We start from the raw sequence: 57,671 nt of genomic DNA, 5'->3' as shown, positions 1-57,671 counted from the left end.
TCTTTGACGCCGCGCGCCCGCTGCCACCTGCCGGCGCCTCATCGGTAAAGGTGCCGGTGCTCAGGTCCACATAGCGGATTTTGACGTTGGCAAAAGCCTTTTCCACCGCGCTGCGGCCGGTATTGCCCGGTTCCAGCAGACCACCGGCCATGAGCACGTTGCGCTTCATGTCCAGTTCGGCATTGGACTCCTGCATCGGCTTCAGCAGCACCGCAGCCGTGGAGACAAATACGGAACACACGATGCACAGTACCAGTGCTACCAGCAGTGTTCCCTTGACGGAATCTTTGTTAGCCACGTGCCACCCTCCGTTTGATATGAGACTGCACCACAAAGTGGTCGAGCAGCGGTGCGAACAGGTTGGCGAACAGGATCGCCAGCATGATGCCCTCCGGGAATGCCGGGTTCACCACGCGGATCAGGACTGTCATCACACCAATGAGGATGCCGTAGTACCAGCGGCTCGCCTGAGTCATGGCACCGGACACCGGCTCGGTGGTCATAAAGATCAGGCCGAAGGCGAAGCCACCCACCACCAGGTGCCAGTACCAGGGCACTGCGAACATCGGGTTGGTTTCGGAACCGACGAAGTTGAACAGAGTCGCGGTGGCCATCATGCCCAGCAGTGTGCCGGCCACGATACGCCAGTTGGCGATCTTCATGATCATCAGGATGGCACCGGCGATAAAGATCACCAGAGCGGAAGTCTCACCGATGGAGCCCTGCATATTGCCGAGGAAGGCGTCGAGCCAGGTGAGCTGGCCGGTTGCGGCGTTAACCACACCGTTCTGCACGCCTTCGCTGGCCATCGCAGACAGAGCGGTGGCTCCGGTGTAGCCATCAACGGCAGTCCACACGGCATCGCCGGAGATATACGCGGGATAGGCGAAATACAGGAACGCACGACCAGCCAGCGCCGGGTTGAGGAAGTTCTTGCCGGTACCGCCAAACACTTCCTTGCCGATCACCACACCGAAGCTGATGCCGATGGCAACCAGCCACAGGGGCATGTCCGGCGGACAGGTCAGGGCAAACAGGATCGAGGTTACGAAGAAGCCCTCGTTCACCTCATGACCGCGAACCGCGGCAAACAGCACTTCCCAGATGCCACCGACGATAAACGTGACGGCGTAAATCGGCAGGAAGTACATGGCGCCGTAGACGAAGTTGTCCCACAGGCTGGCGGAGTTGTAGCTGGTCAGCGCGCCAATGATCGCATGGCGCCAGCCATCAAACTCGGTGGTACCCATATCAGCGATGATCAGGTTGGCCTGATAGCCGATATTCCACATACCGTAGAAAGCCGCCAGCATGGCACAGGCCCACACGGTGATCATGATGCGCTTCAGGTCGATGCCGTCGCGCACATGAGATGTGGTCTTGGTGCGATCGGCAGGCTGGAACAGGCCGGTGTCAATCGCCTCGTAGAGAGCATAAAACTTTTCGAACTTGCCGCCCTTGTGGAAATGCGGCTCGATGGAATCTAGATATTTGCGCAGCATCCTTAACCCTCCTTCTCAATACGGGTCAGGTTGTCCCGCAAAATGGGGCCGTACTCGTACTTGCCGGGGCACACGAAGGTGCAAAGCGCCAGATCTTCTTCGTCCAGCTCCAGAGCACCCAGTTGTTGGGCGGTTGCGGTATCCCCAACGATCAGGGAACGCAGCAGCTGAGTCGGCAGAATGTCCAGCGGCATCACCTGCTCGTAGGTACCCACCGGAACCATAGCGCGCTCGGAGCCATTGGTGCTGGTGGTGAAGTCGAACTTCTTGCCCTTGAACAGACGCGAAATATAGATGGGGAATACGGAGAAACGGTTGTTACCCGCACGCAGGTAGTGCAGGAACGGACGCTCATTGCCCTCTTCCAATACGGAAACCTGGTTGTGATAACGGCCCAGGAAGGCCAGCGGTCCCGCGGCGGTGCGGCCACCAAACACAGAACCGGAAACGATGCGGTTGTCATCGCCTTCAAGCTCGCCGGCGGTCAGCGCATTGAGGTCGGCGCCGAGACGGGTGCGCAGCAGACGAGGATTCTTGACCCGGGGGCCAGCCAGGGCAACCACGCGATCAGTAAACAGACGACCGCTAGTGAACAGCTTGCCCACCGCGATCACGTCCTGGTAGCCGATGGTCCAGACCACACGACCGGCCTTGATCGGGCGCAGGTAGTGGATATGGGTACCAGACAGGCCTGCGGGGTGCGGACCGGCGAAGGTTTCCTGACGGATGCCGGCGGCACTCGGGAGCGGGATATCGGCATCCGGCGCGCTGCATACAAAAGTGGTATCTGCCAAGCGCGACAGGACCAGCACGCCCTGCTCGAAGGCCTCGCGCTGCTCAGCGATGATCAGCGCGGGATCAGCAGCCAGCGGATTGGTATCCATGGCGTTAATGAAGATCGCTTCGGGCTCGGCATCCAGTGCCGGCACCTTGCTGAACGGGCGGGTGCGCAGTGCGGTCCAGAGACCGGACTGAATCAGGTTTTCACGCACCTGCTCTGCGCTCAGACCGCCGAGCTGGTCTGCGCTGTAGGAGCTGAACTCCTCCGCCTCGTCACCATCGATCTCGATAACGACGGACTGCAGAACACGGCGCGCACCGCGATTGATTGCCGCGATACGACCAGACGCCGGCGCCGTGTAACGGACGCCTTCGGTCTTCTTATCGGTAAACAGCAGCTGACCGAGTTTGACGCGATCCCCCTCAGCCACCGCCATGGTCGGCTTCATCCCGTGATAATCGGGGCCGAGCACAGCGACGGTCTTGAGCGCAGGGCCATCCTGAATGGCCTGCTTGGGCGCGCCGGATATGGGTAAATCCAATCCCCGACGGATCTTTCTCATACGCCTATGCCTAAGTTTCTAGTTTGAAAAGCAGTGGGCATACCACTCCACTGGCCGGCTCAGGTGAACCCTGTCCAGCCCAGATCGGGCATACCCGGGAATTTCTGTCACGCGAGGTCTTAAACCGCAAAGCCCGAACCGGGCAGAAGGATTAGCACTTCTTTGGCGCACGGCGGCCCCACAAAATCGCGCGCATTATAAATACGCCCCCATGGCATTACCAGAGCGAGAGCGGACGAAATGGCCGATTAGGGAGGGTTTTTCGCTGAAAAAACAGCAAGTTGGGGAAGTAATGGCGGGTTTGGAAGAGACCCGGCCCCGCCACTGGCGGGCCGGGGACCGGAGGGTCGGCGACCTGAGCGGCCGCCAGCCCCGGAGCTCCCGGAGCGGGAGATCAGTCTTTTTTCGGGAACAGCGCGTAGTTGACGCCCGCCATATCCTCGAGACAACGAACCACCTGACAGCTGTAACCGAACTCATTGTCGTACCAGCAGTAGAGGACCGCATTGTCTTCCTCGACGATCGTGGCGGTGGAATCAAACACGCAGGCGCGGCGCGAGCCGACAAAGTCACTGGACACCACTTCCGGGGAGTTGGTGTAGTCGATCTGCTGGCGCAGCGGCGAGTGCAGCGCCACTTCGCGCATGTAATCGTTGACCTCTTCCTTGGTGGTCTCCCGACCCAGGCGCAGGTTCAGAATCGCCATGGAGACGTTCGGGGTCGGGACCCGAATCGCATTTCCAGTCAGCTTGCCCTTCAGCTCCGGCAGGGCCTTGGAGACGGCCTTGGCGGCGCCAGTCTCGGTAAGAACCATGTTCAGCGCTGCCGCGCGACCACGGCGCTCGCCCTTGTGGTAGTTGTCGATCAGGTTCTGGTCATTGGTGTAGGCGTGCACGGTTTCCACGTGCCCGTGCTCCACACCAAAGCCATCCATCATCGCTTTCAGCACCGGCACGATGGCATTGGTGGTGCAGGAGGCGGCGGACAGGATCTTGTCTTCCGGCTGGATGGTGTCGTTGTTGATGCCGTAAACGATATTCTTGATATCGCCCTTGCCGGGAGCGGTCAGAATCACCTTGGAAGCGCCCTTGCTCTCCAGGTGCTGGCTCAGGCCAGCCTCATCGCGCCACACACCGGTGCTGTCGACGATAATCGCATCGTCGATACCGTACGCGGTGTAATCCACCTCCTGGGGGGTATTGGCGTAGATGATCTTGATCTCGTTGCCGTTGCAGATCAGGCTGTTGGTCTCCTCGTCCACGCGAATCGTACCCTTGAAGGCGCCGTGAACGGAGTCGCGCCGCAGCAGCGACGCACGCTTGACCAGGTCGTTGTCGGCCTTGCCCTTGCGCAGCACGATCGCGCGCAGGCGCAGCACATCGCCGCTGCCGGCCTTTTCAATCAGCAGGCGCGCCACCAGGCGACCAATGCGGCCAAAGCCATAGATGACCACGTCGCGCGCCTTGGGAATCGGCGTGCCGGCGCCTTCGGCATCGGCCAGCTCTTCTTTGACAAACTGGTCCACGGACAGGCCGCGGTCGTCGCGCATGTATTTATTGGTCAGGGTACCGAGGTCGATATGCACCGGACCCAGGTCCAGCTTGCAGATGGCCTCGAGTACCGGGAAGCTTTCAAATTCAGAAAGCTCGTTTTCCTCAACCTGACGCACGAAGCGGTGTGCCTTCATGATGCTCAGCACAGAACGGTTCACCAGATTGCGACCGTACATGTAAATACCGACGTTGCGCTCACGGTTGAGCTTGCCGATCATCGGAATCATGGCTTCAGCAAGCGCTTCGCGCTCTTTCCAGTCCTTGAAAAAGTCGGCGGGCTTGGGTCGCTTCTGAGTCACTGTCAGACACCTCTGCAATATGATGGATAGGCAGGAACAACGCGGTATTCCGGCCCAGCCGGGCCGCGTCGGGGCGCATTATCAGTATTCCCTCAAGGCCGCGCAACCGAGCAAAAAAACACCTGAAAATTGTAGTTAAACTACCTGCCAGTTACGCCCTGCAGCGCCCCATTGCGGCACCGGCGCCCACGTCAGAATCGGCTGCCGGCCGGCAGCGGCACGAGGGCGGGACTGCGCCGGTGTCAGTTCACCGGTACAATAGCCCACCCTCACCCCTCCCTTGAGGAATCTCGCGGAATTACAAGGCAAAGATGACCGAACTGAACCCCCTATCCCCCCCTGAGTTTCGCGCCGCCACCGATCGCCAGCACTGGGGACAACTGCACGGCTCGGCGGCGGCACTGACTGCACTGAGCCTCGCCCAGCGACATGACGCACCGGTACTGTTAGTCGCCAGAGACAGTCAGGAAGCGCACCGTTTAGAGGTGCAGCTGAAATTTTTTAACAAAAGATCGCGAGATGGGGAGCCTCCGGCAGACGGAGCGGCAGATGGCCCCGGAGGCGATTCGGCTGCGGCCGGGGAGCTGGAAATCATCCAGTTCCCCGACTGGGAAATCCTGCCTTACGACACCTTCTCTCCGCACCAGGACATCATCTCGGATCGCCTGTCGACACTCTACCGCCTGCCACGGATGCGCCGTGGCGTTGTGATCGCGCCAGTCAGCACCCTGATGCACAGGCTGGCGCCCCGGGGCTATATTTCCGGCAACGCCCTGCTTCTTAAGGAAGGCCAGACTTTCGATATGGACGCGCAGCGGCGCGCCCTGGAACAGGCCGGCTATCACTGTGTGGATACCGTCTACGAGCACGGCGAATTCGCCGTGCGCGGCGCCCTGATGGACCTGTTCCCCATGGGCAGCCCCCTGCCCTACCGGATCGATCTGTTTGATGACGAAATCGAGTCTCTACGTACCTTCGATCCGGAAACCCAGCGCACGGTGGAGCGCGTGGACAGTGTGCAGCTGTTGCCGGCCCGCGAATTCCCCCTGCACAAGGCCGCGCTGTCCCGCTTTCTGGCCAACTGGCACGAGGCATTCAACTGCGACCCGGCCAATGTGCCCATTTATCAGGACATCAGCGCCGGCATCGCCCCGGCCGGTATCGAATACTATCTGCCGCTGTTCTTCGGCGGCGACAGCGCCAGCCTGTTCGACTATCTGCCCGAGGGCAGTGCCGCACTATTGCAGGGTGATATTCAAAAGCCGGTGGAGAGTTTCTGGCGCGAGGTCAACAACCGCTATGAGAGCCGCCGCGGCGACCTGACGCGCCCGATTCTCGAGCCGGCAAAGATTCTGCTGCGCCAGGAAGAGTTCAACAGCGCACTCAAGGGCATGCCGCGGGCGATTTTTTCCGACAGCACCCTCGAGGTTGCCGAGGGCAACTACAACTTTGCCACCCTGACTCCCCCCAATCTGCCCATCGACGGCAAATCGGAGCAGCCGCTTGCGACTCTCGAAACCTACCTGATGGAGCACTCCGGCCGGGTTCTGTTCTGCGCCGAATCCGGCGGCAGGCGAGAGGCACTGCTGGAGCTGCTGCAGGGTATCCGCCTGGCGCCGACGCCTTGCGCCTCGTGGAGAGAGTTCCTCGACGGCGACATGACCCACGGTATCGCCGTGGCCCCCATCGACCAGGGCCTGCGGCTGGAGTCGCCGGATATCAGCGTGATCGCCGAGCCGCAGCTGTTCGGCGAGCGGGTGATGCAACAGCGCCGCCGCAAAAAAGCCAAGGACGATGCCGACAACGTGGTCAAAAACCTGGCCGAGCTGCATATCGGCTCGCCGGTGGTGCATATCGATCACGGCGTCGGCCGCTATCGGGGGCTGCAGAGCCTCGACATTGACGGCCAGCCGGCGGAGTTCCTGACCCTCGAATACGCCGACGAGGCAAAACTGTACGTGCCGGTGGCGAGCCTGCACCTGATCAGCCGCTACTCCGGCGCCGACGAGGCGCTGGCGCCGCTGCATAAAATGGGCAGCGAGCAGTGGCAGAAGGCCAAACGCAAAGCGGCGGAGAAAGTGCGCGATGCCGCCGCTGAGCTGCTGGATATCTACGCCAGGCGCGAAGCCCGGGTTGGCCACGCGTTTGACAATCCAGGGCTGGCCTACCGGGAATTTGCCACCGGCTTCCCCTTTGAGGAAACACCCGATCAGCAGCAGGCCATCGAGGCCGTCGTCGCCGATATGCTGTCGAAGAAACCCATGGACCGCCTGGTGTGCGGGGATGTGGGGTTCGGCAAAACCGAGGTGGCCATGCGCGCCGCCTTCGTGGCCGCCCACGCGGGCAAACAGGTGGCCATGCTGGTGCCAACGACCCTGCTGGCGCAGCAGCACTACCAGTCATTGCAGGACCGCTTCGCCGACTGGCCAATCAATGTGGAGGTGATTTCCCGCTTCCGCTCCGGCAAGGAAGTGGACAGCGTCAAAGAGCGGGTCGCCAACGGCAAAGTGGATATCCTCGTCGGCACCCACAAGCTGCTGCAGAGCGACCTGGACTTCAAAAATCTGGGACTGCTCATTATCGATGAGGAACACCGCTTCGGGGTTCGCCAGAAGGAACGGCTCAAGAGCCTGCGGGCCGAGGTGGACATCCTGACCCTCACCGCCACGCCGATCCCCCGCACCTTGAATATGGCCATGTCCGGCATCCGCGATCTGTCGGTCATTGCCACACCGCCGGCCCGTCGCCTGTCGGTCAAGACCTTTGTGCGGCAACGAGACGAAGCGCTGATCAAGGAGGCGATCCTGCGCGAGATCCTGCGCGGCGGTCAGGTCTACTTCCTGCACAACGAGGTCAAGAGCATCGAGCGCATCGCCCGCGAGCTGGAGGCCCTGGTGCCCGAGGCCCGCATCGCCGTCGGGCATGGGCAGATGCGTGAGCGCGAGCTTGAGCAGGTGATGAGCGATTTCTATCACAAGCGCTTCAATGTGCTCGTGTGTACCACCATCATCGAAACCGGTATCGATGTGCCCACTGCCAACACCATTTTGATTGAACGAGCGGACAAGTTCGGACTGGCGCAGCTGCACCAGTTGCGCGGTCGCGTGGGGCGCTCCCACCACCAGGCTTATGCCTACCTGCTGACCCCGAACAAGCGCACCATGACCAGCGACGCGATCAAGCGTCTGGAGGCCATCAGTGAAGCACAGGACCTGGGAGCCGGCTTCACCCTGGCCACTCACGACCTTGAGATCCGCGGAGCCGGCGAGCTGCTCGGCGAGGAACAGAGCGGTCAAATCCAGAGTGTCGGCTTCAACCTGTATATGGAGATGCTGGACCGTGCGGTCAAGGCGATCCGCGAAGGCAGAACCCCCAATATCGACGAACCACTGGAATCGCCGACGGTGGACGTCAACCTGAGGGTGCCCGCGCTGATCCCGGAGGATTACCTGCCCGATGTGCACGGCCGCCTGATCATGTACAAGCGCATCGCCAATGCCGCCAGCCGCGACGAGTTGCGCGAGCTGCAGGTGGAGATGATTGACCGCTTTGGACTGTTGCCGGAACCGCTCAAGTACCTGTTCCGAACCACCGAGATCAAACTCAGGGCCAGCGCCATGGGCATCCGCAAGCTGGAGGCTTCCGCCGCCCGCGGACGGCTGGAGTTTTCAGAGAACACCAGTGTCGATCCGCTCACCCTGGTGAAGCTGGTGCAGAACCAGCCGGGCATGTACCAGCTGGCCGGCGCCAACCTGCTGACATTCGCCCTGGATGAATCCGGGCCGGAGGAACGGCTGGCGCAGGTGGCGGGAGTGTTGGAGCAGTTGGCGCAATGATAGACTTCGACTTCCCGTTGGCCCGCGAGGCCCGCACCAGCAATATAACGATCACTGTGGTATCACCATGAGAAGATTTCTGCACCTAATGGCGGGACTGGTCCTCGCCTCGGCCTCCACCGCTGCGGCGGCGAAAAACTACGCTGGCACCACCTTCGAAATCGAGATGATCGTCTTCAGCCGCGACAGCGGCATGGCGCAGAGCGCTGAAGACTGGCCAGCCTCTCCACGGCTGAAATACCCCCGGCAGTGGGTGGACTTCGACACCATGGAGCCAATGGAAAAGCAGGAGGATGAAAGCGGCCCCCGCCCCTTCCTGCAACCGGCCCCGACCCAGTTGGACGCCAAGGCGGCGGCGATTGGCGACGCCCGCGGCCAGCAGGTACTGTTCCATAAAGCCTGGCGACAGGTACTGCAAAACAAGCGCAATGCTCCCGCGATACTGCTCACCGGCGGCAACCGACTCGGTGAGCATTATGAACTGGAGGGGAGCGTCACCCTCAGTGTGGCCCGCTACCTGCACCTGAGCACCAATCTATGGCTCAGCGAACTGGACCCGGCAGCGCCAACCACAGTTGCCACAGACAACGCTGTAAGAGGCATCACCCTGCCACGTCGCCCGGTGAAAGAGACCGGACCCTCGTCCGCCCCGTCATCAGAACCCGTCGATCTGATGGTGCAGGCGGCAGAAGCCCCCTCTGTCTCCACACAAGCAATCAATACTGGCTCTGATGCCAGCTTTACCGGTACTGTTTTTACCGATATCGCTACTGCCGATAGCGAGTTTTCCGATGCGGCCATAACGGCCCCCGCTTTGACCGAGTTCGATGAACCTCAACCTCCGCTCACTGTGCAGAATGTCGCCCTGCTGCAACAGGAACGCCGCATGAAAAGCGGTGAGCTGCACTATCTGGACCACCCGCGCTTTGGCGTGCTGATCGAGATACGCACTGTGCAGCCGGCGGAGGAGGAAGTGGACCAGTCACCCCCCTGAGCTTCCCCAGCAGTGCCGGGCCGAAAGGCAGCGGTGCTGCGTACGGCTCTGGTCAGACTCTGAATGTCCATTGGATTTTCCATTGAACTAGCGGGTCGACTTTCCATTGGACTTTCTGGCTGTATCGGTCTTTGAGCTTTAACAGGCTTTGGGCCACATAAATAACGAAATATAAGTAGGACGTACGACGGTTTTATGATTACTAACGACGCCATCATTCTCGGCATGCTAGCGGCCATCCTCGGCTTTGTGTTTTATACAGCAGGCAGTGAACATCGCTTCTGGAAGCGCTTTTATCGCTTCGTTCCCGCGTTGCTGCTCTGCTATTTTCTACCCTCACTGCTCACCACCTTCGGCATCATCGATGCGAAACAGTCAAACCTTTACTACGTTGCCTCCCGCTATCTGCTGCCGGCAAGCCTCGTTCTTCTGACCCTCAGCATCGACCTCAAGGCAATCGCCAATCTGGGTCCCAAGGCACTGGTGATGTTCCTGACAGGGACACTGGGTATCGTGATTGGCGGCCCTATCGCGCTGATGATCATGGCCACCTTTGACCCAGGCATTCTCAATGTCAGCGGGCCCGACGCTGTCTGGCGGGGCATGACCACGGTGGCGGGCAGCTGGATCGGCGGCGGTGCCAACCAGACCGCCATGAAGGAGATATTCGATGTTGGCGATCAGATATTTTCCGCCATGGTGGCGGTCGATGTGATCGTCGCCAATATCTGGATGGCCGTTCTGCTCATCATGGCCGGTAATGCCAAGCAGTTGGACGCCCGTCGCGGTGCGGATACCCGCGCTATTACTACACTGCGCGAGAAAGTCGAGACACTGCAGAAAAAGCACTCCCGAATTCCCTCGCTGCCAGACCTGATGCTGATCGCTGCGGTAGGTTTCGGGGTGACCGCCATTGCACATGCCTTTGCGGATCAACTGGCACCCTGGTTCCAGGCCAACGCACCGCACCTGGCCCGCTTCAGCTTCACCAGCCAGTTCTTCTGGCTGATTATCATTGCCACCACTCTGGGGGTGGCGATGGCGTTTTCACCGGCTTCCAAGTTGGAAGGAGCTGGCGCATCCAGAATCGGCACCGTGTTTATTTACTTCCTGGTGGCCACGATCGGCACCCATATGGATATCACCGCGCTCCGTGACAGCCCCGAACTCTTTGTGCTCGGAGTCATCTGGATGAGTGTTCACGCAGGGCTGATGCTGCTGGTAGCCAAGCTGATCAAGGCGCCCACCTTCTTTATGGCGGTCGGCAGCCAGGCCAATGTGGGTGGCGCGGCATCCGCGCCGGTCGTGGCCGCAGCCTTCCACCCCGCACTGGCGCCTGTGGGGGTACTGCTTGCCGTCTTTGGCTACGCATTGGGTACCTATGCGGCCTGGTTCTGCGGTCAGCTGCTGCGCATAGTCGGTGCTTCGTGAGAACCACAAAACCCCAGGTTTTTTACGAGTATTAAACTGCGAACATTAAAAAGGCGGGCCAAATGGCCCGCCTTGGTGTACCTATGCTCCTGAGGAGCCCCTGGCAGTGCAGGTATGACTGCTAGGCGACCGCCTCGAGGGAGTGGCAATTACAAAGAATTTTTATCGGGGACTCATTCGCAGGGAACGACATCTTCCGCCAACAATCCCTTGTCACCTTTTTGCATTTCAAACTCCACGGCCTGCCCTTCATTCAGGGTTTTGTATCCTTCGCCGCGAATACTGCGATAGTGAACAAAAATATCTTCGGTACCTTCTCCACAGGTAATAAATCCGTAACCCCGGGCATTATTAAACCACTTTACGGTACCTGTAACGCGATCACTCATTGAGCCAACCTCATTATTGTTATTGCGCTGAGCTCTCTCCCCCTGCGTTACCTCTGTGGGTGAAGAGCGACAAACGCCACCCCAACCTCGGCAGCCATTCGACTGCTCTATTGCACTGTCCATCTAGTCAACTAGATGTACAGCAATGATTCTTAGATAAATTGACGCCAGTGTCTAGGTTTCTAAACGAAATAAATCCTATAATACGCGCCTTCCGCGCAATTTTTCGTCAACCGTGGCGGACAAAAGTTCTATTACTGTTGAAGCTGTCACAACGGTCGCGGACATCCATTCCTGCATTCCCTGTCATGTACTCCCGCGACACCCGTGATTTACTTCCGTTAAGCTCAGTCAGCACGCACAAGCGCCCGTTCCTGCTGGGCTATTTCCGCGATATGGACCGTGGAAGTCGGGAAAGCACACGAGGCATCGTGAGATTCGATAATCTCCAGCACTTTGAGTAAAACATCCTGTTTAATCTCGTGATAGCGCACCCACTCGGTGGTCTTGGTAAAGGTATAAATAAAGAAATCCAATGAGGAAGGCGCGAAACTGTTGAAGTTCACGATCAGGGTCTGATTGGTGTCAATTTCCGGGTGCTGTTGCAGCATGGCCTTGACGTCTTGCACTATCGCCGCCATTTTCGGGGCATCCGCATAGCGGATGCCCACAGTCTCAAAGATTCTGCGGTTTTGCATCCGCGATGGGTTTTCCACGGATATCTGCGTGAAGACGCTATTGGGAATATAGAGCGGACGCTTATCAAAGGTACGGATTCGGGTCAGCCGCCAGCCAATATCCTCGACGGTTCCCTCAATTTCCTTATCCGGTGAGCGGACCCAGTCACCCACGGCAAAGGGCCGGTCCAGGTACACCATAAGACCGCCAAAGAAGTTGGCCAACAGGTCTTTGGCCGCGAAACCGACCGCAAGCCCGCCGATTCCCCCGAACGCAAGAATCCCACTCACGCTATATTGGAAATACTGCATGATCACCATGGCCGAAGTGATCAGAATGGATGCACGCACGAGCTTGCCCAATGCGCGAACCGTCGTCGCATCCATTGGCTTGGCGATATAACGCGGGTCGCGCAGGTTGTACTCCACTTTGTGCGAGAAGCGCCACGCAAACCAGGTCACAGCCAGAATCACACCCACGTCGCGGACCGGTGTCGCCAGCTGGAATATCTCGGCACCAGTAGCCCGGCCAGCCCGCTCGGCGGCGAGCGTCAGACCCAGCAGCCAGATCAGTACCGGCCCCGGCGGGGTCAGCGCGCCCACAAGGGCATCGTCCCAGGGGTTTGCGGTGGTGGCGGCCCGCTGCTCCAGCTTCTGCACGAAGCGCCGGAGAAACCAGGCACCCAGTGCTGAGGCCAGCACAATTGCAAAGATCACCACTATCCAGAACTGATTGGCGCCGACCCAGGCGACCATCAGTTGTCTAAAAGCCTCGAAAGCTTGCACGGATTACTTCTCCAAAAACTTCTTTGGTTGATTCAAATTGCTTGGCTTAAAACCGGCTGATGCTGATCTCTGATACCTATTCAGCTGATAGGTTTCTCGCTGCTTGAGTGGCGAGAGTTCAGGGATGGTCAAAGAGCTGTACATACGGCACTGGCAAGAACCTGCATTGCGGCGTCAATGGCCTGTCCACAGCTTGCTGTGCGGCTTTACGCCCTTTTCTCCGTGACTCCCTCCCGGGTTCCCTCCAAATTCCCTCCTCGCTCCCTCAACGCGCTCCCTTAACGCGCTCCCCTAAAGAGCGCAATAACCGCGCTCAATCGGCGGCGGTCAGCTCGGCCAACCAGTCGCGGGTTTTCTGCCAGCGTTCACTCTGCTGTAGGGACTGCCATGAGTGGATCACTGGTCTGCCCCGCATCCCGGCAAGCCGCGCCGCGGAAGCGGTATCGATACTGAAGCCCTGCAGAGCATCGAGCACTTCGAGCACCCCGGCGCGGTTGTTACAGACAATCCCCATGTCACACCCGGCGGTGAGGGCCGCCTTGATACGGGCACCGTAGCCGCCTGCCGCACCCGCCCCCTCCATTGACAGGTCATCGCTGAAGACAACCCCATCAAAACCGAGCCGACCCCGCAACACGCGCTGCAACCAGAATTTTGAAAAGCCTACGGGATTTGGGTCAACCTCGCTAAAGAGAATATGAGCGGGCATCACCGCATCCAGTTCACCGCGACGGATACTCTCTGCAAACGGCACCGCGTCGGTGGCCAGCACCCGGTCCAGGTCCCGCCCATCCTTGGGCAGCTCCTCGTGGCTGTCCTCGAGTACATTTCCATGACCGGGGAAGTGCTTGCCGGTGGTCGACATGCCGGCCTCGTGCATTCCTGCCATAAACGGGCCGGCTTTTTGCAGCACCGCTGCGGGGTCTTTAGCAAAGCTGCGGTCACCGACAATACGACAGTGTGCATCGTCCGCATCCAGCACCGGCGCAAAGCTGAAGTCGATGCCGGCGGTGAGAAGCTCCGAGGCCAGCAACCAGCCCACATCCCGCAGTTGGCGATCATTGGCGGCCCGGGCCAGTTTCTGCATCGATGGCAGGCGGGTGAAGCCCTGCTCACGGAAACGCTGCACCCTGCCCCCCTCCTGGTCCACCGCCACGAGAATACCGTGGCGCTCGGCCCGAATCTCGGCCACCAGCGATTCCAGTTGCCGACGGTCAGTGAAATTGCGGCTGAAGAGGATAAGCCCACCCACCATGGGGTGGCGGAGCAGGCGCCGGTCCTCTTCACTCAGTGCCATGCCCTCTACGTCGATCATTACCGGGCCGAGACCCTGCTCCCCGGCTTTACCTTGCAGATCTCTCGAACTTTTCGTATCACTCGTGTCTTGCACGTCTTTTACCTTCTACGCTCACGCACCTTGGTGCCTACCATGCCGACGCTTTCACAGGCATTACCGCTTTTGACTACTGGCGGAGCAAGGCTGCCCTCAGAGATCCGCGTGCAGCATCGCCGCAGCGGCGGGCACCAGGCGCTCCAGGGTTTCCTGGAGGCTGCTTTCCGCGCCAAAATCCTCCTTGAGGATAGCCTCAATGGCGTCAAAGCTCGATAGGGTAAAGATGGTTGCGCCCAACATAAAGTAGAGGCGCCAATAGAAAGTAACCGGGTCGAGGCCCGGCAAGGCCTTGGAAAGCAGGCCCGCGAAGCGCTGATAGCTGTCGCCGTAGCGAGAAACGATAAATCGGCGCAGGTGACCCTGAGACTGGGTGTAGGCGAGCCCCAGTAGGCGCATGAATCGCTGCGGGTTCCTTCCCTCCCGCTCCAGATTGGCCATGGCTACCCGATAGAGGCTGTCCAGCAGCCTCTCGGCGCTCAAAGGCTCATCCATGGCCTCACGACGATCGAGCTCTTCCACCAGGCTGCGGGTAAAGGGCGTAAGAAAACGCTCGAATACCGCCTGGATCAATTCCTTCTTGGAGCCGAAGTGATAGTTGACTGCCGCAAGATTCACGCCGGCAGTGCTGGTTATGGTGCGCAGGGAGGTCTCAGTAAACCCCCGCTCTGCAAACAGCACTTCCGCCGCATCCAATATCCGGCCGACGGTATCAGTCTGGGTCATAGGAATTCAAACCATCAATTAAAACACTTGTTTGACGACTCGCGCAGGTTAGCACATTCCCCCCCAGCACGCGCAGCTACTGACTTCAGGCAACAGACATTAGATTGGAGGAAACACAACAGGGGCAGGAAGTCATGACACAAATGACACCGGATATCGGCAGCTGGTTCGAGGACGTGGATAGTGGCGAAGTCTTCGAAGTCGTCGCCATTGACGAATTCCAACAGACCATTGAAGTACAGTACCTTGACGGTACCGTGGGTGAGATAGAGCCTGGCGACTGGATCAGTCGCTCGCTGGCAGCCGCCGCCGCTCCCGAGGATGCCAACGCGGCTTACGGGCTCACGGCCCGGGAACAGGACCCTGACTCAGACGCCCCCGGACCCGACTTCATGAGCCAACTGGACAGCCTCGAGGGTGAAAGCTTCGCCGGTACCGATGAAAGCTCTTTTTGAGCCCCAGTGACAGGGCTTGTGTGGGGCTATCTAGGTTAGGGTCTATTGAGGGGTCTATTGAGGGAGCTATTGAGGGGGCTTCCGGACTTTCCAGCGAAGCTGGGTAACGGCTGCCCCCCCAGAGAGCCTGGAATTGCAAACAACTGTGCCGCCGGACCACTCCTATCGATCACTCAAAACCTGATTAATACAGGCTGCCAGCAGAAACAGTCCAGATTCGCGCAATCAATACAGCCACTTCTCCACAAACCTTGTAGCCGCTGAATACCCCCCAGGCTTGCGCCGCAATCACGCCCGACAATGTGATTCTCATCCACGAGCTGCATCCCCAACTTGAATCTCACCCTGACCCCGCCCTTGATACCCATAACAGGCACAACCGGTATCGATGAAGAACAGGAAGACAGAACGAATAACCACGAACGGAGAATCTCATACAAAGCTGACTGACGACGGCAGCGATCACTCCCGCGAGTGGTGAGGCCCATGTGAAGCGAGTGACGCGAGTGATCGGCAAATTTGCGCTGCCGGGCTTTCTGTATATAATCACAGCAACTGTATATAAATACAGACAACAATCAGGCAGGTGAACCCCATGACCAACCTCACTGCGCGCCAGGCTCAGGTACTCGCACTGATCAAATCCTATCTCGACGATACTGGCTACCCCCCCACCCGCGCCGAAATCGCGCAAGAGCTTGGCTTTCGTTCACCCAACGCGGCCGAAGAACACCTGAAAGCCCTGGCCCGCAAGGGCGCCATCGAGATGGTAGCCGGCGCATCGCGCGGAATCCGCATCCCTGGCCACCAGCCGGGCCTGCCAATTATCGGCCGGGTAGCCGCCGGCAACCCAATCCTCGCCGAAGAAAATATTGAGGACTACTGCGAACTGCCATCGGACTTTTTTCACCCCCCTGCCGACTACCTGTTGCGGGTTCACGGCATGAGCATGAAAGATGCCGGTATTCTCGATGGTGACCTTTTGGCGGTTCAGCGCACCGACCAGGTCCACAATGGCCAGATCGTCGTTGCGAGGATCGAGGATGAAGTAACGGTAAAACGCTTCCGCCGCCGCGGTAATCAGGCTCTGGTGCAGTTGCTTCCAGAAAATGAAGAGTTTGATGTTATTCAGGTGGACATGCGTGACAAACATTTCGCGATCGAAGGCCTGGCGGTGGGTGTGATTCGCCAAACCCCCTGAGCAGCCAGCCGCTCTTCTGCGTTAAACGCCCGACGTCCCGGGCGTAACCGCGATAACTTCATTATGCTTACAAGCTCGCCAAATCGAAGGCGAATACATGAAGTGAAGTGAAAACCTGCCAGCCCATCCCAAATTACCAGCAGCGCAAGCTCTCACTTCCAGAGGCCCAACCCGCCTGGCTACAGGTGAAATACAAAGATAATTAGGGCCTCAGAAATCAGTGAGTTAGAGCTTGGGCTGTCCAGGGCTTGACTAAAATTGCAAGCCACCACCAAGAAAGCTGATCACGGTTTCGAGTTGCAGTCATGGGGCATGGGGCATGGGGCATGGGAAGAGAATAGCGGGAGACGCTTGAACGCCACCCGGGAGAAATCAATGAATGGTGTGGTTGATCGGCTCCAGCTCTTCTTCCAGAGGTTCAGGCTCCAGATCGCCGATATTTTGTACAGCCTCAATGCCAGCCTCCAGCATGGCCTTGGCGATGGCGATCTTATGCTCACGCAGGAAGTCTGTGCTTTCCTCGGAAAAATGGATTCGCACGAGCGGATCATCACGTTCACCCGCCCGACGCAGGGCAACGTCGCCATTAGCCAACTCAATGATTTCGAAAGTCTCAGAGGACATTCGTTTCTCCGTTTACATCGATTTAGCGCAGTGTAACACAGTGCCCGAGATGTGATCATCGGCTCTAGAGCCCGAGTGGGGCCAGGATGAGGCCAGAATCAGGGTCATATATGGGGTATATGAAGGCTATATCAGGGGTGTGGGCTGTGGGCTGTGGGCTGTGGGCTAGTGAAAACTCCCCCCCTGTCGAGACAAACGTAACAGGCTACGGCTCCGCCGATGCCCGCGAACGCCTTATTACGGCTCATAAGCGTCAATAAGGGGCGCTTTACCACTCGGCAGTATTCGTCCGCTGGCGCTGAATCAGCTCCGTAAGGCCCTGCTGCCAGTTTTCTAGCTGGCTGCGGCTAAGCGGCTCAACGGGGCGCTGCCCTACCTCCATTAGCGGAATCAAAGTCGCACTGGCCGCGCCTCTGCGCTGTCTCTGGCCAGTACGAAACTGCCATAGAGCCTGCCAGGCAGCTTCGAGTGTGGACAACCAGCTCTCGGGGTCTTCCAGTAACCCCTCCAACTCCAGCGCCTCTCCACAACCCTTATTCTGGGAGTGCGCCATCTGTGAAAGCATCTTTGGAGAGTCCGGCTCGCCGCCGAGCTGCAACTGAAAAGCCAACTCGGCCAGGAAAGCCTGATAGGCCCGCCAGAGCTCAAGCAGGCGGGCCTCGAAGAGCGCCTGCGCCTGCAGGTCTCCCGCAGGGGTGATGTCGCCAAGCAGTGTTGCCTTGCGCAGAGCCGCTGCGACAGCGCCGGTGTAGGGGTTGCTCATAGCTCTTTATTGCCCGGAGCTTTTTTCGCAGCTTTCTTCGGGGCGCTCTTTGCAGCGGCCTTCTTTGCGGCGGCTTTTTTAGGCGCTTTACTCGCCGCTTTTTTTGCCGAAGGCTTGGCCTTACTGGGGGCCTCCGCCTGCCATTTGCCATCTCGGTAAAAGGCGCGCCAGCCGGTGGCCTTACCGTCTTCTTCAGACTGTACGTACTGCTCCTGGGTCTTTCGGCTGAAACGCACCACCGTATCGCGCCCCTGATCATCTTCCGTGGGAGCGGAGAAAAGGAAGCTGTATTTGGGATCAATCTCGCTCTGGTGAGGCAAAAGTTCTTTTACCAGTGGCGCCCGTGTCTCACGGTTTTTGGGAAACTGGCTCGCGGCCAGGAACAGGCCAGAGGCACCATCACGCAGGATGTAGTGGTCATCCACTTTCTGGCAGGGCAGTTCCGGCATCGGAACCGGGTCCATCTTGGGGGGCGCCGGCTGGCCGTTCTTCAACAGTTTGCGGGTATTCTTGCAGGCTTCATTGGTGCAACCGAAATATTTGCCGAAGCGCCCTGACTTCAGCTGCATATCACTGCCGCACTTGTCACACTCAATCAACGGGCCATCATAGCCTTTGATTTTGAATGTGCCCTTCTCTACTTCGTAACCCGGGCAGTCAGGATTGTTACCGCAGATATGCAGCTTGCGCTGCTCGTCAACCAGGTAACTGTCCATGGCGGTACCACACTTGCCGCAGCGGCGCTTCTCGCGCAGCTGGCGGGTTTCCGCATCCTCGTCCTTATCTGCGTCTACCGCTTCTTCGCCCGGAACAAGATTCATGGTGTTGGTACAACGCTCTTTGGGTGGGAGCCCGTAGCCAGAACAGCCAAGGAAGACACCGGTTGAGCCGGTGCGAATCTGCATATGCCGGCCGCATTTACTACACGCGATATCCGTATCCGTCGGCGTGTTGCGGCGCATACCGTGATCGGGGGACTGAGCCTTTTCCAGACGCTTGGAAAAATCACCGTAAAAATCATTCAGCAGATCTTTCCAGCCGCGATCCCCATCCGCTACGGCATCGAGTGATTGTTCAAGGTTGGCGGTAAAGCCATAGTCCATGAGGTCTTTAAAGCTTTCGCTGAGGCGATCGGTGACGATATCGCCCATTTTTTCCGCGTAAAAACGCCGGTTTTCGAGGCGAACGTAGCCCCGATCCTGAATAGTGGAAATAATCGAGGCGTAGGTGGAAGGCCGACCGATTCCGCGTTTTTCCAGCTCCTTAACCAGCGCCGCTTCACTGAAGCGTGCGGGAGGCTTGGTGAAGTGCTGTTTGGGGTCCAGCTTCTGAAGTGCCAGTTTTTCTCCGACCTTCACATCCGGTAGCACCAGGTCTTCGTCTTTTTTACTCACCTGAGGAGCAACCTTCAGGAAGCCATCAAAGCGGATAACCCGCCCGCGGGCACGCAACTCGAAATCACCAGCGGTCACCACCACCGAGGTGGAGGTGAACTCTGCCGGTGTCATCTGACAGGCGACGAACTGCTGCCAAATCAGGTTGTAGAGGCGCTCGGCGTCGCGCTCAACCCCACTCAGCATATTGGGCTGCATGCGCACATCAGAGGGGCGAATGGCCTCATGGGCCTCCTGGGCACCCTCTTTACTGCTGTAACTATTGGGGGAATCGGGAAGATATTTCTTGCCGAATTTTTCCAGAATAAAGTCACGGGCAGAGTCCACGGCCTCTTTACTGAGGTTGGTGGAGTCCGTACGCATGTAGGTAATATGCCCCGCCTCATACAACCGCTGCGCCAACATCATGGTTTTCTTGACGCTGAAGCCCAGTCGGTTACTCGCTGCCTGCTGCAGAGTTGAGGTAATAAAAGGCGCTGTGGGCTTCGAGCTGGTGGGCTTGTCATCCCTCTGCGAGACGACAAAGTCGCTGGCCTGCAGTGCTTTGGTGGCGGCAGAAGCCTGCGCCTCGTTGGTGGGGCGGAATGCCTCACCCGCCTGACGTTTGACTTCAAGCTGCAGCGGCTGCGACTTTGAGGTCGCCGTGTCCGCCGAAATGGTCCAGTATTCTTCTGGTATAAACGCGCGAATCTCCCTCTCGCGCTCCACGACAAGTCGCACCGCTACAGACTGCACACGGCCAGCGGACAGCCCGCGGGCCACTTTCTCCCACAGCAATGGGGAGACCATATAGCCCACGATCCGATCAAGGAACCGGCGCGCCTGCTGTGCGTGTACACGGTTGATATCCAGGCGGCCTGGATCTTTAAAGGCCTCCTGAATGGCGGACTTGGTAATCTCGTTAAACACCACGCGACGATAACGGTTGTCATCACCACCGATCGCCTCGCGCAGGTGCCAGGCAATCGCCTCTCCCTCGCGGTCCAAGTCCGTTGCGAGATAAATCTGGTCGGCGCTCTCGGCCAGTTTGCGCAATTCGCTAACCACCTTCTCCTTTCCGGGAAGGATTTCGTAGTGGGCTGCCCAGTCGTGATCCGGGTCAATTCCCATACGCTTGATCAGCTGCTCGCGACTTTTCCTGCGCTTGTACTTCTCTTTCTCTTCCGGAGAGAGCTTGCGAGTCTCAGCCGCCTTGCGCGCCCGCTCCTTAGGGTCGACTGGTTGTTTATTGCTGCCGGCAGTGGGCAGGTCGCGAATATGGCCCACGCTGGACTTCACTACGAAGTCCTTGCCGAGGTATTTATTGATCGTTTTCGCCTTGGCCGGTGATTCGACAATAACCAGTGATTTACCCATAAGACCTTGAATTCTAAGAAGTTTTCTACTGCCTGCAGCCCTCGGAAAACGATGACTGTGAGCGCTGCGATGCGCGAATATATAAGCTCCGCCCCCAGTCGGGTCAAGCGGAAGGGGAAAAAATTCCCTTTCAATGGGGTCGATTTTCGGCTCTCTGGAGCGACTTGGCCATGTCTTTCAGCGTCGCCAGGTGGCCTTTTCCCCGGCCTGATGAGGCGCACAGGATGGCTTGTGGCTGGAACTTGATGAGCGCCCAAAAAGAGCGTTGACCGGGAGGGTCGCTACCCTCTGCACTGCTCTCCACTGCTCTCCACTGCTCTTTTACGGGTTCTCGCGAAGGGCCTCTCAACGGCTACCCCCATCATCATCTGCATCGCCATTATCTAAACCGCCATCTCCCCTGCCCACATTGGAGCGACCAGCGGGCTGGCGAATCGCCTCCTCTATCTCTGGCAGCAATCGCGTCAGCGACTGGCTAAGCGCCTCAAAGCCCCTGTCGCCGCTGCGCTCCTGCCACTGGACACCCAAGCCGCCGTTAGTACTTTGAACGCCACAGGCATCTTCGGGAAGCCGCTGCAGCAGGTCACGGATCAGTGGCCACGCGGCTTTTGGTGCGGGCTTGCCAACCCAGTCCCAACGATCGTAAAAATGCAGGTCGTGAGTCATGCGCTGCAACTCCAGATTCCACCCCACATCCAGCCTGCGCGGATCTTCCCAGCGGTTAAAGTAAACCGCCGCAGTCCCGCTACCCAGTACCGCAGGCAGGGGTTTCATCTTAACGGTCATGCCGGCCCGAATCGCGCGCTGCCGGAGCCCAGCCAGCTTGCGGTCGCGATCACTGGGCTTCATCCACATCACCGGCCCGACCACCAGGGCAACCGCGAAAACAATAATAAGAAGGGGGAGCCATGCCGACATGAGCGGATCCTTGCGCGAAGATTATGGCGCCCATTGTGCTTTGCGGTGCGCCGGTCCTGTCAATTGATTTTTTTTACAGTAGACTCATTGTGATCTTACCGGCCACTGTCAACGCGACAATAGAAATGACAACAGAAAAGGAGAAGCGTGCTCATGGCGAATTACAAGCGCATTCTGGTTGCCTTGGACCTTTCGGATGAATCCTCACAAGTGCTGGACAAGGCTGGGGAAATGGCAAAGGTATTCGGTGCCGAGCTGTCCCTCACGCACGTAATCGAACCCCTGACTTTTGCCTATGGCGGAGACATTCCGATGGACCTGTCCGAGGTGCAGGAGCAACTGCAGACACAGGCGAAAGAGCAGCTGGGCAAGGCGGGAGCGAAATTCGGCGTCCCCGAAGACCGCCAGCGCGTTGTGCTCGGCCAGCCGGCGGGCGAAATTCACCGGCTTGCAGAGGAGCTGAATTCCGACCTTGTTGTCATAGGCAGCCACGGCCGGCACGGCCTTGCGCTTTTGCTCGGTTCCACCGCCAACGGAGTGCTGCACGGCGCCGGCTGTGACGTACTGGCTGTCCGCGTACACTCAGACTGACGCCCGCACAGGAGCACTTCCGCGCACAGCGGCATACCCCCGGGCAGAAGGGAATCCGCCAGGAGGCCTGGGGGCGCCAGTAAAGTACTTGGCAAGCCAATGGGAAAATCGATGGGAGATGGGAGACCGGAGACGGGACAAGCCGCTTGGAAAATCTCCGATCATGCATCCGGGATCAGAGGTGGCACTTGGTCGACCCCTGGAAAGTTAGCGGGAACAGGCACCATAAGCTGCTAACTCAAGCCAGGCATAACTGAGAAGCGGCCCTGACCCGGCAATATTGCCGCGCTCACTATCTCAGTCGCTTTGGCAGGCTGAGGGAGGAGCAGGCGCGGGCTCAGGAATCGCTATCCAGCTCAGCCCAACGCTCGAAGGCTGCCTCCAGTTCGGCCTGCAGATCCGAAAGCTGCTTGAGCCTCGCCTCGACGGCTGCCGGGTCCTGTCCATAGAAGGTCGGTTGGCTCACCTCTGATTCAATCAGTGCAATCTCACCCTCCAGCGACTCGATTCTTGCCGGCAAGCTATCCAGTTCGCGCTGCAGCTTGTAGCTAAGCTTTTTCTTCTGTGCCGGCTTGGCGCCATCCTGTTCGCTCTCTACAGGCTGGCCTTTTAATTGCGCGCCAGAAGAAGACTGGTCGTCATCGCTCTTATTCGACGGAGCCTGGCCACCCTCCTCATCGGTGGAGAAACGACCACCCTGTCGCAGAAAATCGGCATAGCCACCGACATATTCGCGCACCACGCCATCCCCCTCAAACGCAAGGCATGAATCCACCACATTATCGAGAAAAGCGCGGTCATGGCTGACCAGCAACACCGTACCGGAGAAGTCCAGCAGCAGCTGTTCCAGCAACTCGAGTGTTTCCACATCGAGATCATTGGTTGGCTCGTCGAGAACCAGTATGTTCGCGGGCTGGCTGAACAGCTTTGCCAGTAGTGCCCGGTTGCGCTCGCCACCACTCAGCGCTCCCACCGGGGTCCTTGCCTTGACGCCGCTGAACAGGAAATCCGACAGATAAGACATAATATGACGGCTGCGCCCACCCACCGTCACGCTGTCGCGACCCTCAGCTATGTTATCCACCACCGTGAGCTCCGGGTTGAGCTGGTCCCGGCGCTGGTCGAAATAGGCAATCTGCTGTTTAGTGCCAAGTCGGATAGAGCCGGACTGCGGCTGCAGCTCCCCCAATAGCAAACGAATCAGCGTGCTCTTGCCAACGCCATTAGGGCCAATTAAGCCCACCTTGTCGCCACGCATCAGGGTATAGGAGAGATCGCGTATCAGGTACTTTGTGGCACTGCTGTTAACAGCACTGTTGCCGGCTTTATCACCAGCAGCCCCAAGGTAGGCGAAGGAGACATCCTTGAGCTCTGCCACCAGCTTACCCGAGCGTTCACCGGCGTCCAGCGCCATACGGGCTGTACCCTGGCGATTGCGCCGCGACTCGCGCTGGCGACGCAGGGACTCCAGCGCCCTTACCCGCCCCTCATTGCGGGTACGCCTGGCCTTGATGCCCTGTCGTATCCAGGCTTCTTCCTGGGCGAGCTTTTTGTCAAAAAGCGCTTCGTGGCGCGCTTCCTCTTCAAGCAGCTGCTCCTTTTCCTGCTGGTAGCGATCAAAGGGGCACTTGAAGACACGGAGGTGGCCGCGATCCAGATCCCAGACAGAGGTCGCCAGGCGCTGGGCCAGGGCCCGGTCGTGGGTGACAAAAAGCAAGGCGCCATTGAAGCTGGCCAGGAAGTTCTCGAGCCATTCAACCGCGGTGATGTCCAGGTGGTTGGTAGGCTCATCCAGAATAAGCAGATCCGGCTCGGTGACCAGTGCCCGCGCCAGTGCCGCGCGCCGCTGCCAACCGCCGGAAAGGTCGGCAACCAAAGCCGTTTCATCCAGGTCGAGGCGATCGATAATACTGTCGATACGCGGCATCAGCTCCCAGCCATGGGCAGCCTCAATGCGTTCCTGAGTGGCCTCATCAGGAACTTCACGATAGGCGGCCAGGTGCCGGCCAATCTCTCCGAGGCCGCCGGCCACATATTCATAAACGGTATCCCGGCAGTCAGAGGGCAGCTCCTGTTCCAGGGTGGCCAGACGAACGCCTGCAGCGCGGATGACCTCACCGTCATCGGCATCAATTTCCCCGCTGATAAGGCGCAGAAGGCTCGACTTGCCCTCACCATTTCGCCCTACAAGGCAGATACGGTCCCCTTTCTCCACCTTGGCAGAGACCCCTTCCGCCAGCACCTGAGTGCCATAGCGAAGCCCGACATTGTCTAACTGGAGCATAAAACACAACTACAATTCAGTTTGCCCGGAGCCCGCATTAGCGCCACTGTGCACGGCTGCATACGCGCTCCCGGTCACACGTAAAAGCGGAATTTTACGTAGTTTTGATCTCGCTGTATTGGTAAATTTGCTTTACGCGAGTTTTCAATCGGGTGACTTGTATGTCGATTGACGCAAAGGGATTCGCGCTGCTGTTAGCCCTGCTCCTCTTTTTGGGCCGGCCCGTCGGTGCCAGCGCCGCCGCGAGCCCAGGCACCGAAAACGCCATCGGCCAGCGCCAACAACTCCAAAGTGCCCGCCTTGCCATTGCGCAGGGGGACTCAAAAACGCTCGAACAGCTCAAGACGGAGCTGTCCGGCCACCCTTTATTGCCCTATCTAGACTACTGGGCGCTCAGCCAGAAACTCTCGTCACTGCCCTACAACGAGATCGACCAGTTCCTGCACAAATACCGCGAAACGGCCATTGGCGACTGGGTGCGAATCAAAGTGCTCCAGGAGCTGGGCAGCCGCCAAAGGTTCCGTGCTTTTCTGAAGTACTACGATGGGGAGAAAATCCATCGCGCCTCTCTGCAGTGCTATTACGCTGATGCCCTGTCCCGTCACGGAGACCAGACCGAGGCCAACCGCCTGACTGGAAAACTGTGGCTAGTTGGCCACTCACAGGCTGAAGAGTGCGACCCGGTTTTTGCCCGCTGGATTCGCGATGGCGGCCTTACCGACGATCTGGCCTGGCGGCGCCACATGCTCACCCTAGCGGCCGGCAATCTGGACCTGGCGCAATACATTTCGAGCAAGATGAGCAATGAACAGGCACAACTGGCGGCACTGGCCCGCTCGGTGCACCACTCGCCAGAGCAACTCCTGGAGCATCAACGCTTCCTCAAGGGCAAACCCGAATACCGGCAAATCGCCCTCCATGGCCTGCGCAGACTGGCGGCAGAGAGCGCCAGCAATGCGCTCGCAGCCTGGCATCACTATGACGCGGGCTACCTGTTTGAAGATTTCGAGCGCCAGTCTTTCCTGCGGGACGTGGCATTACAGTTCGCCCGGCGGAACAATCTGGCAGCACTTCAACAGCTGATTCAGGAGAGCGAAAACTTTTCCGACGAGCGCACCATCGAATGGTTGGCGCGACAGGCCCTGCGCGAACAAAACTGGGCACAGATGGAATTCTGGATCGACCAATTGCCGGAGAAGGCGCGCAATCACGAGCGCTGGCTCTACTGGCGCGCACGCATCCTTGAAGAGCGACACGGCCCCTCGCGCAACGAAGAGGCCGCAGGGCTTTACCGCCAAGCCGCACAGCAACGCAGCTACTATGGCTTCCTGGCCGCCGACACTCTGGGACAAAACTACAGCTTCGTCGACCGGCCCGCCCCCATCCCCCCCCTGGCGGTAGAAGAGATGGCCGCGCGCCCGGCGATGCTTAGAGCCCGCGAACTACAGGCTCTTGGCGAGCTATACCATGCACGCAGGGAGTGGGACTACGCCACCCGAGGCATGAGCCCCACGGAGCTGCTTGCCGCAGGGAGACTAGCCAGCAACTGGGGCTGGCATCACAAGTCCATCCGTTCCGTGCTTGCCGCGGACTACCTCGATGATTTGGAATTACGCTTCCCCCTCGCTTTCTCCGATATCGTCACCGATGTAAGCCAGCGGATAGGCAAAGAGTCCACACTGGACCCGTATCTCATTTACGCCGTGGCGCGTCAGGAGAGCCACTTCAGTCATGACGCCAAATCCGGCGCCGGCGCTCTTGGCCTGATGCAACTGCTGCCCTCCACCGCCCGCGCCACCGCCCGCCGCGCTGGCGTACCGTTCCGGCGCAACTGGGATCTACTGAGCCCAAGTACCAACATTGCACTGGGCGGTTTTTACCTCAGCACCCTGCTCAACCGCTTTGACAACAATCGCATTCTCGCCGCCGCAGCCTACAATGCTGGTCCCACCCGGGTTGCCCAGTGGCTCCGGGAAACGCGCCAGCAGCTGCCCTACGACATTTGGATCGAGACCATCCCCTACCGAGAAACTCGCCACTACGTGCAAAACGTGCTCGCCTACAGCGTGATCTACGCCTACCGAAGTGGGGCCAGCCTGCCGCTACTGCGGGAGAATGAGGCCGCCACCCGGCTGTGAAAACCGCAAGAAAAAACAAGGAAAAAGCCGGGCCAGTGGCCATTAACCACTAAGGGGCAGCGAGGGGTAAGTGAGGGGAAATGGTGGGACAAGTGAGAAAATGCGGGGGAAGTTCATACGGTATCAACGCTAGCGCCAGAGCCCAAAGATAAAAAGCGCCAGAAGGCCCGCACCCCAGGTCTCCATGGGCTCTGGATTAAGGCGACTGGGTTAAGGCGACAGGATTAAGGCGGTTGTGGCTTGAACCCAAGGCTGGCGTGAAGCGTCTCTGGCTTGATTCGGGTCCGAGTTCAGATCACAAACCCCTTAAAGGCGGGTGGAAACCCATTCCGCCAGCTGCGTACGGGTGAACGGCCAGGGGCAGGTATCTTCCGGATCACCGAGGCCAACCACAGGAATAGAACGGGAAAATCTTTCCATCAGCTCATCGTCCTCGGCGATGTCGACCTGCCTGAGCCGCAGGCCGAACATCTCCACCACCGGCCAGATCTCTGGCTTGGCCTTTTCGCACAGGGTGCAACCCAAGGTAGTGTAAAGAATCAGCTCAACCGCCATGTGCTCACAGGATGCCCTGCCAGCGAGCCCAGAAATAACCGGTAACCACCGCGGCCGCCGTCAACAGGCCCACCCAAAGCAATATCCCCTGGCCCCTTTCCGCAACCTCCGCGCCGTCGGCCATGCGCTGCCGCTCCCGGGTGGTATCAGTGGCAACGGGGGCACGTTCAGCAGCGGCAGCCGACCGGTCGCGGACCTTGGCCTCAACCTCCGAAGCTGCGGCACCGGCCCCTTGAGGCACAGTGAGAGCCGGTCTAATCGTGGTTTGATTCAGGTCGTCGGCCGGACCCACCACGCTGAAACTGAGGGTATCGAAACGCAGCTCGTCGCCGCGCCGCACCCGCGTCTCAATCACGCGCTTGTTGTTCAGATAGGTGCCATTGGCCGAGCCAAGGTCGGAAACGAACAGCAGCCCGTCACGGATGTCGAGCCTGGCGTGTCGCCGCGATAAATGGGAAAGAGAAAACGTGATATCACAGTCATCGGAGCGGCCGACAACCGTTGTCTCCCGCACCGGATAAACCTTGCCGGCGATCGCCGGGTGGTTGGCACGCAGAGCCCAGGCGACGGTGGCCGCAGAGCTCGAGGCCTTGAGGCGGGTCACCTTAGGATCGATGATCCCGAGGGTCCTGCTGCCAACGCTGACTTTGTCATTGAGCTTGAGCGGACAACTGCTGTCCACAGGCAGGCCGTTGACGGCAAGGACACCACTACCGGCAAGGTTGTTCAAAGTCAGCGCATCGCCTTCAACCAGTATTTCCGCCTGTAATTTAGCCACTGAGTCATCAGCAACAGTAAAGTCACAGCTGCCGGCGCGCCCAATGGTTACCCTGGGCGCCACCAGCCATACACTTTGACTGACGTCTTTGAGATCACAAAGTTTAAACATGGAAACATTGTCCTTGAACGGGCTGCCCAAGCATGGAACCCTCAATATTCACAAAACTGACAATACTCAGTAGCGCGCTGACCGCTGATAAGTGGGAAACAAGGCTGAAACCATGGCATAAATGCTCGGTTGCCAGCTTGTTCCGGTGCCAGACTGCCTCAGGAGCTCGCCTGATATTGCGCATTATTATTCTGAAAAACTATTTTATCACGCTAATTTTGGTTAACGTGTGACTCGGTTTGCAGGCTGCATAACCTGCTGACATTAGTATGCACAACTCAGTACAATCGCAACAGACCGACGGGAAATTGTGCCTCAGATCTGGCCATTCTGGCCACAAGGCCTGAAAACATAACCCTGCGGGAGCGCGGATAGTCGCATAGATAATCGCCTAAAGAGGCTGACGACTTTGCACTGGATTGCCCGTTGTGCCAACCGCATAAATCAGAATAAAAAGGTAGCTGCACCCCCGTGAGTGAAGCCAACGTACGCGAAAGATCGCGGCACAGAGGAAGCGTCCAGCGCGCCACTCCCCCCAGCCGGAGTGCGGGCGCCACCCACCCCGGCTATAAGCGCGAACAGAACGAGGATGCCCTCTGGTCTGATGAGGAGCGGGGGGTATGGGTTGTTGCAGATGGACTCGGAGGGCATCAGGCCGGCGAAATTGCCAGCATGACCGTGGTGGATGAGGTTCAGCGCTCCGCCGTCACCGACCAACACTATGAACGCGCCCTGCAGCGCGCCCACGCCCTCCTTCTCGGTGACGAACTCAACTCAGCCAATATGGGATCGACCGCCGTGGTGCTCGCTGAAGACGGTGCCTATTTTCATATTTACTGGGTCGGGGACAGTCGCGCCTATGCCTTCACACCCAACGAACATGGCGGCGGGCAGCTTAAACAGCTCACCATCGATCACTCCTACGTTCAGATGCTGGTGGACTCTGGTGCGATCAACAGCAAGGAAGCCGCCAGCCACCCGAACCGCCATGTCATCACACGCTGCATCGGTGGCAGCACAAATCCACAGCTGGAAATCGATCGCGTCTCGGCGCTCTGGCAGCCGGGGCAGCGCCTGCTGCTGTGTAGCGATGGGCTCAGCACCGAAGTAACCGCCGAGGAAATCTGCCGCATTCTGGCCGACAACCCCGACAACCGTCGCGCTGTGGACCTGCTGATTGCCGCCGCACTCGATGCCGGCGGCAAGGACAACATCACAGTACAGTTGATCGACGCCCCGCAGCAACAGCAAAGCGAACGAGCCTGGCCATTTACCCGCAGCTCTGCCCCCCGGGGCAGGTGGTCCCGCCTGTTGCCCGGCGGCACCCTGACAGTGGTGCTCAGTGCAGTTATCCTTCTGATCCTCTCCGTCTCGCTGGCCGCCTGGCTGGCCGGCTCACTCTGACTCGGGGAAGGATTCAATGGAAGTAGTCAGCAGCGGCAGTGCATCCCTGGCAATCCCCGGCTATCGCATCCTGAAAAAGATTAATCAGGGCGGCATGTCCACGGTTTACCTGGCCGTTCAGCGCAGTGTTGGGCGTCAGGTCGCCCTCAAGGTCATGTCGCCGGCCCTCAATGCTGATCCAATCTTCAGCGAACGCTTCCAGAGGGAAGCCAATATCGTCGGCCAGCTATCCCACCCCAATATTGTTGCCGTGCATGATATTGGGCGCTACCGCAGCCTCAACTATATCGCCATGGATTACATGGCCGGTGGTTCCGTCGCCGACAAACTGCAAAAGGGGCCCATGAACCCCATTGCCGCCCTGCGGGTGACCCGGCAGATTGCGCTGGCTCTGGATCACGCCCACCTCAAAGGCTATATCCACCGCGACCTGAAACCGGAAAACATTATTTTTCGCGAAGACGGCACCGCTGTCCTGACTGACTTCGGTGTTGCCCGGGCTCTCGCCCGCACCACGCGAATGACCAATACCGGCATGGTTGTGGGCACACCCCACTACATGAGCCCCGAACAGGCCCGCGGAGCGAGTATCGATGGTCGTGCGGACCTCTACAGCCTCGGGATCGTGTTTTATGAAATGCTCACGAGCACCGTCCCTTTTCAGGCCGATGAAGCTGTGGCCATCGCCATTAAGCATCTGAACGACCCGATCCCGAAGCTGCCCCCACGCTACTCCCTGTTTCAGAGGTTGATAAACCGGCTGCTGGCCAAGGACCCCGCCAAACGTTTTCAGCGTGGGCAGGAAGTGGTGGATGCCATCGATCAGCTGCTGGCCGCCCTTGCCGGTAAACGCACCTCCTCGCAGGCGGCCAAACCCAGCACTCCGTCTGTGGGCGCGTCCAGCTTGATGCGAGCCCTGCTGATGGCCCTGTGGGGTAGTTTTTTGGACAAATGGGCAACGAGTTGGGCTCAGCTGCGCGACAAACCCCTGGAGCGCTCTCACTCGCGAACGCAACAAGACACCATCATGCGCATCCAGCATGTGATTGAGCGGGCCCCACAGCGTAAACGCCGCCAATGGCTGGCCACTGGTGTGGCGCTGAGCTTGCTCATGCTTTCGGCTGTACTCTACGGGCTCACCAGTTCCGGCTTTACTTGGCAGTGGCCGCAAATCACTGGAGCAGCCTCCCAGGCTGACGTAACAGGCAAAAGTTCCGAGACAACAGCTGTCCCCTTCGCTTCCCAGCGTAATGGCAATAACAACGCCCAAATGGCAACGCCGGGGGCTGATTTTGCGGCTTTAGGCACACCCCCGGCCAAAGGCGCAAGTGGCGAAAACCAGCTTCCGGACCAAGTGTCACGCTTAGCGGGCACAGCAGACGAACCAGACCTTGCTGCGGGGCAACTTTTGACGGCTGTAACCGCCAATGCCTCGGGTGCAACTACGGCTCAAGGGCAGGCCAACGCCACAGAGGAAGAGCCAACACCACAGCTGCCCAGGTTAAGCGTGAAGACCCAACCCAGCAGTGCCCGGGTGCGCATCATGAATATTGCCCCCCGATACCGCGATGGCATGACCCTTGAACCCGGCAGATATGATGTGGAGGTCAGCAAGCCCGGCTATCGTAGCTATCGGCGCTGGATCACGCTCTCCGACAGTGATGTGACGCTGCAGGTTACATTGAAACGCGGTTATGCCCCCGGCACCACCCTGCGCAGCCGCCTCGCTGACGGAGGACGCGGGCCGGAAATGGTCGTGGTGAAGTCGGGCCGCTATGTCATGGGCAACAATAAGCGACCCTCAGCAAGCCCGGAACAGCAAATCCGGATTGCAGAGCCATTTGCCATTTCAAGCCACGAAATCACCTTCGACCAATACGACCGCTTTGCGGAGGCCACTGGCGCCGCCCTGCCCGGTGACAGCGGCTGGGGCCGTGGCGATCGCCCGGTCATTAATGTGAACTGGGAAGATGCCCGCGCATACGCGCGCTGGCTCTCCAGCCAGACCGGCAAAAGCTACCGACTGCCCAGCGAGGCCGAGTGGGAATATGCGGCCCGCGCCGGATTGTCCGCGCCTTTCTGGTGGGGCAATGAGGAGGCGGCTGGCAAGGCAAACTGCCGCCGCGGTTGCGACAGCGAGTTTGTCACGCTGTTTACTGCCCGCAGCGCACCCGTCGGCAGCTTCCCCGCCAACGGTTTCGGCCTGCACGACACCGCAGGCAATGTCGCCGAATGGGTAGAGGACTGCCACCAGGGAGACCACAGCCGAGCTCGTCGCGACGGCGGACCGGTACTGATGAGCAACTGCAACCTGCGGGTCGTCAAAGGTGGTTCCATGCGGGATCGACTGAGCAATGTAAGTGCGGATTTCCGCAAGGGACTCAGCCAGAAGACACTGTCCACAGATATCGGCTTCCGTGTCGTGATGGAGCTGGACTGAGTTTATTGCCGCGGCAAGGTGAGCCCTGCAACAAGGAGGGTTCGGTTAAACAGCGCCGTATTAAAGAGTGCTGTGTTTGAGGGTGCTGTTCTGGAGAGTGCCGCGCTGGAGGGGCCGCGCTAAAGGCAGTCGTGTCAAGGGAAGTCGTGTTAAAAAGCATCAGCGTGGACGCTGTCACTGGAGTAGCAATGAGCACTCCCCCAACACGACAAGCGGGCGGCAACCCCTTTGAGTGAGATTGCCGCGTCCATTCGGGTCAACTCCCGGTTTCAACTCTTGGTTTATATTTCCGGTTGCTATTTACCGTTCCTATTTACCGCCCCCAGTTTCCAGTTCCCAGTTCCCAGTTCCCAGTTCCCAGTTCCCAGTTCCCAGTTCCCAGTTCCCAGTTACTATCCCCTGTTGCTTGCCCCAGTTTCTATAGCCAATACCCTATTGCTGGCCGATAGCTTCACCAGCCATCGACAGGGTCGCTCTACAACACCCAGCCCCGACTTCACTCTTTAGCTTCGATCCGCCATACATTGTGAATTTTCGGATTGCGGTGAAAATCCCGGTCCAGTAATTCCCCGGAAAGATTCTGTACCTGGAAAGCCTCGAGGACAGCCGCGTCCATTTTGAATGTTCGCAGGTTGTTGGAGAAAACCAGAGCCCCGCCCGGAGCTAGCAGTACCATACACTGCCTGATCAAATCCGCATGATCCCGCTGAATATCCAGCACACCGTGCATTTTGGCCGAATTGGAAAAGCTCGGCGGATCGAGGAAAATCAGATCGTAATGGCTGCGGCGATTCTGCTGTGCAGAGGTCAGCCACTGCAGGCAGTCGGCCTCCACCAACTGGTGGCTATAGGCATCCAGCCCATTGCGGCGAAAGTTGCGCGCAGCCCAGGCCTGGTAGGTTTTTGACATATCCACACTGGTGCTTTGCGTCGCGCCCCCTAAGGCCGCCTGTACTGTCGCCGTCGCGGTATAGCAAAACAGGTTGAGGAATTTCTTGCCATTTGCCAGCTTGTGCAGATATTTCCGCACTGGACGGTGGTCAAGAAAAACCCCGGTGTCGAGGTAGGTCCAGAGGTCAACCTCCAGCTCCGCAGCGTACTCTCTGACCCAGAAGCTGCGTTCGCCCCTGGCATCGCCCCGCTTCTGATATTGGCTCGGCTTGTTGCCACCGGCCTTATGGCTCAGGCGTCGGCGCTCCTTGATACTGACATTTGCCATAGGAACTTCTAGCACTGCGCACACCGCGCGCACCAGATCCCGCAGGCGACCCCGGGCCTTGTTTTCATCGATTTTGGCCGGCGGCCGATATTCCTGCACGTGGGCAAAAACGCTTCCTTCTAAGCTTCCTGCTAAGCTCCCTTCAACGCTCCCTTCCACAGAGCGATAAATATCCACGGCTGCGGCGTATTCCGGCAAATCGGCGTCGTAAAGCCTATAACAGGTAATGTCATTTCTAGCAGCCCACTTGCCGGTGGTGCGCAGGTTCTTGCGCAAGCGGTTTGCCACCATCTGCGCCTCTTCAGAGAGCGCGCGGGGCTCCCTGCCCGCCCCCTCATCGCCCTGCTCCCGCACCCGGAATAGCAGTAACTGGCTGGGAATACTGCCATTGAACAGCTGGTACTGTTTATGTGAGCGCAGCCCGGTGGAAAAGCCAAGCTCCGGGTTGCCGGTGAAAATCCCCACCAGCCAACCGGGAAATTCCTGCTTGAGCTGCCGCCCCAACTCCGCGTAAGTCTCGCGCAGCGCCTCCTGCTCACCAAGTCGCTCACCATATGGCGGGTTGGTCAGCACCAAACCACGCTCCACCGGACGGTGGCTGGGAATCTTAAAAGCGGCCACCGGCCGGCAGCTGACGCGAACATGCTTCTCCAGGCCGGCGCGACGGATATTGGCCTCTGCAGCAAACAGCACCTTGGCATCCCCATCGTACCCGCGAATCTCCGGCAGCTGTCGTGCCAGGCCTGCGGCGCGGCGCTCCAGCGCCTCCTCCCTCAACTCCAGCCAGATATCGTTCTGATGATTGAGCCAGCGTTCAAAGCCAAAACTCTCCCGCAACAGGCCCGGTGCGCAGTCCGCAGCCATCAGGGCACCCTCGATCAGAATCGTGCCGGATCCACACATCGGATCCAGCAATGCGCCACCCTCAGCGGCGATCTCCGGCCAGCCGCAGCGCAGCAGCAGCGCGGCGGCAAGATTCTCCTTGAGTGGCGCTGCGCCGATATGGGTGCGATACCCACGGCGGTGCAGGCTCTCGCCACTGAGGTCGATGGAGACATCGAGTTGATCGCGGTGAAGGCGCAGGACCACCGACAGATCCGGGTTGTCACGCTCAACCAGCGGGCGAGTTCCGGACTGTTGCCGCAACCGGTCGACAATGGCATCTTTGGCTTTCTGGGCGCCAAACTGGCTGTTGCGGATCTCCCGATTAGTACCGGAAAACTGCACCCAGAGCTTGCCGCTGGGGCTGATATGCGCCTCCCAGGGCAGCGCCGCCACAACCCTGTAGAGATCTTCGGCATCTGCGATTTTCTCGTGGGCCAGGCGCAACAGAATCCGGTTCGCCAGCCGGCTCCACAGGCAGGCTCGGTAGGCCACGGCCAGGGTGCCGCTAAAGTGAATCGCGGCCGGCTGTTCACGGGTAACAACCCCACCAAGTTCACCCAACTCCTGGGCCAGCAGAGGTTCCAGCCCCTTCGGGCAGGTAGCAGTGAAGTCCAGCTGCTGGCTTTCGGTCATTTCGCAGTTTCTCAAGGTTTTCTCACTTACAGTGGCAGTGGCCGAAATTTCGGTGATTCGGTCACCGGTCTATACAGTTTGTTTCTATAAAAGGTCAGTCTCAGACCAAAGCGATCGTTCACACCCTTGCCGGTGTCTGCTCTACTGATTAAATCAGCCCAGTCCGCCGCAACCGCATCGGCATAGGTGGCGATACGACAGTCTCTCCGCTCAGGTTTTCCGATCGCCGTGCAGCCACCATATGCTATGAACTGGGGCGGCAGTTAAGGCGACCAGACCCTTCACCAAGCTCCAAGTCCAGGTTAGAGTCCAAGTTAGAACCCAGGATAGAGCCCAAACTAGAGAAGACACTCAACCACCTGAGGGGTGGGAGACACCTTTCCTCTCCGCCCGCACAGACAACCAGCTCACAAAACCACAAAGCCATCCGGCTTCAGCGAGGTGCCCATTCGATGAAACGCCAAAAACGCAACCAGTGGGAGAGAGCCTTTTGCAAAGGTTATCAGGCCGCGTCAGAAAACAAAGCTCAGAACCTCTGTCCTTACGTGGATGGACCTCTCCACCAGGAGTGGATGAATGGCTGGCGCGAAGGGCGTGAGGACTACTGGAACGGATTTAAGGCGTCTGCCAAGGCACAGAAACTGGAAAGCTATCGCACTTTTTCCGCAGAGAACCATCATCCCGATGGGTGGCGCACGGTCTAGCCACCCCCGGGTCACCTTATGGCCGGCACATTGCCGGCCTATGTTTGTCTTGCGGTTCGCGGTTCGCGGTTCGCGGTTCGCGGTTCGCGGTTCGCGGTTCGCGATACGATGATGAACCTCCGGGCAGTGCACCCTCCTGCTCTCAGCCGGGTACGCCCCCGAAAGCAGCTGCTCCTTTCACACTACTGTTTCAGCTTCAGCGTCAACTGGAGTGACGTACATCGCCAAGCACCCCCGGAATATTCCGGAACTCAGCTTTCCGCCTTCTCACGACGTGCAAGGGCAATGGCGTCTGCGGCTTCGCGGACCAGTTCCGGGCCCCGATAGATCAGACCGGTATAAATCTGTACCGCTGTCGCACCGGCACGAACTTTCTCCGCGGCGCTTTCCCCGTCGGTAATCCCACCGACACCGATGATGGGCAAGGCACCGTCAAGCGCCTGCGCCAACTGGCGGATAACCCAGGTGGACTTTTCCCGCAGTGGCTTGCCACTGAGGCCACCCTGCTCGTCGCCGTGGGGGAGTTTTTCTACCGCCGACTTGTCGATGGTGGTATTGGTGGCGATCACGCCATCGATCTCATAGCTGCGCAGCGCCTGTGCGACCTGGGCGATGGCCTCCGCATCCATATCCGGAGCGATTTTCACAGCCAGCGGAACATAGCGCTCACTGGAGGCGGCAAGTTGCCGCTGCTTTTCTTTGAGCCTTTCCAGCAGGCGATTTAGGCTGTCACCAAATTGCAGATCCCGCAGGCCTTTGGTGTTCGGCGAGGAGACATTGGCGGTAATGTAATCCGCGTAGGGGTAAACCTTCTCCATGCAGAGGCAGTAATCGTCCGCGGCTTTTTCTGCCGGCGTATCGAAATTCTTACCGACATTAATGCCGAGCACACCGCCGTAACGGCGACGACGCACCCGGTTTACCAGGTAGTCGACACCCTCGTTGTTAAAACCCATGCGGTTGATGATGGCCTGCGCTTCTTCCAGGCGGAAAAGCCGCGGTAACGGATTGCCAGGCTGTGGCCGCGGGGTGACCGTTCCCACCTCGACAAAACCGAAGCCCAGAGCACCCAGGCCGTTAAAGGCCTGGGCATTCTTGTCCAGCCCCGCGGCGAGCCCCACCGGATTCGGCAGCGTCAGCCCCATCAGCTCCACCGGGTCATCGGCCACTGGCTTTGTCAGCAGAGACATCAGCCCCAGTCGCTCCGCAGCGCCAATGCCATCGATCGTCAGGTGGTGGGCACGCTCCGGGTCGAGCGCAAAAAGGGCTTTTCGCAGGGTCGAATACATGGTGTTCCTTTATCTTTCACTCTCGCAGTCTTTCACTCGCACAGAGTCTCCGGCCCGCAGGCCGGAAATCACATCAGGATTCCGCCAGAGACTGCAGGTCCGCCGTGGCGTTGGCCAGATACATCAGTTCCCGCAGCGCCACGGTGAACATGGCGAAATCGCTGGTGGACGAAGCCTTGATTTCAGCAAGAACCCCATTCCAGCGCTGCAGAGCGGGCGCCATGATAACGCTCCAGCCCTCCATTGCGCCATCGGCATCCAACCCCGACTCCGCCGAAAGGCGCAGTATATTGACGGCGAGACTGGCCAGTTGGGCATCCAGGTCGTCCATGCTGGTCTCCCGGGCCTGCGCCTGCCAGAAACTCTCCACCGGCAGATCGATGATCTGGAAACCAAACCAGGACAGGTCCAGTAAATCCGCAAGCCCAAAGTAGACCCGAGCCACCTCCTCTACCGGTCGCTCACTGGCGCGGGCGGACTCGGAAACCCCCAGGGCGGAGAACAGGTAGGTCGGAGACGCCGCCAGCAGCGCCAGCTCTTCCGGGACATTGGCTTCCAGCAGGTTGCGATAGCGCCTTTCCCAGTCGCGGCGGGGTTCACCACAGAGCACATCGGGCAGCGCCTTGATCACTCGCTGCACCGACGCGCCAAACTGCTCCTGCTCGCGGGCGGGGTCCAGATCCAGTCGACGGTTGCGGATAAACCAGCGGGTCGCGCGGCGCACCCTGCCGATCATGCCGTTTAACAGTTCGATCTGCAGTTGCGCCGGCACCTTGTAGTCCAGTGCCGCCACCTGGTCCTGGAACAACGGCATGCGGTAGACCTCACGGGCACTGATATAGGCGGCGGCTACCGCGTTGATATCCGCACCGGTGGCGCCGCTGATACGATTGTAAAAAGTGATCCCCATGCTGTTGACCATCTCATTGGCCACCTGTGTGGCCACGATCTGCCGTCGCAGGGGATGGTCATAGACCAGCTCCTGATAGCGGGCCACCAGCTCCGGGGGAAAGGCCGACTCCACCGCCTCCTGCACCCGGGGGTTGTCAGTGATCTCCGCGTTCAGCAGTTCCTCTTTCAGCTTCACTTTCACATAGGAGATCAGCACCGAGAGTTCCGGTCGGGTCAGGTATTGTCCGCGATTCAGTCGCTCGGTGATCTGCTCGTTATCGGGAATAAACTCCAGTGAACGGCGCAGGCGGCCTTCCGACTCCAGCGTGTTGATGGTGCGGCGGTACTCGTCGATGCGCTCGGCCACCTGATGCTCGGCCACGCTCAGGGCCTGAGTCTGGTTGTAGTTGTTGTCCAGCACCAGCTCGGCGACGGAATCGGTCATGTCCTCCAGTAACTCGTTGCGCTGCTTGCCCGTCAGGTCGCCATTGGCCACCACCTTGTCGAGCAGAATCTTGATATTCACCTCGTGGTCCGAGCAGTCCACGCCGCCGGCATTGTCGATAAAGTCCGTATTGCAGCGCCCGCCGTGCAGTGCAAACTCGATGCGGCCTCGCTGGGTCATACCGAGATTGCCGCCCTCGCCGAACACCTTGGCGCACAACTCGGAACCATTGACCCGCAACTGATCGTTGGACTTGTCCCCCACTTCAGCATGGGATTCACTGGCGGCCTTCACATAGGTGCCGATACCGCCATTCCAGATCAAGTCCACCGGCGCCCGCAGCATGGCGCTGATGAGTTCGTTGGGGTTCAGCTGGTCCGCCTCAATCGCAAACGCCGCTTTCATTTCCGGGGTAATGGGAATCGACTTGGCGCGCCGTTCGAAGATGCCACCGCCTCTGGATATCAGCTTGCGGTCATAGTCCTCCCAGCTTGAACGGGGCAATTCAAACAGGCGCTTGCGCTCCGCGAAGCTGGCTGCTGAGTCCGGGGTCGGGTCCACAAAGATATGCAGGTGGTTGAAAGCGCCCTTCAGGCAGATGTGTTCCGACAACAACATGCCGTTACCGAAGACATCGCCAGCCATATCGCCGATACCGACCACCGAGAACGGCTCTTCCTGTACATTCACGCCCATCTCACGGAAGTGACGCTGTACCGACACCCAGGCGCCGCGGGCGGTGATACCCATTTTCTTGTGGTCGTAACCCTGACTGCCGCCGGAGGCAAAGGCGTCGCCGAGCCAAAAGTCATACTCGGCCGCAATACCATTGGCGATATCCGAGAAAGCCGCCGTACCCTTGTCCGCCGCCACCACCAGGTAGGGATCGTCCTCGTCCCGGCGCACCACCTGCTCCGGCGGCACCACCTCGCCCTCTTTCAGGTTATCGGTAATATCCAGCAGGCCGCGGATAAAGGTGCGGTAGCAGGCGATGCCCGCCTCCAGCATGGCGTCGCGGCTGCCGTCACTGGGCGGCTGGCGCACCACGAAACCACCCTTGGCGCCACTGGGCACAATCACCGCGTTTTTGACGTTCTGCGCCTTGACCAAACCCAGGATTTCGGTACGGAAATCCTCCAGCCGATCGGACCAGCGCAGGCCCCCGCGGGCCACCTTGCCACCGCGCAGGTGCACCCCTTCGACCGAGGGTGAGTAGACGAAGATCTCGAATTCCGGGCGCGGTTCCGGAATGTTGGGAATATCCCGCGGGCTGAATTTGATCGAGATGTAGTCTTTCGGCTCGCCGTCGGCACCGTTCTGGAAGAAATTGGTGCGCAGGGTCGCCAGTATCAGTTCCAGGTAGCGCCGAATCACCTGGTCTTCGTTCAGGTTGTCGACGCTGTCGAGACCTTCATGGATCTTTTTGATCAGGCGCTCTACGCGGGTCTGATCCTGCTTTCTGCTGGTCTTGTTGCCGGTATTGATGCGCGGGTCAAACATCGCCCGGAACAGCGCCACCAGATTGCGGGTGATTTCCACATGGTTGGCAAGGGTCGCGGCGATATAGGGCTGGCTGGCGCTAAACTTTGTCTGTTTCAGATAGCGGGCATAGGCGCGCAGCATGGAGACTTCGCGCCAGCTGAGGCGCGCCGCCAGCACCAGGCGGTTGAAGGCATCACTCTCGGCCACACCGCTCCAGATGGCCGCGAAAGCGTCCTGGAACATCCCGCGGGAAGCCTGTGCATCCACGCGGGTCGGCAGACCAAACTCCAGATCAAACTCGTGCATCCACACATCCGTGGAAGCTTTCGGGCGAATGGTGTAGGGAAACTCGCCGATCACCCGCAGGCCCAGATGCTCCAACACCGGAATCACATCGGACAGGGTGAGACCGCAGCCCCAGTTGAACACCTTGAATCGCAGGCTACCGGGCGCGGCGCCAACCGGTTGGTAAAAGCTCATCGCCACACGATGATCGGCGGTGAGTTCCCGCACGGCACCGACATCCTGCACGGCGATGCGCGGTTCGAAGTCTTCGCGGTAACCCGCCGGGAAAGCGTGTCCGAAAATATTGAAGAGCCTGTTGCCCTCCTCCTCACCGTGGCTTTCGATCAGCGACTGCTGAAATACGTCTTCCCAGGAGCGGGTAATATCCACGATCTGCGCCTCCAGTCGCGCGACATCGATATCCACGGCCTCACTCGGATCGACACGAAACACAAAGTGAACCCGGGCGAGGATGGACTCGGAAAAATAAGTGGTGAAATCGGATTCCCTGGCGTTGATGGCCTTGGCGATGTGCTCGCAGATCACTTCGCGCACATCACTGTTGAACTGCTCGCGGGGCACATAGACCGTGGCGGTAACAAACTTGCCAAATGGGTCGCGACGCATAAACAGCCGCAGGTGCGCGCGCTCGTTCAGGCTCAGCACACCCATCACCGTGTGAAACAGCTCCTGGGTACTGCTTTGGAACAACTCGTCCCGCGGGAAGGTATCGAGTATGCGCCTCAGGCCCTTGCCATCATGGCTGTGGGGCGAAAGGCCGCTGGATTCGATCACAGAGGCCATCTTGCGGCGGATAATCGGAATTTTGGCCGGGCTCTCGGTATACACCGGCGAGGTGTAGAGGCCCATAAAGGCAGATTCTCCGATGACTTCACCGCGGGAATCGTAGCGTTTGATGGTCACATAGTCGGAATAAGCGGCGCGGTGCACCCGCGACTTTACCGAGGATTTGGCAAAGGTGAGGTAGTTGGGCCCCAAATAAAACCGCTGCTTGCCCTCATTGAAGGCCCCTTCCGGCGTGGGCTCGGCGGTTTCCTGCAGCTTCTTGAAGATACCCAGGCGTCGCTCTTCCACCTCGCGCAGCATGCGCTTGTCGCCATCCTCCGTGAATTCGTACTCGCGGTAACCGAGGAAAGTGAAATTGCCGTCGCGCATCCACTGCATAAACGCGCAGGCTTCCTGCAGGTTGGCGTCCCCGGCATCGATACCGGCACGCAGCTGGTCTTCCATACCGCTGCAGGTATCCAGCATTGGCACATAGTCATCGACCACCAGCTCCACATCGCCAAGCACATCGCGCAGCGCCGCCCCGAGATCGGTCGCATTGTCTGCAGAGGTGTCGCGGTTGATCTCGATGTAAATCAGCGCCTCGGAGCTCGCGCCGGGCTGCGGCTCCTCACCGGAGTGGAGGGCTGACAACAGCTCCGTCAGATGCCCCTTCTCGTCCCGGCGCAGCTGCATCACCGTGCTCTTGATCGAGTGAATCACCGTATCGCGCCGGTTGATTTCGATACGCGCCGAATCCACCAGAAACGGCATATCCCGCTGCAGAATCGCCACCACGGTATGGGAGCACTCCCATCCGTCATCTTCAAGACGGGGGTTCAACACCCGCACTTTTGGCAGGCCCTGGGTACGCTGCTGGATAAAGTCCCACCAGGTGTAGATACAGCCATACACATCCACCAGCCGCCGCCCCACCAGGTCCTCGAGCGGATACTGGTGCAGGAACTGCGCCGCGAAGGCTTCCACCGGTCCGGCCTTGTCGCCAAGCCGCTTGCGGATCAAGCCGCTCACCTGTGCGAGCAACTCTTCGCGGTCATCGGTAATCACCGTCTCCATACTCACAGCGAACCTCCCAGACTCACTTTGTCGTGCCGCAGAAGCATCAGCACGTTATTTCTCCCTCGCCTGTCGCTTAGGCACAGGCTTGAAATTCATTTCACCGCTACCACTTTGCACTATGGGAACCAAGGGCCGACCCTGTGGTCAAGAGTTGGCAGCTGTTGTCTAAACGACAAGTGCCGCTAAAATCATCACGGCTAGCCCGGTTGGCGGCAACTATATATATCAAGATGATAGATACCCAACCGGGTGGACAGAGACAGGATTACTCTCAACAGAAGCGAGACTATGGAAGCACATCAGAATGTCAGGGAGCGCATCACCGCCCTCGGCAATTGGCTGGAGCAACAGATCATTGGCCAGGAGACCCTGGTCAACCGGATATTGATTGCCCTGCTGGCGGACGGACACCTGCTGGTGGAAGGCGCGCCGGGGCTCGCGAAAACCAAGGCCATCAAGACCCTTGGCGATGCTATTGAAGGGGATTTCCATCGCGTCCAATTCACCCCGGATCTGTTGCCGGCAGACATCACCGGAACCGACATCTACCGGCCGGAAAGCGGAGAGTTCCATTTTCAGCCGGGCCCGGTATTCCACAATCTGGTACTCGCCGATGAAATCAATCGCGCGCCGGCCAAGGTGCAGTCAGCGCTGCTGGAAGCCATGGCGGAGCGGCAGATCAGTGTCGGCCGAAAAACCTATCCGCTGCCAGAACTTTTTCTGGTGATGGCAACGCAAAACCCCATCGAACAGGAAGGCACCTATCCGCTGCCTGAGGCCCAGTTGGACCGATTCCTGATGCAGGTGAATCTTGCCTACCCCACTGCCAGCGCGGAAGCGAAGATTCTGCGCCTGGCCAGATCCGAGGCGAGCCTTGGCGAAAATCGCCCCGCCGGCATCGTCAGTCGCGAAGAGATCTTCCAGGCCCGCAGTCAGGTGCTGGCGATGCAGATGGTAGAGGCTGTAGAGACCTATATTGTCCAGCTAATCATTGCCACCCGCGAGCCGGCAAAATACGACAGCGAGCTGGCATCCTGGCTGGATTTCGGCGCCAGCCCCCGCGCCACCATTGCCCTGGACCGCTGCAGCCGCGCCCACGCATGGCTCTCCGGCAGGGACTTTGTCACACCCGATGATGTCATGGAGGTGGCCCCGGATATTCTGCGCCACCGCCTGCTGCTCAGCTTCGAGGCCGAGGCCGCGGGCATCACCGCTGACCAGGTCATCGAGCGGCTACTGCAACAGGTTCCGACTATTTGATGCCGGCCAGCCGCAAATCAGGGCAGGTAATCCCGGCCCGCATTAATACCCACCAAGGTCGTCCAACAGACAAGCGCTATGGCTGAAGTGAACAAGCAGGCAGAGCTGGATTTGCGCGGCGCTTACCCCAGCGTAGAACCTCTGGTGCGCCTGCGCTATGCCGCGCGACAAATGCAGCTGTTCCGCCCCCGCCAGGTCAAGAGTGACCAGGCCGGCAGTCTGTTGACCCGCTACCGCGGACGCGGCATGAATTTTGAGGAGGTACGCGACTACCAGCCCGGCGATGATGTTCGCTCCATCGACTGGCGCGTGACTGCGCGCACTGGATCCACCCACACCAAGCTTTACCAGGAAGAGCGCGAGCGCCCGGTGGTCATCCTGCTGGACCTGCGCGCACCCATGTTTTTTGGCAGCCAGCGCGCGTTCAAGTCCGTTGCCGCCTGTGGCATCGCCGCCGCGCTGGGCTGGGCCGGCCTGCAACACAGCGACCGTATTGGCGCGTTGCTTTTCTCTGACCACGAGCTCGAAACCGTGCGCCCCCGGCGCAGCCATCACTCGGTTCTGGCCATGATCCACGGCATGGTCGCACTCGCGGAGACGCTCGACAGCCCCATTGCCAGTGCCGCGGGCCAGCCGCTGAAGCTACTGCTCGAAGAAGCCAGGCGTGTGACGCGCCCCGGCAGCGCACTGTTTCTGATCAGCGACTGCCACGACCTGGACGAGGACTGCGCGCAGCCGCTGGCACTGCTGACCCGCCACGCGGACCTGCAGGTACTGCGGGTCACCGACCCACTGGAGCAGCAGCTGCCCGAACAGTCCCTGACCATTTCCGATGGACGGCAGCGGACCTTCCTCAACGCCGGCAGCCGGGTGCTGCGGCGCGAGTTCGCCGAGCTCCAGTCGGAAGCGCGGGCCGAAGTGGCGCAGATCTGTCGCCGCCACCGTATCCCCCTTATCGACTTCGACAATACGCAACCGCTGGTACCGGCCCTGCTGGCCGTGTATGGAGGACGCCAGACCAGCAGCCGCCCTCAACACTTCCGGCCGGCGCCACTGGCAGGGGGAGGGCTGCAGGCATGACTACGGCGCAGACTCCACAGCAGCCTCCACAGATCTCACCGGTAGAGCAGGCGCTGCTCCAGCAGCTGCGCGACATCCACACCCCGGACCCCATCAGCTGGTGGCCGCCGGCACCCGGCTGGTGGCTACTGGCCGCGCTCTTACTGGCAGCCCTATATTTCCTTTTCCGCTGGCTCAAACAGCGGAAGCTGCGCTGGAGCCGCAACCGCTACCGCAAGGAAGCAGAGCGACTGCTGCAGGCCGTCGATACCCGGCAGGCGAATGCGGCCCAAGCTATCAACGAAATTCTCAAGCGCGTGGCTGTCACCAGCTTCGGGCGCGCCAGTTGTGGCAACCTGACCGGCGAAGCGTGGGTGGAGTTTCTGAGCGCGACAGCAGACGTGCCCTGCCCTCCCCAGGCAAAAACCGTTCTGCTCGAGCGGCTCTATCGCACCGACCAATGGGATGAACAGGGCAACCGGTCTCTGCGGGACTATGCTATTCAATGGAGCCGGCAGCACAGGCGTGCGCAGGAACAAGCTGCAGGCGTCAGAGGGCAGGCCCAAATGAAGGGGAGCGGGCATGTTTGAGTTTGCCTGGCCCTGGGTCTATGTACTGCTGCCGCTGCCTCTCCTGGCGAGAATGCTGCTGCCCCGCACCAAACCGCTAGCCAGCGCTTTGAAGGTACCCTTTTATGGCAGCCTCGCTCAACGCGGCGGCGGCAGCCCGCACAACCCTCTCAACCTGCTGTTACTGACGCTGCTCTGGCTACTGCTGCTGACCGCAGCCGCCCGCCCCCAGTGGTATGGAGAACCGATCAGCCAGACCAGCAGCGCCCGCGACCTGTTATTGGCCGTCGACATCTCCGGCAGTATGGAGACGCCTGACATGCTTTTGAATGGCCGACCGGCCATGCGTATCGATGCGGTGAAAAACGTGGTCGGGGACTTTGTCGAGCGGCGCCAGGGGGACCGACTGGGGCTGGCCCTGTTCGGCACCCGCGCTTATCTGCAGGCGCCACTGACCTACGACCGGGAAACCGTTGGCACCCTGCTGCGCGAGGCGCAAATCGGCTTTGCCGGCCAGGGGACCGCCATTGGCGATGCCATCGGCCTGTCGGTGAAACGACTGATGAAACGCCCCGCGGAGCAGCGCGTGTTGATCCTGCTTACCGATGGCGCCAACACCGCCGGTGAAGTCGCGCCACTGAAGGCCGCAGAACTGGCCCAGCAAGCTGGGGTAAAGGTTTACACGGTCGGGATAGGCGCAGAAGAAATGGTGGAACCGGGCCTGCTCGGCAGCCGCTTTGGCTCCCGCCGCATCAACCCCTCCAGAGATCTGGACAGCGATACCCTGCAGGCCATCGCCGACAAAACCGGCGGCCGCTTCTTCCGCGCCCATAATCCAGAGGAACTGGCACAGATCTATGAGGAACTGGATCGTCTGGAACCGGTGGAACAGGAGGCCGCCAGCTATCGGCCGTTGAAATCCCTGTTTATCTGGCCCCTTGGTATGGCTCTGCTGCTGGCCCTGTTGTGGGCCGCAACCCCACTGCTGGTGAATCTGCGCTTGCGCCAAGCCGATGAGGCCGAGCGGTCAACCGGTAAAAAAATCGTAACGGGGGACAAGGCTTGAGCGAACTCTCCCAGTTTCACTTCCTCCGGCCAATTGCACTCTGGCTGCTGATCCCTGCGGCGCTGGTCTGCATCGCCCTTGCCCGCACCGTCATCAACAGTGGCCAGCTACAGCGGGTGATTGACCCCGATCTGCTACCACACCTGCTGGTCCGGGGTGGCGAGCGGCGGCCGTGGCTATTCGGGCTGATCTTTGCCCTGTTGGCCTTGATGATTATCGCCCTCGCCGGCCCCACCTGGCGCAAGCTGCCCACCCCGGTGTTCAGCAGCCAGGATGCCGTGGTGATTCTGCTGGATCTGTCCCCGTCGATGATGGCCACAGATCTGACACCCAATCGCCTCACCCGCGCCCGCCTCAAGATTCTCGACATTTTGCGCCAGCGCGAAGACGGCCTCACCGCACTGGTCGCCTATGCCGGTGAAGCCCATGTCGTGACCCCATTGACAGAGGACACCGCCACAATCGCCAACCTGGTGCCCGCGCTCTCCCCCACCATCGTACCGGTGCCGGGCAGCAATATAGAAATGGCGGTGGAGGCCGGTATCCGACTGTTGCAGGACGGCGCCAATGGCCGCGGCCGGCTATTGCTCGTCACCGATGGCATCGCCGACGAGGCCATCCCAGCGGTCTCCGCCATGACTGCCGGCACTGACGTAAGCCTGTCAATTCTGGCCGTCGGCAGCGGCGAGGGCAGCCCCATTCCTCGCGGCAATGGCGGCGGCTTCGTCACTGACAGCAACGGCGCCATCGTTATTGCCGACTACGATGCCGGCAAGTTGCAAAAACTGGCCACTGACAGCGGGGGAAGCTTCGCCCCTATCGCCGTGGACGATGGGGACATCGCCAGGCTATTGCCCGGCAAGGAAGCGCCAGACCAGGCCCGTCTGACTGAGCGTGAATTCGACCAATGGCGGGAAGAAGGCCCCTGGCTTCTGCTACTCCTGCTGCCACTGGCCGCACTGCTGTTCCGTCGCGGCGCCCTCGCCTGCGCCCTGCCCCTGGCTTTCGCATTCGCTTTACCGAAGCCCGCCAGTGCGCTGGAACTTCAGGATCTGTGGCTTCGCGACGATCAGCAGGCCAAACGCCTGCTGGAAATGGGTAAAGCCGGTGAGGCCGCAGAAAAGTTTCAGAATCCGCAATGGAAAGGCACCGCCCAATACCGCGCCGGAGATTTTCCCGCAGCACAGAAAGCGTTCGCACAGGGGGAAAGCGCCGATAGCCTGTACAACCTCGGCAACACATTAACCAGACAACGCCGCTACGATGAAGCGATCGAAGCCTACGACGCCGCCCTGGCAAAGCAACCGCAACTCACCGATGCCCAGCACAACAGAGAAATTGCCGAACAGCTGCGCGACCTGCAAAAACAACAACAGTCTCAATCGGGGCAGGATCAGCAGCAACAAGACGAACAACAAAACGAGCAGCAGAACGAACAGCAGGGCCCACAGCAAAATCAGCAGCAGTCCCAGAGTGGCCAACCACAGGACCAGTCGGGACAGCAGCAACAGGGGCAGCAACAAGGGCAGCAACAACAGGATCAGCAGGGCGAGCCGGAAGATTCCACAGGACAGCAGGCAGAGTCTGGCGATCAGCAAGAGAATGATGGCGAGCATGAGCCTCAACCTGGCAAGCCCGATCATGGCGAAAAACAGGAGCAGAGCGGGCAACAGCAAGCTGGCGCCGCAGAGAGCGAACTGGACCCGGAAACCCAACAGGCACTAGACCAGTGGCTGCGGGAGATTCCCGACGATCCCGCCGGCCTGATGCGGGAAAAATTCAAGTACGAAAGTATGCAGCGCCGCCGTGACTACCGGACCGGCGAGTGGGAGCCGCCGGAAAATGGAGCCACCCAAAGATGGTAGTGAGTAAGGGCCCGATGACTCGACAACTGACCAATAACTTTTACACCTGCAGACCGTCGGCTGCGGTTCTCATGCTGTGCATGCTTGCATTACTTGGCTTACTTGCTCTGCCCGCAAGCGCCCGCGCTTCAGACCTGCTCAGTGCAACTGTCGACCGCAACGAAATCGGCATCGATGAAACCATCAACCTGCGCCTGCGCTACTCCGGCACCGAGCGCGGCGGCCAACCGGACTTCGAGTTACTGGAACAGGACTTCGACATTCTCTCCCGCCAGCAATCTAACCAGTACCGGGTTATCAACGGCCGTGCCGAGAGCTTTATCGAGTGGATACTGGTACTGGCGCCGAAAAGGGAAGGCAAACTGTTTATCCCCTCGCTACACCACCACGGCGAAGTCTCTGACGCGATTCCCATCGCTGTATCAGAGCCTGGCAGCCGGCCTGATGCCGTCAATCGCCAGGCATTTTTAGAAGTTGAGCTGGATAAAAAAGAGATCTTTGTACAGGAGCAGCTGCTGGTAAAAGTGCGCCTGTACACCACTATTGGCCTGCACGACATCGCTACAGAAGCACTGCAGGTGCCCGGTGCGCACGTGGAAAAGGTGGATGAGCAGCGCTACGAGCGCCGTATCAACGGGGTCAGCCACGCCGTATATGAACTGACCTACGCCATTTTTCCGGAAAGCTCCGGCGAACTGACAATCCCGGCTCTCACTTATGTGGCCGTGGCCGGCAGACGCGACCCCTTCTCCCTGTTCAATCGCAATACCCAGCGCCTGCGACTGCGCTCGCAGCCGCAAACTATTCAGGTCGCCCCCAAGCCCGACACCTACACTGGCAGCCACTGGCTCCCCGCCGCCAGCCTCGGCATCGTACAGAGCTGGAGCCAAGACCCAGACACCTTCACTGTCGGCGAACCCATTACCCGAATCCTGACGCTGCGCGCCGAGGGCCTGCGCGCAGCACAACTTCCTCCCCTGCCGAAAATCAGCGTCGATGGACTGAAAACCTATCCGGACCAACCACAACAGGACGACCAAACAAGTTCCAACGGCATCACCGGAAGCCGCATCGAAACCACCGCCATCGTCGCCACCAAACCCGGCGACTACCAGCTCCCACCGATTACCATCACCTGGTGGGACACCAAGACGGGAAGGCAGCGGGCCACACAGTTGCCGGCGTTTCGGTTTACCGTGCAGGGAAATGCCGCGCCCACCAACACAGCACCGCCTGCGGGCACTGAAGATTTGTCGCCACAACAAAATGCATCAGCGCCTGAGAGCAACTTCTGGCGGAGTCTTGCAATAATTGCCATTGCGTCGCACTTACTGTGGGTAGTTTATTTTCTGCGCCAGAAAAAGAATCGTGACAGTACAAGTAACCGGAAAGTGCACAGAAAAGGTACGGGCCTGGAAGCGATCAAACTCCAAAATGCAGCTAGCCGAGGGAATCCACTGGAGATTCAGGCAGCATTACACCAATGGGTTCAGGCACAGTGGCCAGAAAATTCCGGGAAGTCCCTCGCACATGCAAGTCAGGCGCTTGAGCTAGAGGAACTCAGCAGGCTTCAGGGATTGCTCGGGCAAGCATTATATGCAAAACCTCCGCGCCCTTTAAATAAACAACAAGTAGAGATTCTTGTTAAAAAGCTTATCGACAAACCTACACGCAACACAAAGCCCCCACAGGAAGGCTTGCCCAATTTATTCTATTAAACCTAAACTGTGACCGCTATTAAAATAGCTAATTTTCCAGAGCACTCGTGTCAGTTAATAACTCACCGCACAATTCTCTAAGAGAGTCTCGAAAAGCTGCAAAGAACTATTGGCTGCCACATCCCAGGAAAAACTTTGTGAACGTTTTAGAGCCAATTGCTGCAATATTTTAACATTCTTCAAATCAAGCGTAAGAAGTTCAAGCCCCCCACAAATCTCCCTGGCATCCTCTGGCGTAACCAGTACACCCGCATCTCCAGCAACCTCCGCTGTGGCGCCGCGATTAGAAGTGAGGACGGGCGTTCCTTGGCTTAATGCTTCAACAATCGGCAAGCCGAAACCCTCATAAAGTGAAGGCATTAAAAGTGCTCGAGCATCTTTATAAAGCTCTGCCATATTTTCGTCATCGATATAACCTAATATTTCCACCCGCCCACTGAGGCCAAGCTCATCAATCTTCTTATTGAGCTCAGGCATACCCCAACCCTTTCCGCCACATATTTTGAGGGGAAGCGGGTACTCAACGTCACTTGAATACAGCTTATATGCTTCGAGAAGCGTAATAAGATTTTTCCTCGGCTCAATGGTTCCTACAAATAAAAAGTAATCCCCCAATGTCGGACAGCCTTCGATTAAATCTATAAATGGCGCCTCATAAATCGTTACAATTTTCTCATCAAACTCTGGAAAAAAATTACTAATATCGAGAGCAGTACTTTTTGAAACAGAAATAATTTTTCGTGCTTTCTTCAGCGATCCAGGCATACAAAGCTTTTCAAGATACCGCCCACCAACCGACATGGTATTTGGATAATTCAACCATACAAGATCATGTATGGTAACGACTTGGGCGATATGATCAGGCATAAGTAGCGGAAGATGGTGACGCGGCGACCAAAATAAATCAATTTTGTCTTTACGTGACCAAACGGGGAAGAAAAATTGCGAAATTAAAGAGCTAGAACCAGATAAATCAACATCTGCGCTGCGGATCGTAACATTTGAAAAACGACTAAAATCGACAAGTAGCTTTTTATGCGTGTAAAGAAACCAGTCATGCTGTGAATTAAACAGTCGTTCTAACAATGCTTTCGTGTAACGGCCAATTCCTGTCGTCGGCGATGCTAGTGGGCGAGCATCAACAGCAATCCTAGCCATCAGGTAGCTGCTCGCTCACTCAAAACCCGCTGATATAAATCAAGATAAGATTTGGCCATTATCTTAGATGTAAAGAATTCTTCAAAACGTAAACGACCAGCCTTTCCCATCTCAATTGCGACATTAGCATTTTCCCACAAATATGACATCGCCTTACGGAGCTCAGCGATGTCTGCGGGCTTTACCACCAACCCCGTTTCGCCGTTTTTATTAACATAACTAGTACCTGTACCGATCTCACAAGAAATAAGCGGTTTAGAACACATCAACCCCTCGATCAAAGTCACACCAAATGCCTCTGAGCGTAAATGTGATGGAAACACCACCGATCGACATAGATTAAGAAGTGCCATCTTCTCAGAATCACTAATATAACCTGCAAAGATAACATTGCTCGCACCGAGGTCACGAGAAAGTTTCTTTAAACGTAGCAAGTCTGGACCTTTTCCAGCAATAACAAGTCGATAGGGCTGTCCGACAGCAGCTCTAATAAGAAAATCAAGGCCTTTGTAGTAACGTAAAACGCCAACAAATAACATAAAATCTTTCCCAAAACGAGATTCTACAGCGGCTAAAGTTTTCTTTGAGATGATCGGGTAATTGCATTCGCTTATTCCTAATGGAATCACCTCAACCTTGTGCCGAAATTTTTGCAGCACATTACTACTCTCAAGATAGTTTTGTGAAGTAGCGACTATGCGATCTGCTCGGGCAAGAAATAGGTGCATCAACGGCCTATACATGCAACCCAAAAAACGCTGACGAACTATATCGGAGTGATACGTGACAACCAAAGGCCTACCGCTTCCAGCCATGAGGTAAGATAAATCACCAAATGGCCAAGGAAAGTGGAAATGTATTATTTCAGCAGCATCCCTTTTCAATGCCCTAAGAAAGTCTCCGCCAATACAGCATGAAGCAAGAGAAAACCAACGCCTAGTTGCCTCTACCAGAATAGAGCCATCCAACAAAGAGTAACGCCCAGGGATATTAGAAAGCGTTAGCACTCTTGAAGAAGGTACATTTGCGCTAATTTCAAGAATTGAGTGCTCCAAGCCTCCTTGAGACTCAGGATAAAAAGTACGGTAACAATGCAGAACCTCAAAGTTATCTGTCACACTAACAACCCAATCACTTAGCTAAAATCAGATTATTTCATTATTGGAAAACTATTGCGCCGAACCTATTCATTTAGGAAAAATTCACATTATATTTATCCCTCCATAGCACTTCTGTAAACCAACGCGGTCTCTTTACAACAGCGCTCCCAACTATATTTTCTGGCTCTTTCAAAAGAGGCCCTTGACATACGCGCTATCAACTCGTCGTCAACACAAAGAAGACTTAAGGATGCAGTTAATTCACTAACAGAATCTCCACTAAACTCCATGGCATCCCCGCCACAAACTTCAGATACAGCCGTCGACCTAGCACAAACAACTGGAAGACCATAAGCCATCGCTTCGATGGCAGGCAAACCGAAACCCTCGTATAAAGATGGAAATACGAATGTCCTTGCCGATTTATATAGTGACTCTAGGACACACTGGTCAACGTAACCTAAATATCGAACCCCTCTAGACATAGCAGAATTTATCTTCTCGATTAATTCTGTTGACTTCCAACCATTCCCACCCACTAAAACCAGAGGAAACTCTTCCCTGAATTCACTAGGAAGGTTAAGATATGCATCAACTAATAAGGAAAGATTTTTCCTGGGCTCTATAGTGCTAACACACAAGAAAAATTTATTTCTATTTAAAGATAGTTTTCTTAAACACCTTGAATCTTTACTCGTGAAATCAAGCTGCCGTGGCTTACTTACACCATTTGGCACAACCGAGATTTTGCTTTCCGCCCAAGGGTAATACTCTAATAACTCATTCCTAGTAAACTCCGATATTACGATAATGGCGTCAGCTGCCTCTAGGGCCTTCGGAACCTCAGAAGACATAAATTTAACCCTATCCTTAGGGTGATATTCAGGAAATCTAAATACTGATAAATCATGAATTGTTACTACTTTTTTCCCTCCGTGATCTGGCAAAGAAAAGTTTGGACCATGAAATACATAGTCGGCATAATCACCAAGCTTTGCTGACCCACCAGAAAATAATATAAATTCAAGACGACGCTTAACTGGGTTCTTTAAAAACCTAGGAACTAACTTTATAAATTTACTTGCGATACGGCTAAACATTATCTTCCGAATCATATTAGCTATATAGTTAAATTCGCCTTCGTGCTGAGGAAAGACAACCGGACCATCTTGAAATGAAAAACCATTCCAATATTTCACAGAACCGCTAACCTCTTTCGGCATTCTTATAGCCAATTCATAGGTATACCGACCAATACCCGTAAGATTTCCATGAACCGACTCTACATCCAATATTAATTTCATCGGGGAAGCCACCAGGATTTCTTTAAATTTAACTTTCTATAACAATAGATATTTTTCAACAAGAATGATAATGAATATGGCTCGACCATTCAGCCTCACAGGTCACTCCACACATTAAAAACTGAAGACTGAAAATAAATAACAAACCATTCACACCGCAAAACCTAAACACCACATAATTCCGGCACATAAGCAATTAATTATAAATAAAATTTCTATATTTATAATTGAATAAAACCATATTAACGCCATCATCTGAGCTTTAACAATCTCATACAGACCTTAAGCCTTCCCAAAAGGAAATATCCGCAACGAGACAGATATGAGGAAAACAAGCTATTTCTCTTGCCCTCCATAGCCAACTTCATTTCGTTAAGCATTCCCTCTAACTCATTGACTTTACTAGTATATCGGGAAATAGCCTCTCTACATTTATCTTCTAAAACAGAAATTTTATCAACCATATGCGCATCATATCTTTCTGCAATCCCAATTAAGCTAACACCATACTCTTTATCAAATGGCTCGTTAAATAATTCAAGCAAACTTTCCACTGCAACTTTTTGAGATATAACCGCGTAATCTGGACTAACCCCCCCTATAACATCTATTAATTTTAATTCAGGGAATGAAATATTATCCTGCTCGTTAAATCTGGCGACCTTAACCCGATTAAATCCACAATATCTCGATACAAACTCCAATAGCTTAGAAGGAATTGGCTTTTTATGTGTTGGGTCTAAATAAAATTCTGAAGCCCCAACAACAATGTTCTCTGGGTTCGGGGTCTCTAAAATTAATAGCCCAGCTGGTTTTAATATTCTTAACGATTCCCTAACCAATCTATCTAAATTTTCAAAAGAAATATGTTCCACAAGATGGAAAGCCGAAATGATAGAGACACTTTCATCAGAAAGCCCTTTCAAATATTCAATAGCATCTGCTGTTTCAACTTTAAGCCCCCTCTCTCTGCATGCAGAGAGCATTTTATCATCAATGTCAACGCCAACAGCTGAAATATGATTTTCCCTCATCAATTCCAGCCACTCCCCACGACCACAACCTAGATCAATCGCGATAATATGAGGGTAAATTTCTTTGAGGGGATTAATAAATGGGATATATTGCTTTAGTCTTACCTTTATGAGATCTCGAGCGCCTCTAAACTCATCCTCAAATGCCCGATAAAATTCAATATCCATTCTGTGCAACCACCATTTCAGCTTTCAACCAGTTACAACCTGAAAACTGATGCTCATTACTGTTTACTACACTAAAAACTAAAGCAAGATCACGCCACTCATAGTTGGCATTCAAATGTGTTTCTCTATTATGTAGAGCGGTTACAACAGAGTAACTTCCAGCTCCGAAGTTAGCATTAAATAGAATTTTAAATTCATATTCATCTCCAGCTCTAGCATTAGTTATTATTTGATTGGTGTGCCAACTATTTGTCCCATACATTACTTGACCAAGCCTATCTTTAATTCCATACCCTAGTACTAATTCATCTATTTGCTTATGAATTTTAATTTTAATTCGCAATTCTACTTTTTCACCAACAGCGACGGTTTCGGTTACAGCGCCACTATCACCCAACAGAACTATTTCTGTCACCTGCGCTTCACCTGTTCCTGATTTTGTCTGCACTTTTCCACTCGGAAGCCTTTTAATCATTAAAGTAGAATTCTCTTTTTCAGCGATAATTGCATTATAAAAGTCAAACACTTCCTCTGGCTCGCCGTCTTTAATCATACAGCCACGATCTAGTAAAATTGCACGATCACAGATACTTTGAATAGTACTACGATCATGTGAAACAATGATCAATGTAGTGCCTTTCTCACGAAACTCACGAATTCTGTTAAAGCTCTTATGCTGAAAATACGTATCCCCAACCGATAGAGCTTCATCCACGATTAAGATATCCGGCCTATAGGCCGTCGCAATTGCGAAGGCTACTCTTGCCTGCATACCACTCGAATAGGTTCTTACAGGCTGATCAAAGTGTTTACCAATTTCAGCAAAGCTCTCAATTTCTGATAAAGCCGCATTAATTTCAGATCTACTAAACCCCATTAAACCAGCTGTATGAATTACATTTTCCCTACCCGTCAGATCAGAATTAAATCCCATGCCGAGCTCCAATATTGCAGCGACACGACCGTTAACTTGAATAGACCCCTCGGTTGCTGTTAATGTCCCTGCAATGAGTTTCAGCAATGTGCTTTTACCTGCCCCGTTTTGCCCCAAAAATCCAACTGCCTCTCCAGGGAAGACATCAAAGCCCACATTTTTTAATACCCAATCTTCAGATTTCGGCATTAATGGAATTCCTATCCAACGGGCGAACCGAACAAATTCGGAACTGTAGCTTCGATAGGCTTTCCCGAGATTTCTCACTGATAGTACTGTCATAGAACATCAACCATTTCGGAACTAGCACGTCGAAATATATAAAAGCTAAATATAACAAGAGTGATCGACAGCATTAACACTGGGAGAAGACTCTCAATATCGACTGACTTACCATGCACAATCACATCCTGATATGCACCAACTAAAGGAGCAACAGGATTCATGGCCATTACATCATGATACTTTTTAGGGATAATATTGACGGGGTATACAATAGGAGTAAGCCAAAACCAGATTTGCAATAGCACAGGAATAACTTGCGCTACATCTCTTACAAACACATTGATTACTGCGCACAACATTCCAATTCCTAATGAAAACGTAACAACCAGCAATGTTAGCGGTAAAATCCAAAAAACATTTAAGCCAATATCAAAATTCAAAACCACTAATGCAAACAGTATGGAAAAAAATAATAAAATATTATTTATAAGGCATGATCCAACAACAACAATCGGAAGGGTTATTCTTGGAAAGGATACCTTTTTCATCAAGTTACCCTGGTCAACGAATAAGTTCAGGAAGCGCCCTACAATTTCACTGAAAAGCGTCCATGAAAGCAAACCGGCCATGAGATATACAGCATAGGCATAGCGATTCGAAATACCTGGAAGCTTTGCTGACAATACATTTGATAAAACTAGAGCATAAATTGCGACTTGCGAGAGAGGATTTAGTATCATCCACAAACCGCCGAGCTTGCTTCGTACAAATTTCGCTCGAAACTCATTTTTAATCATGCTCAATATAAAGCCGCGGTAGCGCCACAACCCATCAAACATACTTATTTCTCTAATAATATTATTTTATTTATCTGCCAGATATAGCTTATTATCTACAAAAAGTCATCAATTCAACAAAATTATCCAGCCATGTAAATCACATAAAAATATAACACTTAAACGTCAAACATTACTCAATTCAGAATTAACCCGGACGACGCGCTTATTAAATAAGCTTTCGCCAAATTCAACATGTTAGATAGCGCAATATAGGTAATATTTCTACGCTAACATCTCAGCAATTACCATTTATACCGGCAACCGGCCATTTCCACTAGCGTCAAAACTCTTAGGTAAGCCCCCGGCAGAGTCATAAGGTGATACTTTTCTCATAAATAAACAAATAGGTTTGTCGCCATATTTTCTTTTAGTTGAAAAAATGGCACATAAATACTTAATCTCACTTGGCATCGTAAACTTGTCGCCCACATCTTTCTCAGATTTGATCTGAATTACCAGCGATCATTATCTTTAGTCTAAGAGTCTAGCTTATTATTCTTCATTTGCCAGATTAATGGCTATGATTAGAGTATGCAGATAACTTGGAGACAATAAAAAGTCTCGAAAGGCTTTTAGGAGATTTTTATTAAATGTCATAAAATTCCTGATCGATATTCTCAGAAAATTTGAATGACAGAAACGAAATCTTTGTAAAAGAAGCCCATGGAGTAAATCGATCAGATTAATTTTTGATATAAAATAGAGCACCAGTTACTTAAGAAGTATCAAGGTAAAAAACTTACATCAACTCTTAACTCTATCTGGTCGCTTGCGTTCTACCCTGTCACTGCGGACACTTCTAAAAAGAGGCACACTATGCCAAAGGAGTGTTTATGAGTAAGCGTAGAAAGTACAGTCCCGAGTTCAAGCAATAGGCCGTGGAACAGACTCGCCACCCAGGCGTGAGCTGCCGGCAGGTGGCACTGGAACTCGGCATCAACCCCAATCTGCTCTCCCGCTGGCGCCGAGAGGCCGATGATATCGCTGCACCCGCTTTCCGGGACTCAAGCTGACCTCGAGACGTGGAAGTAGCCCGGCTCAAGCGCCAGCTAGCCCGCGTAAAGAAGGAACGTGATTTTTTGCGCGAAGCGGCAACGTTCTTCGCAAAGGGGTCGCCCTGAGGTATCAGGCAATCCAACGTTGTCGCGGCGAGTTTCTCGTTCGCCTCATGTGCCGCTGTCTGAAGGTGTCGCCCAGCGGTTATTACGCTTGGGAGTCCCGGTCACCATCAGCACGGGCTCAGGATAATGCCCGTCTTCTTGAGCGTATGAGACAGATGCACGCTGATAGCGGTGGAGTGCTTGGAGCACCACGGATGCAGGAAGATCTCGCTGATGAAAGCGAGACAGCGAGCTTGAACCGCGTGGCCCGTCTTATGGCGGCAGATGGTCTGCAAGGCTGGCCACGGCGTCGATCTAGAGGACGCAAGCGATCATCAACAAGGCCTGACGGTATCAGGAATCACTGAAAGCGTGACTTCTTGGCACATGAGCCTGAGACCAAGTGGGTCACCGACATCACAGAAATCAAAACCCAAGAGGGCAAGCTGTACCTGTGTGGTATTGGATCTGTACAACCATATTGTTGTCGGCTGGTCGATGCATCATCGCCAGGATAGGAAGATGGTATTGCGTGCGGTGGAGATGGCGATTTGGCAACGCGAGGGCGACGACAATGTCATTTTGCACTCAGATAGGGGGAGCCAGTTCACCAGCGGCGACTATCAAAGCTACCT

General features: G+C 56.7%; 43 protein-coding genes (1 of these 43 running past the window's edge). 19 read left to right on the top strand and 24 right to left on the bottom strand.

Annotated elements, in window-relative coordinates; genetic code table 11:
• The 4 genes from ABEA58_RS00205 to ABEA58_RS00190 all read right to left on the bottom strand — a co-directional run.
• Positions 1-298: the 5' end (the start) of a Na(+)-translocating NADH-quinone reductase subunit C gene (locus ABEA58_RS00205; RefSeq protein WP_345547684.1), read on the bottom strand. Its footprint begins 485 nt before the window's first position; only the first 298 of its 783 coding nucleotides appear in the window; its start codon is at positions 296-298; its stop codon lies beyond the left edge, outside the window.
• Entirely contained in the window at positions 291-1,502 is a 1,212-nt protein-coding gene (locus ABEA58_RS00200; protein ID WP_345547682.1) for an NADH:ubiquinone reductase (Na(+)-transporting) subunit B, read from the bottom strand. The genes ABEA58_RS00205 and ABEA58_RS00200 overlap by 8 nt, the downstream gene beginning before the upstream one ends.
• Before the next feature lie 2 nt (positions 1,503-1,504).
• Positions 1,505-2,845: a Na(+)-translocating NADH-quinone reductase subunit A gene (locus tag ABEA58_RS00195; protein WP_345547680.1), complete on the bottom strand. Its 1,341-nt coding sequence runs from the start codon at positions 2,843-2,845 to the stop codon at positions 1,505-1,507.
• Positions 2,846-3,239: 394 nt separating this feature from the next.
• Positions 3,240-4,625, bottom strand: coding sequence for a glyceraldehyde-3-phosphate dehydrogenase (locus ABEA58_RS00190; protein ID WP_425563500.1), 1,386 nt, complete (start codon positions 4,623-4,625; stop codon positions 3,240-3,242).
• Between the two features lie 383 nt (positions 4,626-5,008).
• Here ABEA58_RS00190 and mfd point away from each other — a divergent pair, with 383 nt between their 5' ends.
• The 3 genes from mfd to ABEA58_RS00175 all read left to right on the top strand — a co-directional run bounded on the left by mfd (position 5,009) and on the right by ABEA58_RS00175 (position 10,958).
• Positions 5,009-8,533 carry a transcription-repair coupling factor gene (gene mfd / locus ABEA58_RS00185; protein WP_345547678.1) on the top strand — a complete coding sequence of 1,175 codons (3,525 nt, stop codon included), beginning with the start codon at positions 5,009-5,011 and terminating at the stop codon, positions 8,531-8,533.
• Between the two features lie 67 nt (positions 8,534-8,600).
• The gene (locus tag ABEA58_RS00180; protein ID WP_345547676.1) at positions 8,601-9,527 is read left to right on the top strand and encodes a CsiV family protein; all 927 of its coding nucleotides are present in this window, start codon (positions 8,601-8,603) and stop codon (positions 9,525-9,527) included.
• Positions 9,528-9,722: 195 nt separating this feature from the next.
• Entirely contained in the window at positions 9,723-10,958 is a 1,236-nt protein-coding gene (locus tag ABEA58_RS00175) for a DUF819 family protein (RefSeq protein WP_345547674.1), read from the top strand.
• A 173-nt stretch (positions 10,959-11,131) separates the two neighbouring features.
• Here the strand turns inward: ABEA58_RS00175 and ABEA58_RS00170 are convergent, their stop codons facing one another.
• From ABEA58_RS00170 to ABEA58_RS00155, 4 genes are all read right to left on the bottom strand, one after another.
• A complete protein-coding gene (locus ABEA58_RS00170; protein WP_067081471.1) occupies positions 11,132-11,347 on the bottom strand; it encodes a cold-shock protein in 216 nt (71 codons plus the stop codon).
• A 347-nt stretch (positions 11,348-11,694) separates the two neighbouring features.
• Positions 11,695-12,810 carry a mechanosensitive ion channel domain-containing protein gene (locus ABEA58_RS00165; protein WP_425563499.1) on the bottom strand — a complete coding sequence of 372 codons (1,116 nt, stop codon included), beginning with the start codon at positions 12,808-12,810 and terminating at the stop codon, positions 11,695-11,697.
• A gap of 313 nt (positions 12,811-13,123) precedes the next feature.
• Positions 13,124-14,200 carry a beta-N-acetylhexosaminidase gene (nagZ, locus tag ABEA58_RS00160; RefSeq protein ID WP_345547669.1) on the bottom strand — a complete coding sequence of 359 codons (1,077 nt, stop codon included), beginning with the start codon at positions 14,198-14,200 and terminating at the stop codon, positions 13,124-13,126.
• 96 nt (positions 14,201-14,296) lie between these two features.
• Positions 14,297-14,926, bottom strand: a complete 630-nt coding sequence (locus ABEA58_RS00155; RefSeq protein WP_425563498.1) for a TetR/AcrR family transcriptional regulator — start codon at positions 14,924-14,926, stop codon at positions 14,297-14,299.
• Between the two features lie 134 nt (positions 14,927-15,060).
• Here ABEA58_RS00155 and ABEA58_RS00150 point away from each other — a divergent pair, with 134 nt between their 5' ends.
• Both ABEA58_RS00150 and lexA read left to right on the top strand, forming a co-directional pair.
• A complete protein-coding gene (locus ABEA58_RS00150) occupies positions 15,061-15,381 on the top strand; it encodes a DUF6763 family protein (protein ID WP_345547667.1) in 321 nt (106 codons plus the stop codon).
• 595 nt (positions 15,382-15,976) lie between these two features.
• Complete coding sequence (lexA, locus tag ABEA58_RS00145; protein ID WP_345547666.1) at positions 15,977-16,582, top strand: transcriptional repressor LexA; 606 nt, start codon at positions 15,977-15,979, stop codon at positions 16,580-16,582.
• Between the two features lie 372 nt (positions 16,583-16,954).
• Here the strand turns inward: lexA and ABEA58_RS00140 are convergent, their stop codons facing one another.
• The 4 genes from ABEA58_RS00140 to ABEA58_RS00125 all read right to left on the bottom strand — a co-directional run bounded on the left by ABEA58_RS00140 (position 16,955) and on the right by ABEA58_RS00125 (position 21,637).
• Positions 16,955-17,206: a hypothetical protein gene (locus tag ABEA58_RS00140; protein WP_345547665.1), complete on the bottom strand. Its 252-nt coding sequence runs from the start codon at positions 17,204-17,206 to the stop codon at positions 16,955-16,957.
• A gap of 268 nt (positions 17,207-17,474) precedes the next feature.
• A complete protein-coding gene (locus ABEA58_RS00135; RefSeq protein ID WP_345547663.1) occupies positions 17,475-17,969 on the bottom strand; it encodes a DUF6586 family protein in 495 nt (164 codons plus the stop codon).
• Positions 17,966-20,719: a type I DNA topoisomerase gene (gene topA / locus ABEA58_RS00130; protein WP_345547661.1), complete on the bottom strand. Its 2,754-nt coding sequence runs from the start codon at positions 20,717-20,719 to the stop codon at positions 17,966-17,968. The genes ABEA58_RS00135 and topA overlap by 4 nt, the downstream gene beginning before the upstream one ends.
• Positions 20,720-21,064: 345 nt before the next feature.
• The gene (locus tag ABEA58_RS00125) at positions 21,065-21,637 is read right to left on the bottom strand and encodes a hypothetical protein (protein ID WP_345547660.1); all 573 of its coding nucleotides are present in this window, start codon (positions 21,635-21,637) and stop codon (positions 21,065-21,067) included.
• 153 nt (positions 21,638-21,790) lie between these two features.
• Between ABEA58_RS00125 and ABEA58_RS00120 the strand changes: the two genes are divergently transcribed.
• Complete coding sequence (locus ABEA58_RS00120; protein WP_345547658.1) at positions 21,791-22,228, top strand: universal stress protein; 438 nt, start codon at positions 21,791-21,793, stop codon at positions 22,226-22,228.
• A 337-nt stretch (positions 22,229-22,565) separates the two neighbouring features.
• On the opposite strand, the gene abc-f is transcribed toward ABEA58_RS00120, so the two are convergent.
• Complete coding sequence (abc-f, locus tag ABEA58_RS00115; RefSeq protein WP_345547656.1) at positions 22,566-24,512, bottom strand: ribosomal protection-like ABC-F family protein; 1,947 nt, start codon at positions 24,510-24,512, stop codon at positions 22,566-22,568.
• Between the two features lie 161 nt (positions 24,513-24,673).
• Between abc-f and ABEA58_RS00110 the strand changes: the two genes are divergently transcribed.
• Positions 24,674-26,650 (top strand): transglycosylase SLT domain-containing protein, encoded by a 1,977-nt coding sequence (locus ABEA58_RS00110; protein ID WP_345547654.1) that lies wholly within the window; start codon positions 24,674-24,676, stop codon positions 26,648-26,650.
• Between the two features lie 306 nt (positions 26,651-26,956).
• Here ABEA58_RS00110 and ABEA58_RS00105 read toward each other — a convergent pair whose 3' ends face one another.
• Together ABEA58_RS00105 and ABEA58_RS00100 are read right to left on the bottom strand one after the other, a co-directional pair.
• Entirely contained in the window at positions 26,957-27,205 is a 249-nt protein-coding gene (locus tag ABEA58_RS00105; RefSeq protein WP_345547652.1) for a glutaredoxin family protein, read from the bottom strand.
• 4 nt (positions 27,206-27,209) lie between these two features.
• Positions 27,210-28,094, bottom strand: coding sequence for an FHA domain-containing protein (locus ABEA58_RS00100; protein WP_345547650.1), 885 nt, complete (start codon positions 28,092-28,094; stop codon positions 27,210-27,212).
• Positions 28,095-28,565: 471 nt separating this feature from the next.
• Between ABEA58_RS00100 and ABEA58_RS00095 the strand changes: the two genes are divergently transcribed.
• Together ABEA58_RS00095 and ABEA58_RS00090 are read left to right on the top strand one after the other, a co-directional pair.
• Complete coding sequence (locus ABEA58_RS00095) at positions 28,566-29,498, top strand: PP2C family protein-serine/threonine phosphatase (protein WP_345547648.1); 933 nt, start codon at positions 28,566-28,568, stop codon at positions 29,496-29,498.
• Between the two features lie 16 nt (positions 29,499-29,514).
• Complete coding sequence (locus ABEA58_RS00090) at positions 29,515-31,938, top strand: bifunctional serine/threonine-protein kinase/formylglycine-generating enzyme family protein (protein ID WP_345547646.1); 2,424 nt, start codon at positions 29,515-29,517, stop codon at positions 31,936-31,938.
• Between the two features lie 496 nt (positions 31,939-32,434).
• Here the strand turns inward: ABEA58_RS00090 and rlmKL are convergent, their stop codons facing one another.
• Positions 32,435-34,675 carry a bifunctional 23S rRNA (guanine(2069)-N(7))-methyltransferase RlmK/23S rRNA (guanine(2445)-N(2))-methyltransferase RlmL gene (rlmKL, locus tag ABEA58_RS00085; protein WP_345547644.1) on the bottom strand — a complete coding sequence of 747 codons (2,241 nt, stop codon included), beginning with the start codon at positions 34,673-34,675 and terminating at the stop codon, positions 32,435-32,437.
• Between the two features lie 452 nt (positions 34,676-35,127).
• Between rlmKL and rmf the strand changes: the two genes are divergently transcribed.
• A complete protein-coding gene (gene rmf / locus ABEA58_RS00080; RefSeq protein WP_345547643.1) occupies positions 35,128-35,379 on the top strand; it encodes a ribosome modulation factor in 252 nt (83 codons plus the stop codon).
• A gap of 251 nt (positions 35,380-35,630) precedes the next feature.
• Here the strand turns inward: rmf and ABEA58_RS00075 are convergent, their stop codons facing one another.
• Both ABEA58_RS00075 and ABEA58_RS00070 read right to left on the bottom strand, forming a co-directional pair.
• Positions 35,631-36,668: a quinone-dependent dihydroorotate dehydrogenase gene (locus tag ABEA58_RS00075; protein ID WP_345547641.1), complete on the bottom strand. Its 1,038-nt coding sequence runs from the start codon at positions 36,666-36,668 to the stop codon at positions 35,631-35,633.
• 73 nt (positions 36,669-36,741) lie between these two features.
• Complete coding sequence (locus ABEA58_RS00070; protein WP_345548041.1) at positions 36,742-41,634, bottom strand: NAD-glutamate dehydrogenase; 4,893 nt, start codon at positions 41,632-41,634, stop codon at positions 36,742-36,744.
• A gap of 291 nt (positions 41,635-41,925) precedes the next feature.
• On the opposite strand from ABEA58_RS00070, the gene ABEA58_RS00065 reads away from it, so the two are divergent.
• From ABEA58_RS00065 to ABEA58_RS00040, 6 genes are all read left to right on the top strand, one after another.
• Positions 41,926-42,897 carry an AAA family ATPase gene (locus ABEA58_RS00065; RefSeq protein ID WP_345547639.1) on the top strand — a complete coding sequence of 324 codons (972 nt, stop codon included), beginning with the start codon at positions 41,926-41,928 and terminating at the stop codon, positions 42,895-42,897.
• A gap of 78 nt (positions 42,898-42,975) precedes the next feature.
• Entirely contained in the window at positions 42,976-43,977 is a 1,002-nt protein-coding gene (locus tag ABEA58_RS00060) for a DUF58 domain-containing protein (RefSeq protein ID WP_345547638.1), read from the top strand.
• Complete coding sequence (locus tag ABEA58_RS00055) at positions 43,974-44,546, top strand: DUF4381 domain-containing protein (RefSeq protein WP_345547636.1); 573 nt, start codon at positions 43,974-43,976, stop codon at positions 44,544-44,546. Before ABEA58_RS00060 ends, ABEA58_RS00055 begins: the two co-directional genes overlap by 4 nt.
• On the top strand, positions 44,539-45,591 hold the full coding sequence (locus ABEA58_RS00050; RefSeq protein ID WP_345547635.1) for a vWA domain-containing protein: 1,053 nt from the start codon (positions 44,539-44,541) through the stop codon (positions 45,589-45,591). The genes ABEA58_RS00055 and ABEA58_RS00050 overlap by 8 nt, the downstream gene beginning before the upstream one ends.
• Positions 45,588-47,456 (top strand): VWA domain-containing protein, encoded by a 1,869-nt coding sequence (locus tag ABEA58_RS00045; protein WP_345547633.1) that lies wholly within the window; start codon positions 45,588-45,590, stop codon positions 47,454-47,456. Before ABEA58_RS00050 ends, ABEA58_RS00045 begins: the two co-directional genes overlap by 4 nt.
• Before the next feature lie 14 nt (positions 47,457-47,470).
• Complete coding sequence (locus ABEA58_RS00040; RefSeq protein WP_345547631.1) at positions 47,471-49,174, top strand: BatD family protein; 1,704 nt, start codon at positions 47,471-47,473, stop codon at positions 49,172-49,174.
• Positions 49,175-49,228: 54 nt separating this feature from the next.
• On the opposite strand, the gene ABEA58_RS00035 is transcribed toward ABEA58_RS00040, so the two are convergent.
• The 6 genes from ABEA58_RS00035 to ABEA58_RS00010 form a co-directional block, all read right to left on the bottom strand.
• Positions 49,229-50,332, bottom strand: coding sequence for a glycosyltransferase family 4 protein (locus tag ABEA58_RS00035; RefSeq protein WP_345547629.1), 1,104 nt, complete (start codon positions 50,330-50,332; stop codon positions 49,229-49,231).
• Positions 50,332-51,450: a glycosyltransferase gene (locus ABEA58_RS00030; RefSeq protein ID WP_345547627.1), complete on the bottom strand. Its 1,119-nt coding sequence runs from the start codon at positions 51,448-51,450 to the stop codon at positions 50,332-50,334. The genes ABEA58_RS00035 and ABEA58_RS00030 overlap by 1 nt, the downstream gene beginning before the upstream one ends.
• Before the next feature lie 95 nt (positions 51,451-51,545).
• Positions 51,546-52,748 carry a glycosyltransferase family 4 protein gene (locus ABEA58_RS00025; protein WP_345547626.1) on the bottom strand — a complete coding sequence of 401 codons (1,203 nt, stop codon included), beginning with the start codon at positions 52,746-52,748 and terminating at the stop codon, positions 51,546-51,548.
• A 239-nt stretch (positions 52,749-52,987) separates the two neighbouring features.
• A complete protein-coding gene (locus tag ABEA58_RS00020) occupies positions 52,988-53,938 on the bottom strand; it encodes a class I SAM-dependent methyltransferase (protein WP_345547625.1) in 951 nt (316 codons plus the stop codon).
• The gene (locus ABEA58_RS00015; protein ID WP_345547623.1) at positions 53,928-55,061 is read right to left on the bottom strand and encodes an ABC transporter ATP-binding protein; all 1,134 of its coding nucleotides are present in this window, start codon (positions 55,059-55,061) and stop codon (positions 53,928-53,930) included. Before ABEA58_RS00015 ends, ABEA58_RS00020 begins: the two co-directional genes overlap by 11 nt.
• Positions 55,062-55,150: 89 nt before the next feature.
• Positions 55,151-55,936 (bottom strand): ABC transporter permease, encoded by a 786-nt coding sequence (locus ABEA58_RS00010; protein ID WP_345547621.1) that lies wholly within the window; start codon positions 55,934-55,936, stop codon positions 55,151-55,153.
• An 878-nt stretch (positions 55,937-56,814) separates the two neighbouring features.
• Here ABEA58_RS00010 and ABEA58_RS14375 point away from each other — a divergent pair.
• The 3 genes from ABEA58_RS14375 to ABEA58_RS14365 all read left to right on the top strand — a co-directional run.
• The gene (locus ABEA58_RS14375) at positions 56,815-56,949 is read left to right on the top strand and encodes a transposase (protein WP_425563497.1); all 135 of its coding nucleotides are present in this window, start codon (positions 56,815-56,817) and stop codon (positions 56,947-56,949) included.
• 155 nt (positions 56,950-57,104) lie between these two features.
• Complete coding sequence (locus ABEA58_RS14370) at positions 57,105-57,404, top strand: IS3 family transposase (protein ID WP_425563496.1); 300 nt, start codon at positions 57,105-57,107, stop codon at positions 57,402-57,404.
• Positions 57,322-57,671 (top strand): DDE-type integrase/transposase/recombinase (locus ABEA58_RS14365; RefSeq protein WP_425563495.1); only part of this gene is annotated, 350 nt, incomplete at its 3' end. The genes ABEA58_RS14370 and ABEA58_RS14365, both read left to right, overlap by 83 nt.

Origin of the sequence: Microbulbifer aestuariivivens (assembly GCF_039545115.1) — a bacterium.
GTDB classification, from domain to species: Bacteria; Pseudomonadota; Gammaproteobacteria; order Pseudomonadales; family Cellvibrionaceae; genus Microbulbifer; species Microbulbifer aestuariivivens.
This window is presented reverse-complemented; position numbering and strand designations above follow the sequence as displayed.

What these genes read in the sequence shown, in the direction of transcription:
- ABEA58_RS00200 (WP_345547682.1), bottom strand. Translation starts at nt 1,502, where the DNA reads ATGCTGCGCAAATATCTAGATTCCATCGAGCCGCATTTCCACAAGGGC.
- lexA (WP_345547666.1), top strand. Translation starts at nt 15,977, where the DNA reads ATGACCAACCTCACTGCGCGCCAGGCTCAGGTACTCGCACTGATCAAA.
- ABEA58_RS00070 (WP_345548041.1), bottom strand. Translation starts at nt 41,634, where the DNA reads ATGGAGACGGTGATTACCGATGACCGCGAAGAGTTGCTCGCACAGGTG.
- ABEA58_RS00135 (WP_345547663.1), bottom strand. Translation starts at nt 17,969, where the DNA reads ATGAGCAACCCCTACACCGGCGCTGTCGCAGCGGCTCTGCGCAAGGCA.
- rlmKL (WP_345547644.1), bottom strand. Translation starts at nt 34,675, where the DNA reads ATGACCGAAAGCCAGCAGCTGGACTTCACTGCTACCTGCCCGAAGGGG.
- ABEA58_RS00140 (WP_345547665.1), bottom strand. Translation starts at nt 17,206, where the DNA reads ATGTCCTCTGAGACTTTCGAAATCATTGAGTTGGCTAATGGCGACGTT.
- ABEA58_RS00040 (WP_345547631.1), top strand. Translation starts at nt 47,471, where the DNA reads ATGACTCGACAACTGACCAATAACTTTTACACCTGCAGACCGTCGGCT.
- ABEA58_RS00120 (WP_345547658.1), top strand. Translation starts at nt 21,791, where the DNA reads ATGGCGAATTACAAGCGCATTCTGGTTGCCTTGGACCTTTCGGATGAA.
- ABEA58_RS00190 (WP_425563500.1), bottom strand. Translation starts at nt 4,625, where the DNA reads ATGATTCCGATGATCGGCAAGCTCAACCGTGAGCGCAACGTCGGTATT.
- ABEA58_RS00010 (WP_345547621.1), bottom strand. Translation starts at nt 55,936, where the DNA reads ATGTTTGATGGGTTGTGGCGCTACCGCGGCTTTATATTGAGCATGATT.
- ABEA58_RS00090 (WP_345547646.1), top strand. Translation starts at nt 29,515, where the DNA reads ATGGAAGTAGTCAGCAGCGGCAGTGCATCCCTGGCAATCCCCGGCTAT.
- ABEA58_RS00175 (WP_345547674.1), top strand. Translation starts at nt 9,723, where the DNA reads ATGATTACTAACGACGCCATCATTCTCGGCATGCTAGCGGCCATCCTC.
- ABEA58_RS00055 (WP_345547636.1), top strand. Translation starts at nt 43,974, where the DNA reads ATGACTACGGCGCAGACTCCACAGCAGCCTCCACAGATCTCACCGGTA.
- ABEA58_RS00180 (WP_345547676.1), top strand. Translation starts at nt 8,601, where the DNA reads ATGAGAAGATTTCTGCACCTAATGGCGGGACTGGTCCTCGCCTCGGCC.
- ABEA58_RS00105 (WP_345547652.1), bottom strand. Translation starts at nt 27,205, where the DNA reads ATGGCGGTTGAGCTGATTCTTTACACTACCTTGGGTTGCACCCTGTGC.
- ABEA58_RS00015 (WP_345547623.1), bottom strand. Translation starts at nt 55,061, where the DNA reads ATGCCGAAATCTGAAGATTGGGTATTAAAAAATGTGGGCTTTGATGTC.
- ABEA58_RS00035 (WP_345547629.1), bottom strand. Translation starts at nt 50,332, where the DNA reads ATGGCTAGGATTGCTGTTGATGCTCGCCCACTAGCATCGCCGACGACA.
- ABEA58_RS00155 (WP_425563498.1), bottom strand. Translation starts at nt 14,926, where the DNA reads ATGACCCAGACTGATACCGTCGGCCGGATATTGGATGCGGCGGAAGTG.
- ABEA58_RS00195 (WP_345547680.1), bottom strand. Translation starts at nt 2,845, where the DNA reads ATGAGAAAGATCCGTCGGGGATTGGATTTACCCATATCCGGCGCGCCC.
- ABEA58_RS00050 (WP_345547635.1), top strand. Translation starts at nt 44,539, where the DNA reads ATGTTTGAGTTTGCCTGGCCCTGGGTCTATGTACTGCTGCCGCTGCCT.
- rmf (WP_345547643.1), top strand. Translation starts at nt 35,128, where the DNA reads ATGAAACGCCAAAAACGCAACCAGTGGGAGAGAGCCTTTTGCAAAGGT.
- ABEA58_RS00125 (WP_345547660.1), bottom strand. Translation starts at nt 21,637, where the DNA reads ATGTCGGCATGGCTCCCCCTTCTTATTATTGTTTTCGCGGTTGCCCTG.
- ABEA58_RS14370 (WP_425563496.1), top strand. Translation starts at nt 57,105, where the DNA reads ATGTGCCGCTGTCTGAAGGTGTCGCCCAGCGGTTATTACGCTTGGGAG.
- ABEA58_RS00110 (WP_345547654.1), top strand. Translation starts at nt 24,674, where the DNA reads ATGTCGATTGACGCAAAGGGATTCGCGCTGCTGTTAGCCCTGCTCCTC.
- ABEA58_RS00100 (WP_345547650.1), bottom strand. Translation starts at nt 28,094, where the DNA reads ATGTTTAAACTTTGTGATCTCAAAGACGTCAGTCAAAGTGTATGGCTG.
- ABEA58_RS00065 (WP_345547639.1), top strand. Translation starts at nt 41,926, where the DNA reads ATGGAAGCACATCAGAATGTCAGGGAGCGCATCACCGCCCTCGGCAAT.
- topA (WP_345547661.1), bottom strand. Translation starts at nt 20,719, where the DNA reads ATGGGTAAATCACTGGTTATTGTCGAATCACCGGCCAAGGCGAAAACG.
- ABEA58_RS00060 (WP_345547638.1), top strand. Translation starts at nt 42,976, where the DNA reads ATGGCTGAAGTGAACAAGCAGGCAGAGCTGGATTTGCGCGGCGCTTAC.
- mfd (WP_345547678.1), top strand. Translation starts at nt 5,009, where the DNA reads ATGACCGAACTGAACCCCCTATCCCCCCCTGAGTTTCGCGCCGCCACC.
- ABEA58_RS00020 (WP_345547625.1), bottom strand. Translation starts at nt 53,938, where the DNA reads ATGGATATTGAATTTTATCGGGCATTTGAGGATGAGTTTAGAGGCGCT.
- ABEA58_RS00075 (WP_345547641.1), bottom strand. Translation starts at nt 36,668, where the DNA reads ATGTATTCGACCCTGCGAAAAGCCCTTTTTGCGCTCGACCCGGAGCGT.
- abc-f (WP_345547656.1), bottom strand. Translation starts at nt 24,512, where the DNA reads ATGCTCCAGTTAGACAATGTCGGGCTTCGCTATGGCACTCAGGTGCTG.
- ABEA58_RS00150 (WP_345547667.1), top strand. Translation starts at nt 15,061, where the DNA reads ATGACACAAATGACACCGGATATCGGCAGCTGGTTCGAGGACGTGGAT.
- ABEA58_RS00170 (WP_067081471.1), bottom strand. Translation starts at nt 11,347, where the DNA reads ATGAGTGATCGCGTTACAGGTACCGTAAAGTGGTTTAATAATGCCCGG.